The organism is Methylophilus sp. E2MeOHC9 (genome assembly GCF_058744375.1).
Genome location: NZ_CP196024.1, coordinates 1,953,675 through 2,011,345 on the forward strand (window position 1 = coordinate 1,953,675; position 57,671 = coordinate 2,011,345).

Consider the following 57,671-nt stretch of genomic DNA (forward strand, 5'->3'; position numbering starts at 1 on the left):
TCCATGGTTATCAGTCTCAAACCCCGGGAATTTCTCATTGAACTCACGCGCGAACTTCAGGTAATTGACAATGACCTTGTTAAAGCGCTCTCCTGGGATCAGCAATGGAATACCAGGCGGGTAGGGCGTCAATAAAACCGCTGTGACACGTTCTTCCAGATCATCAATGGCTACGCGTTCGATCTTGCGATGCGCCATTTTTGCGAAAGCATCGGTTGGTTTCATGGCCGGTACCATGTCTGACAAATACATTTCTGTGGTCAGGCGGGCAACATCATTGGCTTTGTAGACTTCATGGATTTGTGTAGACAAATCTTTCAGGCCAATACGCTCATAACGCGGATGTTTTTGCACGAATTCCGGCAATACTTTCCATAATGGCTGGTTCTTGTCGTAGTCATCTTTAAACTGCTGCAAGGCCGCTACCATGGTGTTCCAGCGGCCTTTTGTGATGCCGATGGTGAACATGATAAAGAAAGAATAGAGGCCGGTTTTTTCTACAATCACGCCGTGCTCAGCCAGGTATTTGGTGACGATGGCAGCGGGAATGCCGAATTCTTCAGAAAAGTCACCGTCCACATCCAGGCCGGGGGTGATGATGGTGGCTTTGATCGGGTCCAGCATGTTAAAGCCTTCGGCCAGGTTGCCAAAGCCGTGCCAGCGCTCGTTGGCTTTCAGCATCCAGGCATCGCGTTCCTCCAGGCCATCTTCTGACAAGTCAGTCGGTCCCCAGACCTTGAACCACCAGTCGGTACCCCATTCTTCGTCCACCTTGCGCATGGCACGGCGGAAATCCAGTGCTTCTTTTAAGGACTCTTCAACCAATGCTGTACCACCTGGCGCTTCCATCATGGCGGCTGCCACGTCACAGCTGGCAATGATTGAGTATTGTGGGCTGGTGGAGGTGTGCATCAGGTAGGCTTCGTTAAACAAGTCCCTATCCAGGTGATTGTTCTGGGCGTCTTGCACCAGAATCTGTGAGGCCTGGCTCAAACCCGCCAGCAATTTGTGGGTGGATTGTGTAGAGAACACCATGGATTCTTTACAGCGCGGACGGTCGGCGCCAATGGCGTGGTAGTCGCCGTAAAAGTCATGGAAGGTCGCATGTGGCAGCCAGGCTTCGTCAAAATGCAGGGTGTCGATCTTGCCATCCAGCATTTCCTTGATTTCTTCCACGTTATACAACACGCCATCATAAGTAGATTGCGTGATCGTCAGCACGCGTGGCTTGGCGTTCTTGTCGCTGGCAAACGGATTGCGGGCGATTTTTTTCTGGATATTTTCCCAGGCAAATTCGCTTTTCGGGATCGGGCCGATAATGCCGAAATGGTTACGTGTCGGCATCAGGAACACCGGGATCGCGCCGGTCATGATGATCGAGTGCAACACCGATTTATGGCAGTTACGGTCAACCACCACAATGTCACCCGGGGCAACGGTAGAGTTCCAGACGATCTTGTTGGAAGTCGAAGTGCCGTTAGTCACAAAATACAAGTGATCGCAGTTGTAGATACGTGCCGCGTTGCGCTCGGAGGCGGCTACCGGACCAGTGTGATCCAGCAACTGACCTAATTCATCGACCGCGTTACACACATCGGCACGCAGCATGTTCTCGCCAAAAAACTGGTGGAACATCTGACCAACTGGTGATTTCAGGAAAGCCACGCCACCGGAGTGACCAGGACAGTGCCAGGAATAAGAGCCATCCGCCGCGTAGTGCGTCAGTGCTTTAAAGAACGGAGGTGGCAGGCTATCCAGGTAGGCTTTTGCTTCGCGGATGATCAGGCGCGCCACAAACTCTGGCGTATCTTCATTCATGTGGATAAAGCCGTGCAGTTCGCGCAACACATCGTTAGGGATATGGCGGCTGGTGCGCGTTTCACCGTGCAGGAAGATTGGGATTTCCTCGTTGCGGTAACGGATTTCCTGCACAAAATTACGTAATTGCTCGATGGCTTCCGGTTTTTCCTCGACGATTTCCTCATCATCGATAGACAAAATAAACGCAGAAGCACGGCTTTGCTGTTGTGCGAACGAAGTCAGGTCGCCATAGCTGGTCACCCCCAGGACTTCAGTCCCTTCTTCTTCAATGGCTTTGGCCAATACACGGATACCGAGCCCGGAAGAGTTTTCGGAGCGGAAGTCTTCGTCAATGATGACGACAGGAAATCTAAATTTCATTCAATGAATCCTTAGCTTGTCACTGAAACTTGTTACGCAAAATGCAAAGGCACTGAGAAAGCCATGCTTTTACTCTGTGCCTCTGTGGTGAATGCTGGGTTGTTGGTCAATATTGATCTTATATTTTTGGCAAAGTCACACCGACCTGGCCCTGATATTTCCCACCACGGTCTTTGTAGCTGGTTTCGCAAACTTCATCAGACTCAAAGAATAGCACCTGGGCGCAGCCTTCACCGGCATAAATTTTTGCTGGCAATGGCGTGGTGTTGCTGAACTCAAGTGTGACATAGCCTTCCCACTCTGGTTCAAATGGCGTGACATTGACAATGATGCCGCAGCGGGCATAAGTGGATTTTCCCAGGCAAATGGTTAATACCGAGCGGGGAATACGGAAATATTCAACCGTGCGCGCCAATGCAAACGAGTTTGGCGGTATGACGCAATAGCCTTTGCCGGAGACTTCGACGAAGGATTGCGGGTCAAACTGTTTCGGATCGACAATAGTGCTGTTGATATTGGTGAACACGCGGAATTCGTCAGCACAGCGGATATCGTAACCATACGATGAAGTGCCGTAGGAGACGATTTTCCCGCCATTCTCTTCACGTATCAATGTCGGCGAAAACGGCTCAATCATGCCGTGTTGTTCAGCCATTCTGCGTATCCATTTATCCGACTTAATGCTCATTGCCTTATCCAGTCTTTGCGCGCCAGTTTGTTGTATACAGGCTGGCAATAAAGAGAAAAAAGCGGAGTTTAAACTCCGCTTTTAGTGAGTGCAAATAATAACAACAAATGTTGATAGATTTGCAAATTTTTTATGAATTTTTGACGATTATCGATACCAGCAGCCATAGCGGCCGCCAGTATTTATTTGTCGCCGCCTAATTCAATGCTGTAGCGCCAGAATTGATCTTCAGCTTCAAAGATCACTTTAGAAGCTTCAGGGTCACGGCTACCCGCAGGGTATTGATGTACCGGACGCTTATCTTCTGCCCAGGCTTTTACGACTGGATCAACCAGGCGCCATTGCGCTTCGGCTTCGGAAATATGCAAGTAGTTAGAATTATCACCCTGCATCAGGTTGAGCAGCAGTGCCTCGTAAGCATCCACACTGTCGTCGCTATCCTGACGATTTGCTGCATCCAGTTGAATGGTGCGCGTTTGAATATCCAGGCCTGGAATTTTGGACTGGACTTCCAGTTTGATGCATTCACGTGGCTGGATACCAATGATGAGCCAGTTCTGGTCCTGATCATTGATTTGCAGCGGTGCTTTCTTAAAGCGAATAGCAATGCGGGTATCGGCTTCGTGCAGGCGTTTAGCGGTGCGGATGTAGAACGGCACACCTTTCCAGCGTGGATTGTCGATAAACAGTTTCAATGCGGCATAAGTTTCAACCACGCTGTCTTTGTTACCAAGTTCATCCAGATAGCCAGGCACTTTTTCGCCATTGATCTCACCAGCGCTGTATTGCGCGCGGAACGCGTGTTTTTCGAGTTCAGCCACCGGGATAGGGCGGATCTGCTCTAACAATGCGATTTTCGCGTCGCGTACACCTTCTGGTGACAGGTCTTTTGGCAGTTCCATCGCGGTCAATGCCAGGGTCTGCAGAATGTGGCTTTGCAACATGTCACGCAAGGCACCGGTGCTGTCATAGAACTGGGTACGGTCGCCTACACCCAGCATTTCGGTGTTGGTGATTTGTACGTGGTCTACATACTGGTTGTTCCAGATCGGTTCGAGCACGGTATTGGTAAAGCGTTGCAGCAAAATGTTTTGCAGCGCGGATTTGCCCAGGTAGTGGTCGATACGGTAGATCTGGCTTTCTTTCAGGTGCTTGGTGATCGCAGCTTGCAATTCTTTGGCAGATGGCAGATCGGTACCAAATGGTTTTTCGATCACCACACGGCGCCAGTATTTGTCTTCTTGCGTCAGGCCAACGTTGGCCAATGATTCCACCACCGGGGCAAAGTCCACTGGGCGCACAGACAGGAAGTAAGCCAGATTCTGTGGGAAAACGCTTTCGTCGCTCAGGGTTGCTTTCAGCTTGCTGAATGCATCCGGATCGGTTGGCGGGTTGGCATGGTAAAAGTTACGCGCAATGAAGCGCTCAAACACGGCCTGGTCGTAACCTTTTTTAAATTTCGCATCCAGCATGCTTTTGATGTCTGCACGCCAGGCTTCCAGGTCAACGACCTGACGGCCAACGCCTACAATTTTCAGGTCTGCTGGCAAGCGGCCCAGTGAGTCCAGTCTGAACAAGCCAGGGTATAGTTTTACGCGGGCCAGGTTACCACTAGCGCCAAACAGCACCAGTGTGCATGGATCAATTTTATTCGTCATTTCTAACCTTAAGATAAAAATGTAAACGGGAAAGGGCAGGCCTTTCCCATATTTTTAAAAAACAGTAGCAATAAGCAAAAAGCCTCTCATCAAGAGAGGCTTGCTTTATTACTTGGTTTTTACTGCGTGACCGCCAAATGCATTACGCATCAGGGAAAGCAGTTTGTAGCTGTAGCCTTTTGAGTCCTGGCTGCGGAAACGTGCTTGCAATGCCACTGTCAGCACTGGTGCTGCCACGCCTTGCTCAACCGCTTCAACTACTGTCCAGCGGCCTTCGCCGGAGTCAGCCACGTATGGTGCAATCGCTTCCAGTTTCTGGTCATCTTTCAGCGCTTCGGCTGTCAGGTCCAGCAACCAGCTACGTACTACGGAGCCATGACGCCACAATTCAGTGATCTGAGCCAGGTCAAGATGGAAATCTTCTTTACCTTTGATCAGGTCCAGGCCTTCAGCAAACGCTTGCATCATGCCGTATTCGATACCGTTATGGATCATTTTGGTGAAGTGGCCGGAACCAACTGGACCAACGTGCGCCCAACCGCGGTCAGCGTGTGTCAATGCTTGCGCATAAGGAGCCAATACGTCTGCGAACTGTTTGTCGCCACCGTACATTAAACAGTAGCCGTTATCCAGGCCCCAGATACCGCCGGAAGTACCGCAGTCGATAAAGCCAATACCATGTTCAGCCAATAAAGCACCGCGACGCTGGCTGTGTTTATAGTTAGAGTTGCCGCCGTCGACGATGATATCGCCTTTGTTCAGCAGTGGGATCAGGTCTTTGATTTGGTTTTCGGTGATTTCACCTGCTGGTAACATCAGCCAGACGATTTTTTGACCTTCCAGTTTACTCACTGCATCAGCAACTGAGGTTGCTGCTTCAAGGCCTTCGTCTTTTACGAGTTTGTTAACGAATTCGGTGTTAAAGTCAAAACCAACCACGTTGATTTTGTGACGAAGCAAACGTGCAGCCATATTGCCGCCCATTTTGCCCAAGCCAATCATTGCTAATTTCATTCGGATTTTCCTATGGTGTAAGGACAGTTATTGAAACACCCATCTTTTGGATGGCATGAACCCGAGCGGGGTTAATTTGATAATTTTGCAGAATTATCATGTCGAGTCAGGTATAATTATATCAAATGCAGCCTGCGACTGAAAGGCTGCATTTTGTTATTTAACAAAAATGACTCAAAGTAGTTTTGTATCGTTTTCTACAGGTTTTCTATGTCTTTAAACACTCAAACACGCTGGCACACTTTTCAATCACAAGATGAGATCAATCAGGCCGCTTTGCAGCGCATTTTAAAAGCTGCGGACGAAGCCATTGCCAAACACGGCGATTTCCTGATTGTTTTGGCTGGAGGTAGCACCCCCAAGGCGGTGTACCAACTGCTGGCTAAAGCCGATGCCGACTGGTCCAAATGGCATGTTTATCATAACGATGACCGTTGCCTGCCTGTGGATCACGCCGAGCGTAACAGCAAAATGGCGCGCGATGCCTGGTTGAGTCATGTAGCGATACCTGAAAGCCAGATCCATGATATTCCTGCTGAATTAGGCAATATCGAAGGTGCAAAAGCGTATACAGAGACATTAAAAGGTGTGCGCACCTTTGATCTGGTCATTCTCGGCCTGGGTGAAGACGGTCATACTGCCAGCCTGTTCCCCGGCCAGGTCGTAAACAATACGGCAGATGCGGTACCTGTGTTTAATTCACCCAAGCCACCCGCTGATCGTATTACCATCAGCCAGGACCGCCTGAATAACACCAATGAAGTCATGTTTTTGGTGACTGGTGCCGGCAAGCAAGAGGCTGTTGATAATTGGCGCAACGGCGTTGCCATTCCGGCGACACTGATTCAGTCACCCAATGGTGTCGATGTCTACAATTTTGGCGTTGAGCTGAAATAAAAAAGCTTTAAACCATGAATCAATAAAAAAGCGCCATCAGGCGCTTTTTTTGTATCTTGAATCTTTCGCGGTTTGAATTTATTTGGCTTTATCCACCAGCAGTTTTTCCAGCAAAGTGATTTGCTGTTGCTGCAGTTGAATCAGCTCCTGCCATTGCTGGTTACGTAAACCATCCATTTTTTCATGTAGCAGCAATATCTCTAATTCTGCTTTCAGGTTCACTTCGTAGTCATGTTCGGCCTGGCCGCGGTCAATCTCGGCTTCCCGGTTTTGCGACATCAAAATGATAGGTGCCTGAATGGACGCCAGCATGGATAAAAACAGGTTGAGCAAGATATAAGGGTAGGGGTCAAACGCGCTGTCGTAACGCAGCAATATGACGGAATTCAATATCACCCAAGCGACCAGCACAAAAATAAACGCAAAAATAAAGGTCCATGACCCGCCAAAACGCGCCACGGCATCCGCTGCGCGTTGCCCGAAATCAGACGCTTCACTGGCTTTTTGTGACGGGTGGCGCGAAATATGGCGGCGCTCGGTCAGTTGCCTCACCACTCTTTTCGTGCCTTCATCCATGGCTTCGTACTGCGTGCCGATCAGGTCTTCTGCAATATGGTGCTCACGGCTTGTCATCGTGTAACTTTCTAGGTTTTCTGGATCACAATATTAGGGAATTTGGCGCTATGGTCCAAACTGGCGATCGCAATCTTACTGGCGGCTTTGCGCGCGATCTCCTTATAGATGCTTGAGATTTTGCTATCCGGACTGGCAATAACAGTCGGCTGGCCGCTATCCGCCTGCACGCGGATACTGATATCCAGCGGCAGGCTGCCCAATAAATCCACGTTGTAATCGCTGGCCATCACTGCGCCACCGCCCGCGCCAAAAATATGTTCTTCATGGCCGCAGTTGGAGCAGATATGCGTGCTCATATTTTCGACGATGCCGAGAATCGGGATGCCGACTTTCTCGAACATTTTCAGGCCTTTGCGCGCATCCAGCAAGGCAATATCTTGCGGTGTCGTCACGATGATCGCGCCAGTCACCGGGATTTTTTGTGCCAGTGTCAATTGAATGTCACCGGTACCAGGCGGTAAATCAATCACCAGGTAATCCAGATCCTGCCAGCGTGTATCGCGTAACAATTGTTCCAGCGCGCCAGTCACCATAGGCCCGCGCCACACCATAGGTGTATCGGTATCCACCAGAAAACCGATACTCATGGCCTGGATGCCATGTGCGCGCATGGGTTCAATGCTCTTGCCATCGGCACTGTCAGGGCGTCCGCTGATCCCCAGCATCTGTGGCTGGCTAGGGCCATAGATATCCGCATCCAGTAGGCCGACGGTCGCACCTTCAGCCGCTAGCGCCAGGGCCAGATTGACTGAGGTCGTAGATTTACCCACGCCACCTTTGCCAGAAGCCACCGCAATCACATTTTTCACGTTAGGCAACAGGTTTACGCCGCGCTGCGCACTGTGCGCCACGATACGGCTGCCAATATTGACAGTGATTTTGCCTATGCCATCAATACTTCTCAAAGAATCAACAACTTGCTGTCTAATCACATCAAACTGGGTTTGTGCCGGATAACCCAACACCACATCCAGGCTGACATCACTGCCGTTGATCTGGATATTCTTAATGGATTTGCCACTGATAAAATCCTTGCCAGTGTTTGGGTCTATGCAAAGTTTAAGGGTGCTTTGAATCAATAAATCGCTGATGGCCATGCTTGGGATTCCTGCAGAAATGCCTGACTGATTAGATCGGGTATTTTACTGCATCCCTCGCAATTAGGCATCCTACTAATTTAGGCACTACATATTCAGCTCGAATGCTAAATACAGCGTAGTCATTTTTTAAAATGCGACAATATTTAATAGCCATTTACTCTGATTAAAAATCAACTTATTCTACGGTTTAGGCATAAAAACAATTCAAATAATTAAAAGATAGGATCAATGATGAGGTTCTACAGGCTGGTTGCTATAAGCGCTTTGCTCATGCTGGTTTCGGGGTGTGCCACCAATGCCATGACAGGCAGGAAACAACTGGCTTTTGTTTCAGAAAAGTCGGTGATACAGCAAAGTGACAGCATGTATCTGTCACTGGTCGATGGGTATGAGAAAAAAGGCAAGCTCTCAAAAGACCCTGAAGTGAATGAGCGCGTGCGGACCATCACCAACCGGCTGGTACATAGGGCAATAGAATACCGGCCAGAAACCGTAGACTGGAACTGGCAGGTCAATGTGATCGAAGACGACACGCCCAATGCATTCTGCATGCCTGGTGGAAAAATGGGGGTGAATACTGGCCTGCTGGAGAAGATACAGCCTACCGATGACGAGTTGGCCCAGGTCATGGGGCATGAGATCTCACACGCCTTAGCCAATCACGGTGCAGAAAAGATGTCGAATCAGATCCTTGGCCAGATCATTGTCGGCACAGTCGCTGTTGTCGCCGCAGCCGCTGATAGCAATAATGGCCGCTACAACCCGCAAACGCAACGAGCCGTTCAAGATGTGGCTGTGGTTGGCGCTGCAGCATTTATCACCCTGCCCAATAGCAGAACCGCCGAAACTGAAGCCGATAAGATGGGGGTGGAAATCGCTGCCCAAGCCGGCTATGACCCAGCCGCAGCCATCAGTATTTGGGAGAAGATGATGAGCGCCACCGGCCAGAAATCACGCGGTGATTTTTGGAGCACCCACCCCTCATCACCTAACAGAATAGATGCATTCAAAGCCCTGCAAGAGCCTATGCAGCAAATCTATGCGCAGAGCAAATTAAGCTACACGGCCGAAAACCAGCCCAGTTACAACTTTGTGAAAATGGGCACCGACCCATTAGCTAATTCAAGCAATGTCAGGGTCGTGACCAGTGAGGGGGCAAGCAATAGCTTTGCCTCGTCAACCATGGTGCTAAAGCCACGCATATTTTATTCGGCCGAATTTGCTGCATTTAAACAAGGCACCCTGGAATTGACCTGTGTGAATTGCGGGCTGACCAACCTGATGAACAATTCAACCATCAATGAATATGTGCAAAAAGAGGATTGGCGCAGATTGATGCAAACGCTGATCAAAGTGAATCACAAGTCGGATTTAGCTTATTACCATCTAGGGCTGGCAGCGGAAGGCATGGGCCATAAAGAAGCCGCAAAAACCTATTTTGAAAAAGCCAGGGAGTTGTTCCACGGCCAGGAGTTCAGCTGTGCGACTGCTAAAATGAACAAATGCAAAGATATGAGTATTGCAGAACTGGTTGAGGTCAAACTGGCAAATCAAGAGCAGCTGCTAACTGAAAAGTAGTGCTCCTGCATCCAGGCCTATATATGGGCTTGGTAAGTTGCCTGTAAGCTAAAAAGGCGGCAAGGTAAGTTACGCGTAAGGCGGGATGGATAATGTAAGCACATGGGTGACAGGGTAGCAAAACCGACATCCGTGCTTAACAATTATCAGGAAAGCCATCATGAAAAAAATACTCGCACTCACACTTCTAGCCATCAGCTTTTCCAGCATGGCCTATGCAGATACTTTATTGCAAACCGCACAGCAGGACGGCAGCTTCAAAACCTTTTTAAAAGCAGTCAAAATCGCGGGTCTGGATAACACGTTGAATGGCGATGGTCCGATAACCTTATTTGCGCCAGATGACGCCGCTTTTGCCAAACTGCCCAAAGCCAAACTAAACGCACTGATGGCGAATAGCGATCAACTCAAAAAAGTGCTTTCTTACCATATCTACCCTGGCAAAATCACCCAGGCCGATGTGAGCGCCGGAAAAATAAAATCTTTAGAAGGTGCTGATCTACAGCTCTCAGTCACCGAGGGTGTAAAAGTGAATAACGTGAAAGTGACAGGCAATGAACTCAATGCTGATAATGGTGTGATTCACACAGTGAGTGCTGTGCTTATTCCGAAAAGCTAGTGATTGTTTTAATCAGCAAAAGCCATCAGGCTTTTGCTTAAACAACGATCATTAATCTGGGACAAAATGCCAGTTAAGACTAAACCAAATTCCTCTAGGCGCACCAGGCGCAACAAAGTTAGTGCTTAGCCAATCCCCTGAGTTATGGTTGTAACCATCCGGTCCGATGGCGCCATTGATACTTGGCGAAAATGGATTCACCCCCAAGCGTCCAGCACTGAAATACTCCTTATCAAACAAGTTATTCACCAACATTGTTGCGGTCCATTCCTTGTTGAACTTATAGCTCGTTTGGAAATTGAATACGGTATATCCGGGAATCTTCCCTGGGTTGGATGAGGGCTGGCGATAGACGGTGTCATACCTTTGAAATATACCTGAGGAGTTATAAACAGGTACTACCACTGGTCTAGGAACTCCTGGTCGATGTTCATTATTTTCGTTGCCACGGAGATATGACCATGAATGCAAAACTGCGCCCAAAGTAACAGTCCAATCAGGTGTGATGTCATAACTAAAATTAGCATTTAAATTATGTAATGAAACACCAGGCATACGATCCCCTGGCTTTACTGTAATTTCACCTGAAGTTATGTCTCCACTACCAGGAATGACTACGGGTGTGGTAGCACTGCTGTTAGCATCCCCGCCTGTGATAAAGCTATTTCTAAATCTGGCGTCAGTTAATGCATAGTTAAGTCCAAATCTTGCCTTACCCACTTCTCCACTCAGCCCCATTTCGATACCTTGACGACGGGTTTTTCCAACAGTATCAAAGAAATTCTGGTTACCAAAATAAGTAACCATGTAAATATCATTCTTTAATTCAGTTCGGTAATAGCCTAGATTCCATTGTAAGGAGTCACCCCATTGACCACGAGCTCCAATATCGAATGTTTCTGCCCTTACTTGTGGCAGATAAGGGTCACCTGAAAGACCATTTGGCAATTGACAAGAGCGCCCAAGCACAACACTTCTGGGCATGTAAATGTTATTACCATTTATGTCTTTACCATAAACTGCTGGCGTTTTATCCAAAGCGCAACCTAGCTCAACGACACTTGGTGTTCGCGTACCTTGTGCCCAGTTAGCATATAAATTCAAATTGTCATTGGCTTGCCAAGTGGTTCCTAATGAAGGGTTCAAAGAGTAATAGCTGAATTTTTCTTGCTCAGCAGGCAATATAAAAAATGCATCCTGAGCATCTAGATAACCCGTCCCTGGGCAAGTGCCATTTTGGCATAATGCGAAATTTGCTGGATCATTCAGATATCTGCTTAACGTGATTTCCGATTGACCAAAATCACGAGCTGTCACTCTACTGTTCACTTGTGTTTGGTTGTAACGAAGTGCACCGGTGATATGTACGGTTTCAATGGGTGCCCATGTTTCGCTGATATACACACTTTTGGTAATTGAATTACCATCAAAATCGTTGTTCCTAATTGGGTAGTCAGCAGCCGTAAATACATCTAAGGCTCGGTTGCCATCAACTGTACCGTTGCGTTTGCTATCAAAAAAACCTAACTGCTGCGAGTTGTTATATTGTGCGTAGGCATTATCAATAGAGGCGCCCACCATCAATTTATGCTTTTCCCAGTTCCAGTTGAATTGTAGTGAAGCACCATCAACTGTTTGATTAATACGATTATCATTAATAATTGCAGTAGGAATCCCTTCTACAACCCCTGGTCCACCGTTAGACAGACCATCTATCGTCTCAACACCCCTTGGGCCAATGAGCGGATTGTAATATTTTCCCGCAGCGCTGCCTGCCTGAGTGTCGTTACATGCTGTGCCATTACGGGGAGTTATAAATGCGACTAAATGTTTGCCACCATTTGTATCGTAATAAAATGATTGACCTATTCCACCCAGTACGCCATAACCCACTCCTAAACCATCGTCGCCAGCAAAACTTCCTCCGCCACCTAATGTTGAAGCATCAAGAATGTGTGAGCTCTCTCCGTTTGAATAAGGGGTTACAGCCCCTCCGTTCTCATCAAAGACAACGTTTGTGCGAATATAACGTATGGGGTTTTGCCAATATGTAACAACTTGTTGTGCATGGGCTAAATACGCTGCTGCTTCAGGAGTATCAGTAAGTGACTGATTGAAGGCGTCTGCATCTAAAAGTGAAAAATCTACATTCCCGTTGTTAAATAGTTCATTCAAAAACGGACTGCTCGAAAGGTCATTAGGATCGGGGATGTCGATCACAACGTAGTTTGGTAAACCATATTCTGCAGCGCGGCCCTCACTATCGTATAAGCATGTGTATTCTTGTCCACTAGTAAAGTTTTGACTAAGGCCTTGCCCTGCGTAACCGGAATAAACATCTGCATTTTTCTGATTTCGGCGACTGTTTCTACGATATACCTGCCCAGTAATGCTGAACCTATCATTAACAAAGTAGTTTCCTGATAATTGGAATTGAGACAATCTATTTTTTGTTTCATCAGGGCTGGTAAATACACTGCGACGATCTTGTTCATAAAAGTTAGTTGGAACAACACCATTTCCAGTCAGGTCGGTTCCCACTATCAATGTGCTTAGATTCAGATCCAGCTTATCACCACGATAGCTGGCCTTACCAAAAAACTGATTCACTTTACTCGGTGAGTTGTCGCGCCAGCCATCTTCTAAAAAAAAGTTACCTGCTCCAAATAAACCGATAGTGCCATTATTCCAACCAGCCTCACCTTGTAAATACTTGCGCCCATAAGACCCGGTAAGAACAGTGGCGTCTGTACCAGTATTATTAAAGCCATCTTTTGTTTTCACTGAAAAAGCCCCGCCTAAAGTACCTAGACCAAATATAGGATTTGAGCCTGGGAATACGTCCACACTAGCTAACGCATTCATGGGAATCATGTCCCAGTTCACTACATCCCCAAATGGTTCATTCACACGAATGCCATCGAAAAAGACGGATAACCCCTGCGGTGTGCCAATTTGCGGCCCGGCAGTAAATCCACGGTATTGCACATCCATCTGGAATGGATTGCCCTGGTAGTCATTCACCGTGACTGATTGTAATTTGCGGTTCATCAAGTCTGTAATACTTAACGAATGGGCCTCTTTGATTTCTTTAGCTGAGATGCTCTGAACATTGCCAGGAATTTGTTCTTTGGTTAAACCCAAGCCAGGCAGAGGGCCGATTTCGTAGAAGCGTTTTGCGCGAACTTCAACCTTCTCCAGCTCCAGGTTCTCCGCCTTTTTCTGCACCACTGGCCGCGCGGTGCGAATCACAATCGTGCCATCTTCTTGCACTGCTTCAAGGCCAGAATCTTCCAACACTCTTTTTAAGGCATCCATCTCGCCATAGTTGCCTTTTACTGGCGGGGCGGTTTTGCCATTGACTAGCGTTTTATCGAAGATGATGTTTTTGCCGGTTTGGGTGGCGAATTGTTTTAGAGCATTGCCCAGTGGTTGGGATTGAATATTGATATTGGCGGGGATATCCGTCTTTAAAGGCTCGGCTTCGGCCATGCCTATGTGATACATCGCGCAAAACAGTAATGCCGATTGTTTACTTATACGATTGATTTTTTTTGTTTTAAACATGTTGCAACCCACCTCAAAAAGTCCCCTCAACAGACTAATGACGAGGAGGGCGGCAACTCCCTGATGTGAGAAAGGTAAATTTTTGTGAGGCTCAGCGAGTATCGAGTGACTACGCTGAGCTATCGATCCAGCACGGCGGTTTCAGTGTCAGACTCTTGCAGTTTGACTGGCGCCACTGCTGGCAGGGTTTTAATAAACTTGTTGAGTGTTTTTACATCGACCACAGCTGAGATTTCTGCATTGGCGTGTGAGTGATTCACTAACGGTGGTTCGCGGTAGCGTGACAGGGTTTCGGTGACTTCATTCAACGGCGCACCATCAAAAATCAGTTTGCCTTGCAGGAAAGCAAAATAGTCTTTGGCGGATTTTTGCACTTTCACCGGGCTGGCTTGCGCTTTCACTTCTGCGACCTGACCATCAGTGAGCAGCACGCTGTTCGCCTGGTCAGTTTGCAGCGTTTCGACCAGTACTTTGCCGTGATCGACCGCGACCACTGTTTTATGGTTGATCATATTCACGACAAAACGCGTGCCTTTCACGGTGATTCTGGCGTGGTTGCTTTCGACAATAAATGGCCGATCAGCGTCTTTCACCACTTCAAACACTGCCTGGCCGTGCAGCAGTTGCACATAACGTTTATCGCGGTAATACAGCACTTTGGTGTCGCTGTGCGCATCGAGGGTGAGTTTGCTGCCATCTGACAAATAGCGGCTGACAATATGGCCGGGTGCGCTAGTTTGGGCGATGGTTTCCAGCGGTTGGGCGTGCCATTGTTGCAACTGGTTAAACGCAAACAAGCTGGAAAGGCCAATGAGCGCGATTGCGCCCAATTTAGCATAAGTGGTATTTTTTTGGCGCTTGCGGATATCCTCATCGAGTTTGCGCATACTCATCGCCTGCGAGATATGGCTGATCTGCGCCGACGAATCAAAATCGCCCCAGGTTTCTGCAATGCTTTGGTAAGCCTGTCTATGCGCTTCAGACTCCATCAGCCAGGCTTCAAACTTACTTCTATCGACGTGATCCGGCGCAGCGTCCTTCAGGCGCATAAACCATTTGGAAGCTTGCTCCAGGATCAGGTGTCGTTGACGGGTCATTTGTCGTTCAGCAGGTAATCTTTAGCCAGTGAAATATCCACCAGCGCCCGTATCATATGTCGCTCCACCATATTCAGGCTGATGTTAAGCTCAGTGGCAACGTCCGTTTGCAGCTTGCCTTCAATCCTGTGCATCCAGAACACCTGGCGGCACTTGGGTGGCAGGCAATCAATGATGTTTTGCAGCGCCAGCATGCGCTGCTTTAAATCGGCTATTTTCTCGGGAGAGTGCTGGTAGCTGTGCTCATGCTCGGCATCCAGTAAATCAGAGTTGGCGCCACCGATTTCCATATCTACATAATGAGCAGCATCACGGTAGTAATCCACAATGGTGTTTTTAACGATGCCGCGCATATAAGCCTGCGGCTCATCAATCTGCCTCAGGCTGTTTTTTACCGCAAACTTCACAATCGCGTCGTGCAATACATCGTTCGCCAGATGGAAATTCCTGGTTTGCCCGTAAATACTGCGAAACAAATCGGTGTAAACCCATTTCAAACTCAGGTTGCACCAGTAAGTATCATTGTCGGCTTTGCTTAAAAAACTCATTACATAAACCAGGGTGAGTGTATTGAGCAAATTTTGCTGCAATATTTATGCCGTGATTAAGGCACGATGCAAGCCTTTGTTTTGCATGCGTTTGTGAAAATCGCCTTCTAAAATAAATGGCTACATAATTTAAATATTGGCTGATATCAGCCAATATTGACGTTTATCGGAATAGCTATTAAAACTGTTTTCATTAAAGTCACATTTCTTAGTTAGTATCGGCTTATTTCGTAATGAGATATCCTAGTCAGAATTCGTGATTTATACTTTTTAGTCGGGTTTGAATTGATAGGTTAGTGTAATGAAAGCAGATCTTGGCGCCCCTATGCCAAGAAAACTAGTCCCTTGCCACTCACTGCTGTTGTAGTTAAATCCACTAGCACCAATTGCGCCATTAACAGAAGGTGAAAAGGCATTCAGACCAAGTCTCCCGGCTGTCGCATATTCTTTATTAAATAAATTGTAGACCTGAAGGCCCAATGCCCACTCTTTTGTTAGTTCGTAACGGGTTTGTAAATTAAACACAGTATATCCAGCTGTTTTACCATCGCGCCAATCCGGACGTGGAATATCGCAGACACCTCCAATCAAATTACCTGGATTCACAGGATCAGGAATTAGGCATTCTGTACGAATTGGTGTGGCTGGTCCTGCTCGATGTTGATTATTTTCGTTCCCTCTCACAAAAGCTTCCGAATGCATGACAGCATTAAGGCCTACGAACCATTTATCTGTGATTTCATAACCAAAATTGAAATTAAGATTATGTAGCGGCACTCCTGGCATTCGAGCACCCTTTTGCACTCGAGTTTTGCCAAAATTATTTATAGTCACCACTTGACCATCCACAATTCTGGTTCCCGACACTGTCTTGTCACTGAAGGATGTACTGTTGTAAGGGCTCAAAATATCAAAATCCGATTGGAATGTTGCATCGGTTAAAGCGTAATTGACTCCAAAACTCGCTTTACCTAATTTACCTTTAAACCCCATTTCCAATCCTTGACGCTTGGTATCACCGACATTTTGGAAAAAACTGCGATTTGAGGCGATACTCACAAAGTAAATATCGTCTGTAAGGTCAGTGCGATATAAGCTGGCATTCCATTCAATATTTTCACTCCACCTTCCACGTGCACCAATTTCCATGCTATTTGATCTAACTTGCTTCAAATGCGGGTCACCGGACATTGTTGTTGGTAAATTGCACGTGCGACGGTCAGCCAAAGATCGCTCTTGATACAAAACGGGGTTAGTACCTGGTAAAGGCACTAATGTATCGTCATAAGCACAGCCAAGTTCAATCACAGTTGGGGTTCTGGCGCCACGACTCCAATTACCATAAAGGTTTAGATCTTCGTTTGCCTGCCACGTCATACCAAAAGAGGGGTTGAAAGATCGGTAATTAAACTTTTCCGTGGGCGTAGTTTCAAGCACAGACATATCTGAATTAAGAGAAAGCGATGGGTCGTATTGAACTATGGCGCCATCCAAGCCAGTTGGGCAAAAGGTGCCATCAACAAGGCCATCGCCATCATTATCGACACCTCTACATAATGTAAGAGGGTTAATTTCATTTCGAAGACTAGTAAGTGAAGCCTCCAAGAATTTGGAAATAGCATTTACATCTAGACTATTTTTTACCCTGGTCCAGTTAAAACGTGCAGCCGTGGTGAAATTTAATGTTTCAGTGGGTTTCCAAGTTTCACTTGCATAAATACTTTTGGTAATTGAGTCACCACTAAAATCATTCAGCCGTAATGCACGTGCTGAATCTCGGGCATAAAACTCATAACCCAACTCATTTGGAGCTTCATAACCATTTCTTTTCCCATCTAACATACCTAAGAATTGTGCACTGGTATATGCTGCATCTGCCTTATCAATTGAGCCGCCGAACATAAACTTATGCTTATCCAGGTTCCAGTTGAATTGTAAAGATCCACCCTTGCCCAACTGGTCAACTGCGGTCTCGCTAATAATTGCTGTGGGGGTTCCATCGATTACACCAGTCCCAGTACCCAACCCACTTTGACCTACAGCACCCGAGTAAGCACCATCTCGGTTGATTTGGTACCCATTCGCATCATTCGCGCACACACCTAAAAATCCTCCAGCCTCACAACTCCCAACAATTAAATTAGGATCACGCAGGCCTGAATTAACTGGATCAAGAATAATAAAGCGGTTAAAAAAACCATTATCGTCCACATATCCGTTATCAATATTGAACCCTTGTGCTCCTGGCATCAGTTCAACGTAATAACTGGAGGGACGTGGATTACCAAATTCATCAGTGCCAGCAAAAGCGCCACCTCCTTGTGCAGCCTGGGCCACTTCAGCGTATCTGGCTTGATTCTGGAAATAATTTAATGCAAATTGATAAAATGCTGTTGGTAATGGATTATTAAACTCACCCAATCCTGGCGCAGCTGGTGTTGCAAAGTTATAAATCACATTGTTATCTATCAACCTAGGGTCAGCAGTCCATCTTGGTACATTTACACCTGACCCATCATTGGCGGGCAACGTACCTTGCTGTCCGGGAAGAACAGCGGTCATGAAATTGTTACCGACAGCCAAATTGTTTACGTTGAACAATGGGTTTGCAACAAAATCACCATTACCATTAAGCACTTGTGCGGAATTACCATTCGCATCTAACGCAAAACCAAAATTATCTGCTGCAACATTCACGGCATAAGTGTTGTAGTCAGGTAGGCCATCATTATTAATGTCAGAATAACCATACAGCACTTGCCTACCTTGAGTATTGGGTGTGTAGTATCCATTGAAGTTTTCATTCACATCCGTGGTCTTTGTTTTCCGTTTACTTTTACGGTTATAAATTTGGCCGGTGATGTTGAACGTATCAGTTACATCCCAGATTCCTGACAACTGGAATTGTAATAAGTCATTTTTGCTCTTATCTGGTGAGGTATAGACCTGCTTAGGATTTTGGTCCACCATCTGCTCCGGCAACAGACCATTTCCTGTTAATTTATTTCCGGCATAGAGCATAGACAAACCCACACGAGCACGTTCGCTTTGCCATTCAGTCTTGCCGAATATTTGGTTTACTTTGCTCGGCGAGTTATCACGCCACCCATCTTCTAAGAAGAAGTTTCCCGACAGAAAGCCAGCGATTACGCCATTATTATTCCCAGCTGAAATTTGCAACTGCTTGCGACCAAATGATCCTGTAAGAATTTCAGCATCAAGGGATTTACCATCAAAACCACTTTTGGTGCGCATTGCAATTGCACCACCTAAGGTACCTAACCCAAAAATAGGGTTAGACCCAGGGAATACATCAATACCGCTCAACGCATTAAGTGGAAGCATGTCCCAATTCACCACATCACCAAACGGCTCGTTAACTCGGATTCCGTCCAGAAACACCGAGATACCTTGTGCGGTACCTAATTGCGGAGATGCAGTGAAACCGCGGTATTGCAAATCCATTTGAAACGGATTGCTTTGATAGTCATTAACAGTTACAGATTGCAGCTTGCGATTCATTAAATCGGTCAAGCTTAATGAGTGAGACTCTCTAATCTCTTGTGCTGTAATACTTTGTACATTGCCGGGAATTTCTTCCTTAGTCAGTGCTAATCCAGGAAGCGGCCCAATTTCATAAAATTTTTTTGCCCTTACTTCAACTTTCTCAATCTCAACGCTTTTATCTTCTACACGGACAGGAATGCGCTGAATATAAAGCGTTTGGTCGTTGAGCTTAGCTTCAAGGCCTGTATTCACAAGTAATTTTTGCAGAGCTTCCTTACTGCGCATGCTTCCACTCAATGCTGGTGCCTGCTTATTCTGGATTAACTTATCGTTATAAGTAATATTCAAGCCTATTTTTGCACTAAGTGCTTTGAGCGATGCTGCAAGTGGCTGGGCGGGCAGGTTGACTGTAATTTTTTGCCCCAGAACAATCTCTTCATCTGTTTTTGGCAGCTTGGTATTCAACTCGGCCGCATGCAATGTGGCAAGCCAATACGGGTTACTGGCAAAACATGCAGCGATGGCTGCCCCCAGAATTATTTTTTTAGGTTTATGCATCAGGATTTCCTCGTTATTCCTTGGCTTGTTATTGCCTTAATGCACGAGGAATCGAAACCCTGATATAGCAATTGCAAAAGATTGTTAGTCGCTTGGTGTTTGGTAAGTGCTTTGACTATTTATTTGGGAGGCGATGTGGTTTCAAGCATTGTGCCTGATGGGGTTTGCTTGATGCGGATATTGGCAATCCGCGGCAGGGTGGAGATGAAGTTATTGGTATCTTTCACGGCCACTACGGCGCTGATATGGTCTTTTGACAAGCCATCGGCGAGCACAGGGGTTGGGTTGTAGCGCGTGAGTGTTTCTGCGATTTCAGCGACTTCGGCCTGGTTGAATACCAGTGTGCCGCTGGTGAATTTGAAGTAATCCTGGGCCGATACATTGGTGCGTGGTTGCAGCCTGGTTTGTTTGAATTCACCGACCTGGTTATTTTGCAGGATGATCTTCTCAGCCCCTGTTTTAGAAGCGACTTCCACTTTGCCGTGGTCTACGCTGACGCGCTCTAAACGGCTGAGTTTGTTGACGGAGAAACGCGTGCCCAGTACGGTGACTTTGATGCGGTCAGTCTCGACCACAAATGGCCTGTTGGTATCACGTTGCACTTCAAATATGGCTTCACCTTTGAGCAGATCGATATGCCGCTGGTTGCGGTAGTATTTGATTTCAATTTGCGTGTTGGCATTCAGCGTCACACGGCTGCCGTCATCCAGTGTCTGCGTGACAAGTTGCGCGCGCGTGGTTTCCGAGGCCAGTTGCAGGGTAGGGGTGGCTTGCCAGGTTTGATATTGCTGGTAACCGGCCCAGCCTATAAACATCAGCGCGACACAGCTGGAAATAGTGCCCACCAGTTTGCGCGCGGTTTTCTTGCGCTCGCTTTGTTTGAAGAACACATCCGCCTGCTTGGCTTGTGCGATGGTTCTCAATTCGTTCATCGAATCCAGGCCTTGCCAGGCATCGCTGATACTTAAATATTCTTTTTGGTGGGCCGGGTGCTGCATAAGCCAGGCTTCAAACTGGCTGCGTTCAGGCGCATCCGGCGCGGCTTCTTGCATGCGGATAAACCAGCGGGCGGCAGTTTCACTGATTTTCTTTTGCGTCTGCATATTCTATTGGAGGAACTGCTCACGTGCGGCGCGGATATCCAGCAATGCGCGGATCAAATGGCGTTCGACCATATTCAAGCTGATACTGAGTTGGCTGGCGATTTCCTTTTGCGCGTAGCCTTCAATGCGGTACATGACAAACACCTGTCGGCAGCGCGGCGGTAAATCCTGGATGATTTGCGTCACTAGTTCCAGACGTTGCTTGATATCGGCCAGGTGTTCGGTAGACACAGTGGCTGGCTCTTCCAGGTCGATCTGTTGCTGGTATTCGGTGAAATAGCTGTCTTTGCGGTATTGCTCAAGGATCAGGTTTTGCACGATGGTGCGCAGGTAGGCGTGCGGTTCCTGCTCCCGGTTTGGGCTTGTGGTTAACGCAAAACGCAGGAAACCATCATGCAAGATATCTTTCGCCTGGTGCTGGCAGTGCGTTTTGCGCCTGATGCCGGGGAGCAGTGTGGTGTATGCCCAATGTAGATTAATACCATGCCAGAACATCTTAACTCAGTGAAAGAATAGGTGGTTTGATTTTAGGCAAGGATTATACCGACGCGAAAAAGGCTGCTGACTTAGTGTAACTGGTTGTTTTCAAATCGAGTTTTAACTGCGTCTAAAATGGCTGGCGAAATTAAATTGGTTGTATATAACCATGTTGGTGCAATTTAGCCATTCTGTGGTTGCGGGCGATTATCCGCATAAATGTCGCTGAAACGCCTGCTGGTTTGCTAAAATAGCTGCTTTTACTTCGGTCTTGCTTTCATGACACGCAAACTTCTGGTGACTTCCGCCTTGCCTTATGCCAATGGCAGTATCCATTTGGGGCATCTGGTTGAATATATTCAAACTGATATCTGGGTGCGTTTTCAGAAAATGCAGGGCCATACTGTGCATTACGTTTGTGCGGATGACACGCATGGCACGCCGATCATGCTGCGGGCTGAAAAAGAAGGCATCACGCCTGAGGCGCTGATAGCAAAAGTGCATGTAGAGCACAGCCAGGATTTCGCCGATTTTTTGGTGGAGTTTGATAACTATTATTCGACCAATTCGGAAGAGAACCGTCAGTTATCGGGCAATATCTACCGTGCGCTCAAAGCCAATGGCAAGATCGCCAATAAAACCATCGAACAGTATTTTGACCCGGTGAAAAGCATGTTCCTGCCGGACCGCTTTATCAAAGGCGAGTGCCCCAAATGTCACTCCAAGGATCAATACGGGGATAACTGTGAAGTCTGCGGCACCACTTACAGCCCGACAGAACTAATCAATCCGTATTCCGCAGTGTCCGGAGCGACGCCGGTACGCAAAGAGACTGAGCACTACTTCTTTAAATTGAGTGAGTGCGTAGACTTTCTGCGTGACTGGACGCGTTCTGGCACCCTGCAGGCCGAAGCCGCCAACAAGATGAACGAGTGGCTGGGCGAAGCCGGTGAGAACAAGTTGTCTGACTGGGATATTTCGCGCGATGCGCCGTATTTCGGGTTTGAGATCCCGGATGCGCCGGGTAAGTATTTCTATGTCTGGCTGGATGCACCGATCGGCTATATGGCCAGTTTCAAGAATCTGTGTACAAAGAGTCAGCAGGCAGCTGACGGTAATCAAAACGCCGGCCTGAATTTTGACGAATACTGGAAAAAGGATTCGACTACCGAGCTATACCATTTTATCGGTAAAGATATCCTGTATTTTCACGCCTTGTTCTGGCCAGCGACGCTGGAATATTCCGGACATCGTACGCCGACACAGGTATTTGCGCATGGTTTCCTGACTGTGAATGGCGAGAAGATGTCCAAGTCACGCGGTACGTTTATCACCGCACGCAGTTATCTGGATCACGTCAAGAACCCTGAATACCTGCGTTATTACTATGCCGCCAAGCTAAACGGCAGTATGGAAGATATCGACCTGAACCTGGAAGATTTCGTGGCGCGTGTGAACAGTGACCTGGTGGGTAAATACATCAACATCGCCAGTCGCACTGCCGGGTTCATCGCCAAAAAATTCGAGAATAAGATCATTCCTGCCCAGCATGCGGTCATTGACGATATGCGTGCTGCGGCACCGGCGATCGCGGAAGCGTTTACGGCGCGTGATTTTGCGCGTGCCTTGCGTGAGATCATGAAACTCACAGATGCTGCCAATGCGTATGTGGCGGAGGCTGCGCCATGGGTAGTCGCCAAAGATGATAGTAAGGCGCCGGAATTGCATGCCATTTGCAGTAACGCGCTGGAGATGTTCCGTCTGCTGACGATCTACCTGAAACCGGTACTGCCAAATATTGCAGCGGCGGTAGAGGCTTTCTTTGATGTGGCGCCGTTACAGTGGGCTGATGCGGCTTATGGCCTGGGTTCACAAACCATACAGCCTTATGCGCACATGGTGACGCGTCTGGAAGGCAAGCAGATTGAAGCGATGGTCGAAGCCAATAAAGAAAACCTGCAGGCGACTGCGCCAGCACCGGTTAAATCTGAAGCAAAAGCAGATAAAAAGCCGGAAGCAACTGAGGCAGCTGAAGAGGGCGCTTATATCTCGATTGATGACTTTGCCAAAGTGGATCTACGCATCGCCAAGATTGTGAGTGCCGAGCATGTAGAAGGCGCGGAAAAGTTGTTGAAATTAATGCTGGATATCGGCGAAGAAACGCCGCGCCAGATATTTGCAGGTATCAAGTCGGCTTATGATCCTGCAACTCTGGTGGGTAGGTTAACTGTCATGGTCGCTAACCTCGCGCCACGCAAGATGAAGTTCGGCTTGAGTGAAGGTATGGTGCTGGCCGCCAGTGATGAGCGTGGCGGGCCTTATATTCTGTCGCCTGACAGTGGGGCGCAGCCTGGCATGCGTGTGAAATAACGCGTTTGCACAGTGGCAATAGCCGGAGCGCGCGGTTCCGGATATTGCCATTCTAGCGCTACTTTTTGTAGCAAATGCTTGCGCTAAATCAAAGAAAAGACAGTCGTTTTCGGTCTTAATAAACACTTCAAATATCAGCTAAGACATTGATTTATATTATATTCAATCATATAATATAAAGTTGTATAATGTTTCACGAATGGTCCATATTGCAATGGCAAAGTCGCAGGCAGTGAACAGCGCAAACCCCTGGCAAGGGCTGGATATCCAGTCCGAATGGGAGCGGTTTAGCCAGCGTGATGCTAACGCTGCGCATGTGTGGACCTCACATGTCTGGATCGATGCTATGCACTGTGCCGCGTGTAGCGGACGCATAGAGCAGACCATCAAGCAAATCCCCGGTGTGCTGGCAGTGCATGCCAGTGCTGCTTCCAAGCGCGTCCGTGTGGTCTGGGATGCGCAAAAAATCTCCCCTTCGCAATGGTTTGCCAATCTGGATGAGATTGGTTATTCCGCCTTGCCTGTCAACGAGTACAGCGCTATCACCGATAGAACTGTCCAGCAGCGCAAGATGCTATGGCGGCTGGTGGTCGCGGTTTTCTGCATGATGCAGGTGATGATGTACGCTTACCCCACCTATACCGCAGATAGCAATGATATGGCGCCGGATATGGTGCAACTGATGAAGTGGGCTTCCTGGGTGCTGACATTGCCGGTGATGCTGTTTTCGGCAACGCCATTTCTCTCCCAGGCCTGGGCCAGCCTCAAGCAACGCCAGTTAGGCATGGATGTGCCGGTGTCGTTAGGCATCATCGCGGCGTTTGTCATGAGCACGCTGGCGACGTTTGCACCTGGTGGCTGGTGGGGCGATGTGGTTTATTACGATTCACTGACCATGTTTGTCAGCTTCCTGCTGATCGGGCGCTGGCTGGACGTCAAACTACGTAACCGCACCGCCGGTGCGCTGGAAAACATGATGCGCCGCCTGCCCAATGCGGTGCTGAAGAAAAACGAAGCTGGCGAATGGGTACAGATTGCCGCCAGCAATATCAATGTCGGCGATATTTTATTTGTACGGCCCGGTGAAATATTTGCGGCCGACGGCAAAATCATCGTCGGCAATACCAGCGCCGACGAATCCATGCTCACCGGCGAATCTGACCCGGTGATGAAAGCCACCGGTGCGCAAGTGATCGCCGGTTCCGGCAACCTGACTTCAGTGATTGAAATGCAGGTCGAGCAAGTGGGTGAGGGTACGCAGTACCATGCTTTAGTCAATTTAATGGCATCCGCCTCGACCGAGAAACCCGGCATTGCCTTACTGGCCGATAAAGTCGCGCAGCCTTTCCTGTGGGGCGTATTGCTGGCAGCGCTGGTGGCTGTGGTGTACTGGTGGTCTATTGACCCGGCCAAAGCGGTGATGTCAGCGGTGGCGGTGCTGGTGGTGACGTGCCCTTGTGCGTTGTCACTGGCGACACCGGCAGCCATGCTGGCGAGTGCGGGCACCTTTGCCAAAGGCGGCGTGCTGATCCGGCGCTTACAGGCGATCCAGGCCATTAGTGAAATCGATACCATTGTGTTTGATAAAACCGGCACGCTGACCGAGAACCTGCAACAGGTGCAGTTGGCTGAAACACATGCGGATTGGGGTAACACCTTAATTCTGGATATGCTGGCATCGATCACGCGCGACTCGCTGCATCCCGTGGCAAAAGCGTTGCATACCTATGCTGTAGAACAAGATGCCCTCACTGACCTGATCATGCACGACTGGCAGGAAGTGGTCGGCGGCGGTATCTCTGCCACGCTGGATACGCAGGCTGAGGCCGCTGTAGCAGTCAAACTTGGCAATGCGCAGTTCAGTGGCGTGGTGGAATCAGAGGCCGGTGCAGAGCGCCAGGTATACCTGATGGCGGGAGAGGTGATGGTCGCGAGATTCACCCTGGCTGAGCAAGTGAAGCCGCATGCCAAGGCGGCAATTTCACAATTAATTTCACAAGGGCTTGATATTCAACTGTTATCTGGTGATAGAATAGCGCCGGTAAAAAATCTGGCTTTACAACTCGGTATTCAGAGTGCGTCAGGTCTGCAAAAAGCAGAAGATAAGCTGCAACACGTGATGTTGCTGCAACAACAGGGGCGGAAAGTTTTAATGGTAGGTGATGGTTTGAATGACGGCCCTGTCATTGCAGCAGCGCATACTTCTATTGCAATGGGTACCGGCGTCCCTTTGACGCAGGCACAAGCCGATATGGTGATTTTGGGCAATGATATCGGAGTGCTGGTTTCGCTCATTTCGCACTGCAAGAAAACCATCCTCATCGTCAAACAAAATTTGTTATGGGCGGCGCTTTATAACGCTGCCGGTGTGCCTTTAGCGATCATGGGCCTGCTGCCTGCCTGGTTGGCCGGGTTAGGCATGGCGGCCAGTTCGCTGCTGGTGTTGCTGAATGCATTGCGCTTGACCGATTGGGACAAGTCGCGTTGGCAGAAAGGGCAGGCATAGTTCTATGGAAATAGCATTTATGTTGATACCACTGGCCGTGCTGCTGGTGTTTGTGATTCTGGGTGGCTTTTGGTGGGCCATCCATACAGGACAATTTGAGGATCTGGAAGAAGAAGGATCCCGAATATTAGAGCAGGATTGATATGTGTCAAATCGCCGCTATTTAATGTGTGCGATATTCGGTGTGTATCTAAAAAAGTAGTTTTTTCATGTTGGGTGTTTGTTTTAATGATTGGGAGAAATCCATGCAAGATGCAACCGTGAAGGCTGCGACCTACAATGATAAAGTAGTTCGCCAATTCGCAATCATGGCAGTGGTTTGGGGTGTTTTTGGCACATTGATGGGCGTGATCATTGCGTCCCAGCTGGTGTGGCCGGATTTAAACCTGGGCTTGTCATATACCTCTTTCGGCCGCTTGAGACCACTGCATACCAATGCGGTGATTTTTGCGTTTGGCGGCTGTGCTTTGTTTGCGACTTCATATTATGTCGTACAACGTACCTGCCAGACACGCTTGTTTAGCGATAAATTGGCGAGCTTTACTTTCTGGGGCTGGCAAGCAGTGATCGTCGCTGCGGCTATCTCCCTGCCTTTGGGTTACACCCAGGGTAAAGAGTACGGCGAGCTGGAGTGGCCTATCGATATCCTGATCGCTGTGGTGTGGATCTCTTATGCCATCGTGTTCTTCGGTACCATCGGTATCCGCAAGGTCAAGCACATCTATGTGGCTAACTGGTTCTACGGTGCGTTTATCCTGGCGGTGGCTTTATTGCACATCGTTGAGAGTGCGGCGATCCCGGCCGGCTGGTTCAAGTCTTACTCTGCTTATGCAGGCGTACAAGATGCGATGGTGCAGTGGTGGTATGGTCACAACGCGGTGGGTTTCTTCCTGACAGCGGGTTTCCTGGGCATGATGTATTACTTTGTGCCTAAACAAGCCGAGCGTCCTGTGTATTCTTATAGCTTGTCTATCGTCCACTTCTGGGCATTGATCTTTACATACATGTGGGCGGGTCCTCACCATCTGCATTACACCGCATTGCCTGACTGGACTCAGTCTTTAGGTATGGTGTTATCTCTTATCCTGTTTGCACCAAGCTGGGGCGGTATGATCAACGGTATCATGACCTTGTCCGGCGCATGGCACAAACTGCGCACAGACCCTATCTTGCGCTTCCTGATCGTTTCATTGTCTTTCTACGGTATGAGTACCTTTGAAGGCCCGATGATGGCGATCAAAACTGTGAACGCTTTATCTCACTACACTGACTGGACCGTAGGCCACGTGCACTCTGGTGCTTTGGGCTGGGTTGGTTTCATTTCCATCGGTTCCCTGTACTTCCTGATCCCGCGCCTGTTCGGCCAGAAACAGATGTACAGCGTGAAAGCGATTGAAGTGCATTTCTGGATGGCAACGATTGGTGTGGTGTTATACATCGCAGCATTGTGGATTTCCGGTGTGATGGAAGGTTTGATGTGGCGTGCAATGAACGCTGACGGTACTTTGGCTTATACCTTTGTTGAAAGCGTAAAAGCGAAATTCCCGTACTACCTCACACGTGCGATTGGTGGTTTCCTGTACATGAGCGGTTTAGTGATCATGTTGTGGAACACCTATAAAACAGCAACTAGCGGCAAACCAGCGACGGTAGAGATACCAGCTGTGGTTGCTCACGCTTAAGGAAATACATCATGGCATCTCATGAACAAAATAGTGGCAATCTGCACGAGAAGATCGAAACCAATAACTTTCTACTGATCGTGCTGACTTTGATCACCATCTCTTTTGGTGGTCTGGCAGAAATCGTGCCTTTGTTTTTCCAAAAGACACTGACAGAGCCTATCCGTGGTTTGCAACCATATACTGCCTTGCAACTGGCTGGCCGTGACATCTATCAACGTGAAGGGTGCTACAACTGCCACTCACAGATGATCCGTCCGTTCCACGCTGAAACATTGCGTTATGGCCATTACTCTGTGGCGGGTGAATATGTGTATGACCACCCGTTCCAGTGGGGTAGCAAGCGTACAGGCCCTGACCTGCATCGTGTAGGCGGTAAATACAGTGATGACTGGCACCGTGTGCACTTGAACCAGCCTCGTGACGTGGTTCCGGAATCCATCATGCCAGCTTACCCATGGTTGAACGAAAACCTGGTTGATGATGCCACGATCGGTGACCACATGGCTGCGCTGCGTAAAGTAGGCGTGCCATACACCGATGAGCAGATCAAAGAGGGTGGGGCGGCCATTAAGGGTAAAACCGAAATGGATGCACTGGTGGCTTACCTGCAAGTGTTGGGTATACACCTCAAATAAGGAGACGCGCCATGGATATCATCAGCATATTACGCATACTGTTTACATTATTGACCTTTGCCCTGTTTGTGGTGATCGCAGTGTGGGCATGGCGCAATCGTAACTCCGCACAGTTCAAGGACGCGCAGAACCTGCCGTTCGATCAAGACTAATGCTCTGTGTGTGAAAAGGTTAAGGGAAAAACATCATGAGTGATTTTGTAAGTGGATTTTGGCCGATCTGGATTTCGACCATTACCCTGGGTGGGATTGCATTCTGCGTTGGCTTGCTGATTTTTGCTAGCCGCGTGAAAGTGACTTTGGATAGTGATAATACCAATGGTCACGAGTGGGATGGCATTAAGGAAATGAATAACCCTCTGCCAATGTGGTGGGTAGGCTTGTTTATCATCACGGTTATTTTTGGTTTGGCTTATCTGTACCTGTTTCCGGGCCTGGGTGAGTATCAAGGTAAATTCGGCTGGACTGCTGTTAATCAGTACGAAGCTGAAAAAACCAAAAACAACGAGAAAATTGCACCGCTGTATGCAAAATATGCCGCGATGTCAGTAGAAGATGTGGCCAAGATCCCTGAAGCACGTGATATCGGTAAACGTATTTTCCTGAACAATTGTGCTGCATGCCATGGTTCAGATGCCAAAGGTAGCCGCGGTTTTCCTAACCTGTCAGACAATGACTGGTTATACGGCGGCAGCCCGGAAAGAATCAAGGAAACCATTACCGAAGGCCGTATCGGCATGATGCCGCCTATGGCAGCGGCCGTGGGTAGTGAAGAAGACGTTAAAAACGTGGCTAACTACGTATTAAGCCTGTCTGGCAGTATTCATGACTCCGGTCGTGCCAATGCCGGTAAGGATAAATTCGTGGTATGTGCAGCTTGCCATGGCCCGGATGGTAAAGGTAACCAGATGATTGGTGCACCTAACCTGACAGACAACACCTGGTTGCATGGCCAGGGTGAAGCGGCGATCATCAAGCGTATTCACGAAGGTAAAACCAACCAGATGCCAGCCTGGGAAGAGAAATTCAGCCCAGAGCAAATCCATTTGCTGACGGCTTATGTTTGGGGTCTTTCCAACAAGTAAGGCATGCAAAAATCCATGGGTGACATTGGAAAAAATGCTGTGAAAATAACCACCATTCCTGAGCAGGAGGTGGTTTTTTCGCTTTATAAATCTGAAGATAAGGTTTACGCACGCAGCGTTTCCGGTTTGTACAACAACTGGCGCTGGGTGATGGTGTGGGTCACGCAGCTGTTTTTCTACGGCGTACCCTGGTTGCAGTGGGATGGCCGCCAGGCCATGCTGTTTGATCTGGAAGGCATGCGCTTCTATGTGTTTGGCCTGATCTTTCACCCACAAGATCTGATTTACCTGGCATTCCTGCTGATTGTCTCTGCGCTTTCCCTGTTCCTGTTCACCGCCATTGCCGGGCGGTTATGGTGTGGCTATACCTGCCCACAAACGGTGTATACCGAGATCTATATGTGGATGGAGCAGAAAATCGAAGGTGACCGCATTGCGCGTATGCGCCTCGATGACAGCAAATGGAATACCAATAAAGTGGTCCGTAAATCCCTGAAACAGTTTGCCTGGATCGCATTTGGTTTATGGACTGGCGTCACTTTTGTTGGTTATTTCACGCCCATGCGTGAACTGGTGCCAAGTTTGCTGCAATTCCAGGCAGGTGGCTGGGAAACCTTCTGGGTGTGTTTCTATGGCTTTGCCACCTATGGCAACGCTGGCTATATGCGTGAGCAGGTCTGCAAATACATGTGCCCTTATGCGCGTTTCCAGAGCGCCATGTTTGATGGCGATACCATGAACGTGACCTATGACGAAGCGCGCGGTGAACCACGCGGCTCACGTTCTAAAAAAGCCGGTGAAAACGCCAATGGCCTGGGTAGTTGTATCGATTGCAATATTTGTGTGCAGGTATGCCCGACCGGCATTGATATCCGCAATGGTTTGCAATATGAGTGTATCGGTTGCGGTGCCTGTATTGATGCCTGTGATGATGTCATGGACAAAATGGGCTATGCCAAAGGCCTGATCAAATATACAACGCAAAACGGCATGGATAATCGCTGGAGCCGCCAGCAGATGCTGGCGCGTTTGTTAAGGCCGCGCGTGCTGATCTACTCGACTATCCTGATGACCATGGTTGTGGGTATGGCGGTCAGCATCTATTACAAGCCTGATTTCAGGCTGGATGTGCTGCGTGACCGCGCGGTGATGGCGCGTTATACCAATGATGGCAAGATTGAGAACGTGTATAACCTCAAACTGGAAAATGAGACAGAAGTGGTGCGCGATTATGATTTGAAAGTCACAGGCTTGCCTGATCTGGTCATTCATTTTTCTGATAATAATGTTCAGCAGATCAAAGCGCTTAAACCTTTTGAAAAGCGGAATGTCATTGTTGAGATACAGTTGCCGGACGGAGAAACACGCGCCGGTTCGCACAAGATATTATTTGAGATGACAGATCTTCAAGCCAAAGAAACCATCAAGGAAAAATCTGTCTTTATCGTACCCAGTAATTAATGGGTCACTCAGTAAACAGGCATGAACAAACGGAGTAGAACAGGGTGGCACAAAGCATAATGCACAAAGGAACACAGATGGTGGATCCACAAAAATGGTACCAAAACCCCTATGTCTGGCTTATTATTGGTGGTCCGGCATTGGTGATAGTAGCTTCCTTTATCACGCTATACCTGGCGATTACCCATCCTGACCCACCGATTGACGATTACTACCGCAAAGGCATAGAGATCAATAAAACGCTGGATGCCGAGAGAGATGGCATGGCGCCCGCCGTTGCAGCACGCAACCATGCGCAAACCGGCATGAAACCGGCTGACGACTAAATCCTGCCTTCACTTTAAATCCGATCTTCAGCCCGGATTTTCATTTCAGTATATTGCTAGTTGAATGCGCGCACGTCGAAGCCTTGTGCGCGCAGTTCCTTCGCATAATTTTCTATCACATCATCAGCGGTAGGCACCAAGCAGGCCGCAGCCACCTGCTGGCTAGGCCAGGCAATGCCATAGAGCAAAATACCTGCAATCTTGTCTTGGTATGCCTGCAGCGCTCTGAGATAGCCAGACAGCGCCGGTGTCGTGATCATTTGCTGATCCACCACCCTGCTGACAATGGCTGTTTGTACCCAGGTCGTGCACAGGGCACAGCAGGTTTGCAACCTTTGCAAATGTAACGCCAGCGGCACATGGCTGTCATTGATTGCCAACATCTCCGCATCACTACCTGCATCCAACTTGAACCACACCTCGCCGCCTATCGCTTGCAGGCATGCAACCGCATGTTGTACATGCGCGTGCTGTAATTGGCTGCCATTGGTGATCAGCCTCACTAATACCGGTAGCTGAAGGCGTGTGAGGATATGACTGACTAGCTTTAATGCTTCGGGAAACTGAGGCGAGGTGGTCGGTTCGCCATCACCTGCAAAGGCGATGTCTTTTATCAGGGTTGATAGGGAGTCAAGCCTGTGTGCCGTCGCCTGCTCGCTGATCCAGTGCAAACATTCTTCCAGCTCGGCATGTAGTATCGGCATTGCGATCATGGGTGACGGACCACGTTGCAGGCCTGGCACCTGACAGTAAATGCAATGCCAGTTGCAGCAATGGTTGGGGTGCAGATTGATGCCTATCGAAATACCCTGCGCCCGGCGTGACCAGACCGGGTAGATATATTGCCAAGCTCGTGTCACGGCATAAGCGGCGAGCTCACTGAATAACGCTTGTGCCTGCATGTTCAGCAGCTTGCATTAGCAGGTGCTGGCGTTAAAAATGGCTTTCAGCTTTTCGTGATCGAGGATACGGATATTCTTCTGTTTGACTTCGATAATGCCTTCTTCGCTGAACTTGGAAAAGGTGCGGCTGACGGTTTCCAGTTTCATGCCCAGATAGCTGCCGATTTCTTCACGCGTCATACGCAGAATCAACTCGCTTTTTGAATAACCTCTGGCGTGCAGGCGTTGCAGCAGATTCAGTAAAAAAGCCGCCAGGCGTTCTTCAGCGCGCATATTGGCCAGCAGCATCATGACACCGTTTTCACGCACGATTTCGCGGCTCATGATCTTGTGTACATGACGTTGCAGCATGGGGATCTCACGCGACAGGTCTTCCACATGGTTAAACGGCATCACACAGACTTCCGCGTCTTCCAGCGCAATCGCATTGCAATTGTGTTTGTCACTGACAATGCCATCCAGCCCGATGATCTCACCGGCCATCTGAAAACCGGTCACTTGTTCACGGCCATCTTCAGACACCACACTGGTTTTAAAGAACCCGGTGCGAATCGCGTAGAGCATGGTAAAGGCATCGCCGCTGCTATATAAGTGCGCACCCTGTTTGATTTTTTTACGGGTGGCGACCATGCCATCCAGCTGCTGCATTTCATCTGAGCTCAAGCCTATCGGCAGGCAAAGCTCGCGCAGATTGCAGTTGGAACAAGCGACTTTAAAGCTGGGCTCGCCTTGCTTGAGGTCGGTTTTAGGTTCAATGGGCCTGGGCTCGGCATGCATAGCGGCAATCCTGGACTGGCGTTGAGTATCCGGCAAATTATACGCGTCCTGATGAGATATTTCATGACCCGGTATTGCATGAGTGGCGATTTCATTAAGCATGATGCGAGGTCTCTTCCCTTTATTATGTACTGCCATTATGCAAGCACATGACTGCCATGCATTTGATATGCATCAAGTGGCCGCTGATTACTTTGTGGCAAAGTAGCCTGCAAGTTGGGATGGACCTGGTGACAACGATATATCGCCTGCCATCCATATTGAACAGGAAAAAGTGTGCTGGATACCATGAAATTGATAATCACGCAGGAACATATCGAGCGCTACGATGTTTCGGGGCCGCGCTATACCTCGTACCCAACTGCTGACCGGTTTGTGGAAGCATTTGATGCTGCTGCCTATTGCAAAGCGATTGAGCAGCGCAATATCAGCGGCTGGAAACAGCCATTATCGGTATATGTACACATTCCGTTCTGCGCCTCACTGTGTTTTTACTGCGCCTGCAACAAGATCGTCACCAAGCGCTATGAGCAGGGCGCCATCTATCTAGAGTATCTGCAGCGTGAGCTTAATCTACATACGCAACAGCTTGGGCAGCAGCAGGCGGTGAATCAATTGCATCTGGGCGGCGGTACACCCACCTTCTTCAGTGATGAAGAATTAGCCCGCCTGATGCGAATCCTCAAGCAAGCATTTGTGTTTGACGTCGATGGTGAATATTCAGCGGAAATCGATCCGCGCACGGTAGACCAGGCACGCCTGCAACATCTGCGTGACCTGGGCTTTAACCGGCTTAGTTTCGGGGTGCAGGATTTTGATGCAGACGTGCAGGAAGCCGTACATCGCATACAGACTTACAAACAAGTCGCGTTGCTGATGCGGCAAGCGCGTGAGATGGGGTTCCAGTCACTGAATGCCGACTTAATTTATGGTTTACCCAAGCAGACGCCCGTCACGTTCAGGCAAACCATCTCGCAGATCATTACCCTGCGACCAGATCGCATCGCATTGTATGGCTATGCGCATTTACCTTCGCGTTTTAAACCGCAGCGACGCATTTTGCAGGAAGACCTGCCGAGCGCCGTGGATAAGATCCAGATGCTATCGGAAGCGATTCAGCAATTAATCCAGGCTGGCTATGTTTACATCGGCATGGACCACTTCGCCTTGCCGGAAGACACCCTGGCGATCGCCAAACAGCAGGGCAGGTTACACCGCAATTTTCAGGGCTACAGTACCATGGCCGATCAGGATATCCTGGCATTAGGGGTTTCAGCCATCGGCAAAATGGGCGCGAGCTACAGCCAGAATGCCAAAACGCTGGAAGAGTATTACGACTTTCTGGACCAGGGGCAATTGCCTATCGTGCGCGGATTAGCACTCAGCCGCGATGACCTGATCCGCCGTGCCGTGATTATGGCCATCATGTGCCATGGCGAATTAAGCTATGAATCCATCGAATTGTCCTATATGACAAACTTCACAGAGTACTTTAAGTCTGAGCTGCAACAGCTTGCTGAAAAAGAAAAACAGGGGCTGGTGGTATTAGAAGAAGATGGTATTAAAGTCACCGAGATGGGCTGGTTCTTTATACGCGCCATCGCCATGGTGTTTGACCGTTATTTACAGCACGATGCCAACCGTGCAAGGTTTTCCAAAATCCTTTAAACTGCCGGCATGTTAGCCAGTTTACTCCTGACCGCCTTTGTCATGGGGCTGGCAGGCGGGCCTCACTGCATTGCCATGTGTGGTGCAGCTTGCGGCGCCATGCAAACACCCTCCAACGCCAGATCCATCCCGATTCGCATCGTCAAAACCACGCCCTGGAGCTTTTACCTTGGGCGTATGCTGGGTTATGGCCTGCTAGGCGCATTAGCCGCGCAAAGCCTGCGCGGCCTGGCCTGGTTATCCAATCAAAGCCAGGTATTCCAGCCCTTATGGACGTTTTCGCACACCCTGATTTTTGCCTGGGGCTTTTTGTTGCTGGTCACCGGTAGACAGCCGCAGTGGGCAGTGCAGGGCGCACTGCAAGTGTGGGCCTGGATCAAGCAGCATACCCGGCACGCCAGAGTTAACTTCCTGTTCACTGGCATGGTGTGGGCATTATTGCCATGCGGCCTGCTTTATTCAGCGGTCATGCTGGCTTCCCTGCAATCGCAATGGCTACAAGGCGCCTTGGTGATGATGGCTTTCGCGATTGGCTCTGCGACCATCATGGCGCTAGCCCCTGTCTTGTGGCGCTCAGGCCAGCAAGCTTTGCCTGCATGGATGCAAGAGACCACCGGTATGCGTATCAGCGGCCTGATGCTCATCGTATTAAGCCTGATCGCATTATGGATGGACCTCATGCATCACGATAAGTTATGGTGCCAAGTGATATGATTTATAAGGGAAAATAATTTTATTTATGGCATCGTAAAAGCGATGCCATTGCCAAAATTCCTTGATTGATATAGCTTACTCTTGTTAATTTTAATTAATTATTCAGGAGTGACTTCATGCGCTTTGCAAGCTATTACGTGCTATTGCTGTTCAGTCTATGGGCTACACCAGTCATAGCCAAAGCGCCGGACATTTTGCTGGCGCATCTCTATCAGCAAGGCTTAGATGTCCGCCAGTACCTTGTCAGCGAAAAACTCGATGGCATCCGCGCCATTTGGAATGGCGAGCAACTGATCAGCCGCCAGGGCAACCCGATACATGCACCTGCATGGTTTATCAAAGATTTCCCCAAGCAGCCGCTGGATGGCGAGTTATGGATAGGCCGCGGCCAATTCGAATTACTCTCTGCAACCGTCCGCAAATCAGTGCCGGAAGACACTGCCTGGCGACAAGTGGCATATTACGTGTTTGAATTGCCACAAGCGGATGGCTCGTTTGCAGCGCGTGCCCAGCGCATCGAACAACTTATCCGCAATGCGCGTAGCCCCTACCTCAAAGCCATCAAACAATTCCATGTGCCCAACGAGCAAACACTCAAACGTACGCTGGATAGCGTCGTTGCCAAACGTGGAGAAGGGCTAATGTTGCATCGTGCCGATGCGCCCTATGTCACCGGCCGCAATCACGCACTCCTTAAACTCAAACCCCAATTAGATGCCGAAGCAAAGGTCATTGGTCACCTGCCCGGCAAAGGTAAATATCAAGGCAAAATGGGCGCATTACTAGTGCAAGCGCCCGATGGCACGCAGTTTAAACTGGGCACCGGATTTAGCGATGCCGAACGTGCAAATCCACCGCCGATTGGCAGCGTGGTGACTTATACTTATCGCGATCTGACCAAAAAGGGCAAACCTAAATTCGCCAGTTTTTTGCGAGTCAGGCCACCGGAATAATCAATTTTTTAAGGAAATCTAGATGAAGTGGTTTGCAACGATCTTAATATGTTTAATGACAACAAACGCTTACGCCATCGATTTAAGCGGCATCTACGACTGTCGCGGCGAGGATGCCCATGAGGGTGAATACACTGGCATAGTGACGATGAAATTACGCAAGGAGCATAGCAAGGGCGCAGATACTAGCTATGATTTCCAGCTGGAAGTGCCTGACTACGGTATTTACAAAGGTCACGCCGCTGCCCATGGCATGCATGCCGCGGTGCACTTTGCCTTGCCTATGGAAAAGGGCGAGTATGGTGGAAAGACCAGTGATTTTGGTACCGGGATTGCAGAGTTTAAGAAGGATGCAAACGGACGGTTAATGTTCAGGAAGTTTTATTTTGAACCGGCGTTTAAGGGTGGCAATACTGGGGTGGAGGAGTGCGTAAGAAGGTGATTGTTTAAATAGGTATTTCTTTGGGGGGCTTAAGTATTCACTTTCTCGCCGAGTGACTTTTCTTTGCTTGCCAAAAGAGTAAGTAACTCGTCTGCAGGCGAAAAGAAACATCACATTTATCCTGAAAATTCCCTGCTAATCTCAATGCCAACTATGAATGGCTTTAATCCCCGCCATGTTAAAATCCCACCCCTATGACCGCTGTCTCCTCCGCACAACTCATCAGCCAACTTGAAAAACAACTCCCGCAGTGCATGCTGGCTGACCGTTTCCCACTGAAGCGTCGTTTAAACCAGTTACGCGATGCATTGAAGCAAAACAAACCTGTCGATAAACCGCTGGTAGATATCGCACATAAGGTGCAGGCTTCGCAGCAACGATTACAGGCGCGGTTAGCTGCGTTACCCAAGCCGGAATATCCGCAGGAATTACCGGTCAGTGGCAAGAAAAATGAAATCGCGGCGGCTATCCAGAAACACCAGGTGGTCATTGTTTGCGGTGAAACCGGTTCCGGTAAAACCACACAATTACCTAAGATCTGCCTGGAGCTTGGGCGTGGCGTCAGCGGGCTGATAGGGCATACCCAACCTCGCCGGATCGCGGCACGTTCCGTCGCCACCCGTATCGCGCAGGAGTTGAAAAGCTCGCTGGGCGAGGCGGTTGGTTACAAGGTGCGTTTTAACGACAAGCTTTCTGCGAACAGTTACGTCAAGCTGATGACGGACGGTATTTTGCTGGCGGAAACGCAAAGCGATAAATTCCTCAATGGCTATGACACCATCATTATTGATGAGGCGCACGAACGCAGCCTGAACATCGATTTCTTGCTGGGTTACCTCAAGCAGTTGTTGCCAAAGCGGCCTGACCTGAAAATCATTGTGACTTCGGCGACGATTGATGCGGATCGCTTTTCCAACCATTTCAATGGTGCGCCGGTGATTGAAGTGTCTGGCCGCACCTATCCGGTAGAAATCCGTTACCGTCCGCTGGGTAACAAAACCACCATGGTGGCGGTGGAAGTGCCGATTGATGACGGGCTGGATGATATAGACCGTTTTGCGCAGGACCTGATGGGCATCAAGCGCAAACCGCCACGCACGGAAACGCGCTGGCTGGAAGAGGATGACGAAGAAGAAGTGATGGAAGACGCCATCCTTGACACGGCTGAAGACCTGTTGCGACAGGGCGATGGCGATATCCTGGTGTTTTTGCCAGGTGAACGTGAGATTCGCGATACCGCTGACCATTTACGCAAAAACCAGGGCAGGTCACTCAAGCTGAAGTCAGCCGAGATATTGCCTTTATTTGCGCGGCTGAGCATTGAGGACCAGCAGAAGATTTTTCGCCCCAGCGGGCAACGCCGGATCGTGCTGTCGACCAACGTGGCGGAAACCTCGCTGACGGTGCCTGGTATTAAATATGTGATTGATGCCGGGTTGGCCCGTGTTAACCGCTACAGCCCGCGCGCCAAGGTCGAACAATTACAGATTGAGAAGATTTCGCAGGCAGCAGCCAAGCAGCGAGCAGGGCGTTGCGGCCGGGTTTCCAGCGGTATCTGCGTCCGTTTGTATTCGGAAGAAGATTTCAATCAGCGACTGGTGTTTACTGAGCCTGAGATTTTGCGCAGTTCGCTTGCCAGCGTGATTTTGCGCATGGCCGATTTACGCCTGGGCGATGTGGGTGAATTCCCGTTTATTGAAGCGCCATCATCACGCCTGGTCAGTGATGGTTACCAGTTGTTGCAGGAGTTGGGCGCGGTTACCGAGCGGCGTGAGATCACAGAAATCGGTCGGCAAATGGCGCGCCTGCCATTAGACCCACGAGTGGCGCGCATGATACTGGCGGCTAAAAAAGAAAGCTGCTTGCGCGAGATATTGATCATTGCCAGCGTGCTCAGCATACAGGACCCGCGCGAACGGCCTATGGATAAGCGCGAAGCGGCTGATCAGGCGCACTCTAAATTCAAGGCGGATGACTCTGATTTCATGAGTTATCTGAAATTGTGGGACTGGTACGACCAGGCGCTCAAGACCAAGAAATCCAACAAAGACTTGTTGAACCAGTGCCACCAGTCTTTCCTGTCGTTTCTACGCCTGAAAGAGTGGCGTGAGCTGCATGCGCAACTGCGGGAGATGGTAGAAGAAATGGACTTCAAGCTGGGCGATAAAGAAGCCAGCTATGAACAGGTGCACAGGGCATTGTTGTCCGGTTTGCTGGGCAATATCGGCTTTAAGGATGGCGATGGCGAAACCTATGCCGGTGCACGTGGCATTCGTTTCACAATAGCGCCTGGTTCGGCATTGAAAAAGAGCCGCCCGAAATGGGTGATCGCCGCCGAGCTGGTGGATACGACCAAATTGTATGCACGCATCGTCGCCAAGATAGACCCGGACTGGATAGAACCCGTAGCCCATGAAGGCGGAGCGCGTGATTTGACGCAAAGCCATTACAGTGACCCGCGCTGGGACCGCAAAACTGCGCAGGTGGTGGCGTGGGAGCGCGTCAGTTTGTATGGCCTGACCATTGTGCCGAAACGGCGTGTGCATTATGGGCCGGTGGATGCTGAGCAATCGCGGGAGATTTTCATTCGCGAAGCACTGGCCAATATGGAATTTGATACACGTGCGCCTTTCCAGGAAGCTAACCGCAGGCTGATCTCGGAAGTAGAAGCCCTGGAACACAAGGCGCGTCGCCAGGATGTGCTGATTGATGAGCACCAGCTGTTTGCGTTCTATGACAAAGTAGTGCCGGAAATCAGCGAGCAATATCGTGTTTTCAATGGTATTTCGTTTGAAAAATGGCGGCAGGACGCAGAAAAACTCAATCCAAAAGTGTTGCACCTGACGCGTGAATCGTTGATGCGCCACGGTGCCAATGCCATTACCGAAGTGCAGTTTCCTGAACAGATGACGGTGGATGGCGAAACAGTGCCGCTGAAATACCGCTTCGAGCCTGGGCATGTGCTGGATGGAGTGACGGCAACCATCCCGCTGGCCTTGTTGAACCAGCTGGATGCGAGCGTGACTGAGTGGCTGGTGCCGGGCATGATACGTGACAAGCTGACTGCCCTGATCAAAGCGCTGCCTAAAACATTGCGCCGCGTGTGCGTGCCTGTGCCTGATTTCGTCACTGGTTTTTTGCAGGCACACCAGGCTGAGGCGGCTTTATTGCCGGTATTGTCGCAATATATCCAGCAAAAAACTGCGCTCAAACTCAAGCCGGAAGAGTTTGATTTGGCAGGGCTGGATGCACATCACCTGATGAATTTCCGCGTGGTGGATGAAAAAGGCCGCGAGCTAGGCACGGGCCGCGACTGGAATGCGCTGAAAAAACAATTAGGTTCTGCCGCACAATTGACGTTCAGGAGTGGCTCACCCGATATTGAAAAAACGGATCTCAAACAATGGGATTTTGGCGACCTGCCGGAAACCCTGACCTTTAGCAAAGATGGCCGCCAACTGACCGGTTATCCGGCCATTGAGGATAACCTGGACAGTGTCGCGGTAAAACTGTTTGATACCGCTGACATGGCTGCACTGGCCCATCGCAAAGGCGTGTGCCGGCTGATGCGCTTTGAGCTTAAAGAGCAAATGAAACAGCTGGAAAAAAGCCTGCCCGGCTTTAACCAGTATGCGCTGCTGTTACGCGCTGTCATGAACCCTGAGCAGTTGCGTGAAGACATGTTGCAAGCGATTGCCGACCGCGCATTTATCGCTGAAGATGCATTGCCGCGCACCAATGCCGAGTTTATGCAGCTCAAGCAGCGCGCACGTACGCGCCTGCCCGCTGTCGCTGAAGCGTTGACCAGGCAAGTACAACTGATCGCCAGCGAATATCAGTTACTCACAGCACAGCTGCAAAAAATGACGCCGGTGACGCAGAAAATCAAACGTGAATGTGAACAACAATTGCAGGAGCTGGTCTATCACGGATGCTTCAGCCGCACGCCGTGGGAGTATTTGCCGCATGTGCCACGCTATTTAAAAGCCATCCGCATGCGTATCGATAAATACCCGACCAGCATAGAGCGTGATGGCAAGCATGCGCAGGCGATTGTGCAGCTTGATCAGCGCAGGCAGCAGAAAATTGAACAATTACGCAAGGCAAATGCCTCTGTAACAGCCAAGTTACAAGACTTTGCGTGGCAGTTGCAGGAGTTACGTGTATCATTATTTGCACAGGAATTAAGAACGCCTTATCCTGTCTCAATCAAAAGACTCGAAAAACTTTGGCAAGAAATACAATAGTCATGCGTGACATCAGCAACCTCTGTGATTAATCCTGTTCATGCAAAAGCCTTCCCCATTTGAACCCTTTAGCACGCCCAACTGGCTGAAACCAAAACAGCGGGACCGTGTGCTGCGCATCCCTGCCAGGTTGATGTGGGGCTTTTTGCTGTCGCTGCTTTTTCATGCGATTTTGTTCTGGGGTTTTCTGCTGGACTTGCTCAAGCCGATGGAAGAGCCAGCATCGCAGTCGCCGTTAAGCATCGTGCTCAATCTAGGCAAGCCTGCCGCCAGCCCGCCCAAAGTGATTGAACCGCCAGTGGAGCTGCCCGAGCCGCCCAAGCCACAGCCCAAACCCAAGCCGCAGCCTAAAGAAGCGCCCAAGCTGCCGAAAAAGATTATTCAATCGCAGAACCCGAACAGCACCTTCAAGCTGCCTGAGCCCAAGCCACAGCCACGCCCGCAGCCTACGCCCCAGCAGGCACCGCCGCCAGTGGAAGATTTTTCCAGCATGATCAAACGCAGACAATCTGACCGTAATTCGGAAGAAATAGCTGCCAAGCAGATTAACGATGCCGCTGCGGCTGCCGAGCGCGGGCCTTCGGAAGATGAACGCCGTACCAAAAACATCATGAACAACCTCAAGGTGGGCACCAATGGCTTGTTTTCTATCAAGCGTATGGACCCTTACAACGCGAGCTTCAGCTTTAAAGGCTGGGTCAATGACTACACGTCGGCCAATACCCAGTTTTACCAGGTAGAGGCGGGCAACGGTGAAGATATCCGCCTGATCATGATACGTCGCATGATTGCGATTATCCGTGAACATTACAATGGCGATTTTGACTGGATTTCTAACCGCCTTGGCCGCACGGTCACTTTGTCAGCCAGGCCTGCTGACAGTGCCGGACTGGAGGATTTCCTGATGAAAGAATTTTTCGGGCCTAACTACAAGACCCAGGATTTATACGGGCATTAAACGTTTTTCAAAGCGACCATGCCAGACTCCCATGTTGACACGCCATTGAGGCAAGTAAATAAGTGGCAGGCAGGCACAGCGCTGGCGCTATCCCTCCTGGGCATTACCTGGCTAGGTCTGGCCTATTTTACCGTGCTGGGGGTGACGGTGATCACCATGCTGTATATGCTGAGTGTCCTCTGGGCTGCCTATTTCTTGCGGTTTGCCTATGCGCTAAGTACTGCGGTGATTGCATTCCTGCTGATCGACTACTGTTTTATAGAGCCCAGATATAGTTTGGGCATAGGCACGACGCAATCTTGGGTGATACTACTGGGATTCGCCATCCTGGCCCTGACCGTTAGCAGTGTCATGCAGCAATTAAAGCAGCAAATGCTGCAATCCCGCCTGGCTGCGCAGCAATCCGGTTTTTTCCAATCGCTGGCCGAGTTGCTGGCTGCTCAATCAAGCACCGATGCATTACTGCAAGCGGCTTGCCAGCATGTACAAGATACTTTTGCGCTGCATGCGCGTGTCGTGCGGCTGTCTGATGAGGGTGCACTGATTTGGCTGGCAGCTGAGAAAAATCAAGCGCACAGTGTTGAAGCTTCGAGTGTGCAGTGGGCGTTGGATTATAACAGGCCGATTGGGGCAGGCACCAGTGACTGGCCAGACTTGGGTTATTGCCTGCTGCCATTTGGTTTTGCACAGCGCGAAATGCTGGTGATCACTGCCGCAGAGTCATTACCTGCTTTACCTTTCCTGCAATTGCTCACATATCAATGCGCCCAGGCTTATATAAAACTCAGCCAGCAAATTGCGCTGGCACAGGCGGAGCGCAGTGCTGGTGAGGCACATTTTAAAAAGACACTGCTTACCGCCTTGTCGCACGATATGCGCACGCCGCTGACGGCCATCCTCGGTGCAGCGGATGTATTGACTGACAAGCATATTCCATTAACCCGCGATCAGTCAGATCAACTGTTGCAAAGCATACAGGCCGAAACGACTTACCTGACCCAGGCCACGGAAAATATCCTGACCCTGGTCATACTGGAAACAGGTGAAAACCATGTGCACCTGGATTGGCAATCGCCACAAGAGGTGGTTGCACATGTCATCAGCAGGTATCAGCGCCGTTCGCCACCAGTGGATTTACACATCAATGTCACGGATGAGGAAGTACTGGTCAGGATGGATGCGGTACTGGTCGCACATGCGCTGGCCAACCTGATAGACAACGCGATTTTCTGGCGTAGCGAGCACATGGCCATTGAGATTGCGCTTACCCTGGATACCTCCTGCTTAAGCCTTGCCGTGATCAATCAGGGTCCCGGGTTTCCTGAAGATTTTGTTATCTCGGCATTTACGCCGCACACACCACGCCCGGCAGGCTCACGAGGCTTTGGCCTAGGCCTTTCAATTGTGGCGACCATCATGCAACTGCACGAAGGCACGCTGGAGATCACCTCATCGCATGATCCGATTGCTGCATCGTCCGATCAGCGCACTTGCGTACGATTACGCTTCCCGTTTACGCGTGCTGCTGAGCTTATTCAAGGTCACACAATATGAGCGCTCATGCCCAGCCGACTTTATTGCTGGTGGAGGATGACGCCGGTGTTTACCAGTTTTTGGTGCCGGCATTGTCCGCACATGGCTACCGGGTGATACATGCGCGGGATTTAGCACAAGCCCGGCAAGCCAGCGACTTTGCCATGGTGATTCTCGATCTGGGTTTGCCGGATGGCGAAGGCGAGCAGTTGATTCCTACCTTGCGTGCTTATTCTGATGTGCCTATTCTGGTGTTATCTGCCCGCCAGGATGAGCAGGATAAAGTGCAATGCCTGACCATGGGCGCAGATGACTACCTGATGAAACCGTTTGGCCTGCCGGAATTGCTGGCGCGGATACAGGTCGCCTTGCGCCGCACGGCCATGATGCAGATGCGTGACCATGTGTATCAATATGAAGGGCTGGTCATCAACCGTGCCAGCGGCATCGTCAGCCATCATGGAACACAACTGCATTTAAGCCCCATCGAACATGCCTTGATCATGTTGCTGGCGAGCAAACCGGGCACTATTTTTACCCATAGCCAGTTGCTCACACAGGTATGGGGGGCGGAGTACGTGCATGATACCCACTACCTGCGTATCCACATTGGCCGCTTGCGGGCCAAGCTGGAGAGCACACCTGCTTCCCCGCGTTATGTGCTGACTGAACTCGGTATTGGTTACCGACTCGCCTGATCGACGATTTTCTTCGTCCGTCCATTTTCCCGTCTAGCTGTATTTATTTTCTCGTTTATGCGATTGATATACTTGCACGCGCATAGTGCAGCCATCAGTCACTAATCAGAGGATGCGATGGACAATTTATCAATCAGGAAAAGCGGCCTGGCTGCCCTGGCGCTCGGCGCTATCGGCGTGGTGTATGGGGATATCGGTACCAGCCCGCTGTATACCATGCAGGTCATCTTCAGTGAAAGCACCGGCGTGCCGCTGAATCAAACCAATATTCTGGGCGCAGTATCGGCCATTTTCTGGCTGCTGACCTTTGTCGTCACCTTTAAATATGTGCTGCTGGTATTACGTGCGCATAACAAGGGCGAGGGTGGGGTCATGGCCTTGTTGTCGCTGGCACTCTCGACCCTGAAGCCGCAAGACAAGCGCGCTGGAGGCCTGCTGTTGCTGGGTGTACTAGGCGCAGCCTTGTTTTACGGCGATAGTGTGCTGACGCCAGCTATTTCAGTGCTATCGGCAGTCGAAGGCCTGCAAGTGGTATCACCAGCACTGGCAGCGCAGGTACTCCCTATTTCCATTGGTATTCTAATTGGCTTGTTCTGGTTCCAGCGGCATGGCACACATGCGGTAGGGCGTTTTTTTGGCCCGATAGTGATTGTCTGGTTCCTGGCGCTGGCGAGTATAGGCCTGTGGCAGATTGCGCAAGTGCCTGAGGTGTTACAGGCGGTAAACCCGCAATATGCCTGGCAATTCCTGCAATCACGCGGCGGTGCCATGTTTATCGCTATAGGCGCGATACTACTGGCAGTGACAGGCGCCGAAGCCTTGTATGCCGATATGGGTCATTTTGGCCGGCCAGCCATACAGATGGCATGGCTGGGGCTGGTGTTCCCCTGCCTGGTGTTGAATTACCTGGGGCAGGGCGCGTTGCTGTTGCAGCACCCGGAAGCTGTCAGCAACCCTTTCTATCTGTCTTTCCCGCAACCTTTACTGATCCCGGCAGTGATTCTGGCGACACTGGCCACCATTATTGCCTCGCAGGCGGTGATTTCCGGGGCATTCTCCATGACCCGCCAGGCCATTCAATTAGGGTTTTTACCGCGTATGCGTATTATCCATACCTCAGCCAGTGAATCTGGGCAAATCTATATGCCAGCCGTCAACTGGGCCTTGTTGCTGGCGGTGATCATTGTCTGTCTGGCCTTCCAGAGTTCATCGGCACTGGCCTCCGCTTATGGCATTGCGGTTACGGGTACTATGCTGATGACGACTATCCTGCTGTTTTTCGTCATGCGCTACCGCTGGCAGTTCCCTGGCTGGCTGAGCTGGTCTTTGCTAGGCCTACTGGCCATGGTCGATGCTGTCCTGTTTGGCTCGGCTTCCATGAAATTTATGCAAGGCGGCTGGTTCCCGATCGCGCTCAGCGTGTTGCTGATCGTCTTTATGACCACCTGGAAAAAAGGGCGCCACTTGCTGCTGACCGGCATGGTGCGCTCAGACCCAAAGCTCATGGCATTCATCAGCAATATGAGTGAAAGCAAACTGCCACGCGTACAAAGAACGGCAGTCTATATGGTCTCAAACCTGGAGACTGTGCCGCAGGCGCTGTTGCATAACCTTAAACATAACCAGGTATTGCACCAACGCAATTTGTTTGTGAATGTGGTGTTTGATGATGTGCCATTACTCAATACCCATGAACGCATACGGCTACAAAAATTGGCTGATGGTTTCTGGCAGCTAGAGCTACGTTACGGGTTTATGCAACATGCCGATGTGCCGCAAGCATTACTGGGGCTGGTGCTGGATGGCGAAACACTGGACCCATTCAGTAACTCTTACTTTTTAAGCCGCGATATCATTGTGCCGGATGTGGGTGGCGGCATGCCGCGCTGGCGTGACCAATTGTTTTCAGTGATGTCGCGCAATGCCAGCAGTGCGGTGGAGTATTTTAATATTCCGGCCAATAGTGTCATTGAACTGGGGAGCAGGGTGCAAATATAAAAGACGCCTGTTTGTTGGCTCGCTGGACATAAGAAAGATAAACACGTGAAATAAAAAAGGTACCTTGCAGGAGCCATGCAAGGTACCGAATAGAAATCTCTGTTATTGGCTATTGAATATAGCCAATAGCTTTAAATTATCACATGGTGCAATCATGCCCCTGGCTTAGGCAGCAGCTGCGATCTTGTAACTTTCTTTGCTTGCTGGTTTACTCTGTTGGGCAGGGCGCGTTTCCGGTAGTTTGTACTGGTCCACGGTCTCAGTCAGTTTGTTGGCTTGTTCAACCAGCGACATGGCTGTGGCAGCGGCTTCTTCAACCAGTGCCGCATTTTGCTGGGTCACTTCATCAATCTGGTTCATGGCCGCGTTGATCTGGTCTATGCCTGTCGTTTGCTCGGCAGATGCAGCGGTGATCTCTGAAATGATCGCTGACACATTCTTGATGGAATTCAACATTTCTTCCATGGTACCGCTGGCCTGGTCTACATATTGCGAACCACTGGCGACGATACTGGCCGAATCTGCAATCAACTGTTTGATCTCCTTGGCGGCAGTGGCTGAGCGTTGCGCCAGGTTACGTACTTCATTAGCAACCACGGCAAACCCGCGCCCTTGTTCACCGGCACGCGCAGCCTCAACCGCTGCGTTCAATGCCAGGATGTTGGTCTGGAAAGCGATGCTGTCAATCACAGTCAGGATTTCTTCAATGTGTGAAGAGCTTTCAGTGATCTCAGCCATGGTTTGCACGACTTTGGCAAACACTTCACCGCCTTTGTTAGCGACATCGCTGGCTTTATGGGTCAGGATGTTTGCCTGCTTGGCATTCTCGGCGTTGTGCCTGACGGTCGCGGCGATCTCTTCCAGGCTGGCAGCTGTTTCTTCCAGCGAGCTGGCTTGCTCCTCGGTGCGCTGCGACAAATCATTATTACCCATGGAAATCTCAGACGCAGACAAATAGATGGTTGCGCCAGATGTTTTAACGGTGGCCAGAATGCCAGTCATGGCATCGATGATAATGTTGATGCCTTCACACAGCTGCTTGATTTCGCCGGATTTATCCGAAGTAGGGATCCTGTGGGTCAAATCGCCGGTTTGAGTGTAGCTCACCACATCGTCCACTGCCTGTTTCATGGCATGGGTTTCTTTGACTTTGGCGCTGATATCCGTTGCGTACTTCACCACTTTGAACGGTTTGCCATCCATATCAAAAATCGGGTTGTAAGTCGCTTGCAGCCAGATTTCCTTACCGCCTTTGCCTACGCGCTGGTATTGACCGTTATCGGGTTGGCCACGGCCCAGGTTCTCCCAAAACTGTTTGTATTCCGGGCTCCTTTTGTAAACATCCCCCACAAACATACTATGGTGGTTACCGATGATTTGCTGCGCGCTGTAACCAGTCACTGCGGCAAAGTTATCATTCACGGCCAGGATATTGCCTTTAAGGTCAAACTCGATCACGCCCATCACTTTACTGATCGCCGCTATCTGGCCTGAAAAATCCGCATACTGCAATTTGTCGCGGGTAATATCGGTGGCGTATTTCACGACCTTGAACGGTTTGCCGTCCATGTCAAAAATCGGGTTGTAACTGGCTTGCAGCCATAGTTCGCGGCCGCCTTTACCTATGCGTTTATACTGGCCATCGTTAGCGACACCCTGGGCGAGTTGCAGCCAGAATTGTTTGTATTCAGCGCTGCTTTTATATTCAGGCGTGGCAAACATACTATGATGGTTGCCGACGATTTCCTGGGCGCTATAGCCGGTGACTGCGGCAAAGTTATCATTCACAGACAGGATATTGCCTTTGAGGTCAAATTCAATCACACCCATGACCTTGCCGATCGCAGCTATCTGGCCTGAAAAATCGGCATGTTTGAGTTTTTCCTGGGTGATGTCGGTGGCGTATTTCACCACTTTAAATGGCTTGCCATCGGTATCGAAGATCGGGTTGTAACTGGCTTGCAGCCAGATTTCCCGATTGCCTTTACCAAAGCGCTTGTATTGCCCGTTATTGGCGACACCCAAGGCCAGGTTTTCCCAAAACTGTCGGTACTCTGTGCTGGTCTTATAATCGGCTGCCACAAACATGCTGTGATGATTGCCGACAATCTCCTTTGCGCTGTAGCCTGTCACTGCTGCAAAGTTGTCATTCGCTGACAGGATATTGCCTTTGAGGTCAAATTCGATCACGCCCATCACTTTGCCAATGGCCGCGATCTGGCCTGAAAAGTCGGCATTCTTGAGTTTTTCCTGGGTGATATCGGTGGCGTATTTCACCACTTTGAATGGCTTGCCATCGACATCAAAAATCGGGTTATAACTGGCTTGCAACCAAAGATCTTGGCCATTTTTTGCTACGCGCTTAAACTGGCCATCACTCGCCTGACCCTTGGCCAGTTTTTCCCAAAACTGTTTGTATTCAGTGCTGGCTTTGTACTCAGCGGTGACAAACATGCTGTGGTGCTTCCCGGTGATTTCCTGGGCGCTGTAGCCGGTTACTGCCGCAAAGCTGTCATTCACTGCAAGGATATTGCCCTGCAGATCAAATTCGATCACGCCCATCACTTTGTGAATGGCATTGATTTGACCTGCGAGATCAATCTGCTTCAGTAGCTGTTCTTTGCTGGAATTCTTAATACCATTAAAAATACTGAGCATGTCAATTTCTCCAGGTCATAAATAAGATAAACTAAATTTAATTTATATTAATATACTTGCCTGATTTTTAACGGGTGAAATAGAGAGGCATTTATACTTCAATTGATTGTCGTAAATGTATTATTCAAATATGGCTGCTATCAGCCGATATCGTGACGATTGTTTTAGAATCTAGTCCTGGCAAAGATCAGGGCATCATTGCTGCATGCAAAATATATTGAGATCGTAAGAGGGCAGACATCAATAAAAAAACCCGTCAATAGACGGGTTTTTTAATCATGTCACTACTGCAGGGTTAAAAAGCATCCCAGCCAGCTTTATCTGAGCCAGTTCTGGCTTTTTGTGCATAGCTTGGGCTTTTGGGTGGCAGTTGTGGCTTGAACGCTTTGCCGGAAGAGGTGCCGGAACCTGCGTTGAGGAATTGATAATGGCTGACGGTTTCTTGCAGTTTTTCGGCCTGATCCACCAAGGACATTGCAGCTGCTGCGGCTTCTTCAACCAGCGCAGCATTTTGCTGGGTGACTTCATCCATCTGCGACACGGAAACATTGATCTGGTCAATGCCACTGCTTTGTTCAACCGAAGCGGTAGTGATTTCGCTGATCAGTTGTGAGAAACGGTCAATCACCGATACCAGGTCTTCCATCGTGCCACTGGCTTTTTCTACATATAAAGAGCCGTTGGCGACTTTGGTGGCCGAATCATTGATCAATAATTTGATTTCTTTAGCGGCGCTGGCCGAGCGTTGGGCCAGGTTGCGCACCTCGCTGGCGACGACCGCAAAGCCACGACCTTGTTCACCGGCACGTGCTGCTTCAACCGCGGCGTTCAACGCCAGGATATTGGTCTGGAAAGCGATACTGTCAATCACCGAAATGATCTCTTCAATGCGTGAAGAGCTTTCTGTGATTTCTGTCATGGTAGAAACCACCTTGCCAAATACTTCACCGCCTTTGGCTGCAATATTACTGGCCTGGTCGGTCATATTATTGGCTTGCTGCGCGTTCTCAGCATTATTTTTGACGTTAGAAGCGATTTCTTCCATGCTGGAAGCCGTTTTTTGCAACGAGCTGGCTTGTTCCTCAGTGCGTTGCGACAAATCATTATTGCCTTGTGAAATCTGCGAGGCAGCCGAGCTGATCGCTTCGCCAGCGACTTTGATCGCAGATAAAATCTCAGTCATTTCGTCAACGATGGTGTTCACGCCCTCACACAGGGTTTTGATTTCGCCTTGCTTGTTTTCGGTGACTATCCGTTGTGTCAGGTCGCCACTTTTAGTCGCCGCGACTACTCCCGCGGTTTCATGTACGGCCAGTTTCATGGCATTGGCTTCGGCCACTTGACTGGTGATGTCAGTCGCATATTTAACCACCTTGAATGGTTTGCCGTCAGAATTCAAAATGGGGTTGTAGCTGGCTTGCAACCAGATCTCCTTGCCATTTTTACCTATACGTTTATATTGGCCCTCGTCGGCTTTGCCATTGCGCAGGTTGTCCCAGAACTGTTTGTATTCCTGGCTGCTTTTGTACACAGCTTCCACAAACATGCCATGGTGCTGTCCAACAATTTCCTGTTTGCTATAGCCGGTCACTGCGGCAAAGTTGTCATTCACATCCGTGATTTTACCTGTGAGGTCAAACGTAATCACGCCCATCACTTTACCGATCGCGTTGATCTGGCCAGAGAAGTCTGCGTTCTTGAGTTTATCTTCAGTGATGTCGGTGGCATATTTTACGACCTTGAAAGGCTTGCCTGCCGCATCAAAAATCGGGTTATAACTGGCTTGCAGCCAGATTTCCCTGCCGCCTTTACCAATGCGTTGATATTGGCCTTCACTGGCTTTGCCATTAGCCAGGTTTTCCCAGAACTGTATGTATTCCGCACTGCTTCTGTAAGTCGCTTCAACAAACAGGCTGTGGTGCTTGCCAATCATTTCTTCGCGGGCATAGCCTGTGACGGCTGCAAAGTTATCATTCACCTCAGTGATATTGCCTTTCAGGTCAAAAGTGATCGTGCCCATCACTTTGCCTATGGCACTGATCTGGCCCGAATAATCTGAATTCCTGAGTTGGCTGGCGGTGATATCGGTGGCGTATTTCACGATTTTGAATGGTTTGCCGGCCGCATTAAAGATGGGGTTGTAGCTGGCTTGCAACCAGATTTCCCTGCCACCTTTGCCTACGCGCTTGAATTGGCCTTCATTGGCTTTGCCGTTACCCAGGTCTTCCCAGAACTGCTTGTATTCCGCGCTATTTTTGTAAGCGGATTCGACGAACAGGCTGTGGTGCTGGCCTATGATCTCTTCAGTGCTATAACCGGTGACGGCAGCAAAATTTGCATTGACTGCCAGGATATTGCCTTTAAGGTCAAACTCAATCACGCCCATGATTTTGTGGATGGCGGCGATTTGCCCTTGTGACTCGGCGTCACGCTGTTTCTCAGCCGTGATGTCGAATGCATATTTAATGACTTTGTATGATTTGCCGGTTTCATCGCTCACCGGCACATAACTGGCTTCCAGCCAGATTTCTTTACCGCCTTTACCTATTCTTCTGAACTGTCCGTTATCTGCTTTACCGCGGCCAAGATTTTCCCAGAACTGTTTATATTCAACACTTTTCTTATATTCTGCGTCTACAAACAGGCTGTGGTGCTGACCAACGATTTCTTGCTTGCTGTAACCAGTCACCGCCGCAAAGTTGTCATTGACCGCCAGGATATTGCCTTGCAGGTCAAATTCGATCACACCCATCACCTGATGTATGGCTTGTATCTGCCCGCTATCATCACGCTGCTTGTCCGCGTCGGCTTTGGTCGGTTTCCCTGTCAGTTTGTTCAGAAAATCGATACTCATATGTATTGGCCTCAATGCTTATTGAATTTTTTACTATTGTTGGTTTTTCTACATCGCCATTAAATACCAAACCTACAAAATAGGATTTGCCGAAAAAGCGCGGATTTATGCTCCATTTCTATTACAAAAGATGGTTTTTGCCCTTTGTTTTCCGATTTGCGTAAATCAATTTACAAGTTTAACTAAAGTTGATGAGTGTGACATTTTCATGTCTCACGCATGCTTTCTGGCGATTGCGGCACACATGATTCTTGCATTGTCTTTGCTAGGCCAGCTTTAAATCCTGCCGAGTAGAGGTGCCTGGGCATGGCGCTTTTATGACGGCATTAGTACTGTCTAATCTTAGCCATTGTGATTTGACCGCTTGTTTTATTTCTATATTTATGGAAATATAGAATCTATGGATATTCAATCAGCAGTGACCCAGCTCTCATCAATTGCTCAGGCAGCGCGTTTAGAGATATTCCGCTTACTCGTGCAAGCTGGAGCAGAAGGGTTGCCAGCAGGAAATATTGGAGAAAAGCTCAATATTCCACCTAGCACGCTCTCGTTCCACCTCAAAGAGTTAAGCCGAGCCGGCATGATTCACTCGCGTCAGGTCAACAGGTTTATTTACTACACCGCTAACTATGCTGCCATGAATGACTTGCTTGCATACCTGACTGAGAATTGCTGTGCCGGTGTGAGTGTCGATGCGTGCTGCCCAGATGTTATCCACTGCAAACCCGGGAAAGGCAACGAACAATGAAGCGTATGCATCTGCCAGGCATTACCGGGGAAACTGATCGCGTATCAGACCGCGCACCTACCTCCAGCGGTCTGGAGATACCACAACCAAGCGCCAGATGCAGCATGCCTGCAGTGCAAAAGGTGGCATTTGCCACCAGTCAGCAGTGTTGCGCATGAATGTCATCACTGAACCCAGCCCGATCAACCGCTTTGAACGTAACCTGACATGGTGGGTGCTAGGCTGCATCCTGGCGGGGATTACGCTGGGCCAGGTGTTCCCTTTGTTCTTCCAGGCGGTAGGCGGCCTCAAGATTGCAGAAGTCAACCTGCCAGTGGCTGTCCTGATATGGCTGATGATTATCCCTATGCTGCTGAAAATCGACTTCAAGACCATGGCGGATGTGCTGACGCATGGCAGGGGCATAGGCGTGACCTTATTCATCAACTGGATGGTGAAGCCTTTTTCGATGGCGCTGCTGGCATGGATATTCATCCGCCACCTGTTTGGCGACTTGCTGCCAGCGGACCAGATCGACAGTTACATCGCAGGCCTGATTCTGTTAGCGGCAGCACCATGCACTGCCATGGTATTTGTCTGGAGTGGTTTGTGCGGCGGTGAGCCCAAGTTCACACTATCGCAGGTCGCACTGAATGATGTCATCATGCTGTTTGCTTTTGCGCCGCTGGTGGCTTTGCTGCTGGGGATGTCGCACATTGCCGTGCCATGGGAGACACTGTTTTTATCTGTGTTGTTATTCATTATCGTACCTGTCGTGATCAGCCAGTTTGTGCGCGAGGTCATGCTTTGCAGTCGCCAGGCCTGCATTGAGGCTTTGCTCAAGCGCATTCAGCCTGTTTCCCTGACTGCATTGCTGGCAACGCTGTTGCTACTGTTCGGTTTTCAAGGGCAGCAGATCATCGCCCAGCCGTTTATCATCGCCTTGATTGCCGTGCCTATCTTTATCCAGGTGTATTTCAATGCCATGCTGGCCTACTGGCTGAATAAAAAGCTCAAAGTGGCGCATTGTGTGGCGGCACCTTCTGCCCTGATCGGTGCTTCAAACTTCTTTGAGCTGGCTGTCGCAACTGCCATTGCCCTGTTTGGGTTTCACTCAGGCGCGGCGCTGGCGACTGTCGTCGGTGTGCTGATTGAAGTGCCGGTCATGTTGTCTGTTGTTTCCATCGTGAATCGCAGCCGGCACTGGTACGAAAACGGCTGAGCATTCACCTTTCCATCGCAAACTATCCATGAATATTCTTTTTCTTTGTACAGGTAATTCCTGTCGCTCAATCATTGCTGAAGCGATCTTTAATCATTTGGCCCCTGCCAATATGCGCGCCATGAGTGCAGGTAGCCAGCCGGCGGGTGAAGTGCATCCGCGTTCATTGGCTTTGCTGGCAGCAAAAGGCATTGCAACGGCAGGCTACTACAGCAAGTCCTGGGATGATTTACCTGCCACGCCGAATATTGTGATTACCGTTTGTGCGAATGCCGCGGGTGAGACTTGCCCGGCCTACCTTGGCAATGTATTAAGAGCACATTGGGGTGTGCATGACCCTGCCAAAGCAACAGGCACCGATGCAGAAATCAATGCCAGTTTCGAGGCCGCTTACCGTATTTTAAACGCGCGTATCCTGGCATTCCTGCAACTGGATCAGGAAATATTGCGCGATGCTAAAAAACTGAAAGCCCGATTGGACCAGATCGCCAATCTTGCCTGAGGCTCATAAAAAAAGGCCGGTACCTGAAGTACCAGCCTGTTTGAAACTTGGGATGCCTGATTAAAACAGGTGTGTGAACAGCCAGTATAAACTGCCTGACAATATCATCGCCATCGGCAATGTCAGTACCCAGGCCATCAGCAGGTTACGGATAGTGGACATTTGCAGGCCGGATTTATTGGCTGCCATGGTCCCGGCGACACCTGATGACAACACATGCGTGGTCGATACCGGTAAACCATACATATCCGCCGCACCAATCATGGTCATCGCCACCAGTTCGGCAGAAGCGCCTTGCCCGTAGGTTAAATGCGTTTTACCGATTTTCTCACCCACGGTCACCACAATACGCTTCCAGCCCACCATGGTGCCTAAGCCTAACGCAATGGCAACCGCCACTTTTACCCATAGTGGAATAAATTTAGTGGCTTTATCGATTTCTTTTTTGAAAGCCGTCACGTTAGCTTTTGTGTCGCCGTCAAATTTCACTGTCTCATCTTTATCCAGAAAGCGAATGGCTTCTGAAACCAGGTACATGTCGTTACGCACGTTACCGACTTGTTCGGCAGGGACTGCAGCAAAGGTACCGTGTGATTTGACCTGGTCGCCGATGCTGCCGGTCATGGCCGCCAGGGCAGGGATCAGTTCCGATGTCACTGCTTTGGTGCGTACATATTCAGTCAGCGTATGACGGGCCGCATCATTGCTGGCAGGCGGGGTAGCAGAACTGTGCAGTTCCAGTGATTGCTGGGTGACGTGTGCCACCGCCACAAATTGCGTCATCTGGTCTACCGGCATGGCGCGGTTCAAGGCATAAGCCATAGGTACTGTGCCCACCAGGATCAGCATGATCAGGCCCATGCCTTTCTGGCCGTCGTTGGAGCCATGCGCGAATGAAACGCCGGTACAGGTCAAAATCAGCAAACCACGAATCCACAGTGGTGGCGGTTTGTTGCCTTTAGGTTCCTGGTAGAGTTCTTTGCTTTTGACAAACGCTTTCAGCGCCAGCAACAAGAAGGCTGCAAAGAAAAAACCAATAATAGGGGAGAGTAATAATGAGTAGCCAATTTTGGTGGCTTGCGCCCAATCCACACCGCTGGTGCCATTACGGCCATGCATTAAGGCATTCGCCACGCCAACGCCAATGATCGAGCCGATCAAAGTGTGTGATGAAGAAGCCGGCAAGCCCAATAACCAGGTGCCCAAATTCCACAAGATAGCGGCGATCAGTAAAGCAAACACCATGGCAAAGCCAGCGCCGGAACCGACTTGCAGGATCAACTCGACCGGCAACAGCGAAATAATACCGAACGCCACTGCGCCACTGGAGACCAGCACGCCGAGGAAGTTGAAAGTGCCAGACCAGATCACTGCAAAATTGGCAGGCAATGAATGTGTATAAATCACCGTCGCCACCGCATTTGCCGTGTCATGGAAACCGTTCACAAACTCAAACGCCAGTGCGATCACCAGCGCGACACCCAGCAAAATAAACGGTACCCAGGTCGTTGTGCTGGCGCCGGTATCGTTGACATCGTGCATCAGGCTAAAGCCGGTATAAACCAGGCCCAATACCAATAAGCCGATGAAGATCGCTTTGGTGAGCAGGCCCGGTTTGTTATCGAGATTGGGTTTTGAAGTGCTATGTAGCGAAGAAGCACTGGCAGATGAAGTATTCATAATATTCGCCTGAATTTTTATCGAGAGCCCTGAGTATTGATTTTCAATGTGACAAATTGATGACAGTTAAGGACTAGTCATTCGTGGGCAAATGCAAAATAGTCATCAAACTGTCATACTGGAAATTTAGGATTTTCAGTTTCAACTTCACCCTTCCTCACGGACGCGACCATGACCATTGATAATTCAGATGAACTCTCCACTAATGATGATCGATTTAGTGAGGCGCAATTGCATAATGAAATGCTGGATAGCTTTGATGAGGAGCTGGAGATGGAACTGGATGACCAGCGTATGGATCAACTGCTGGCCGAGTATGCGTCAGCGACCGGCTTGAATGACGTGCACACTGAATCCCTGTCTGACCGCCAGATCTACTTTAAAGAACTGTTCCGGTTACAAGGCGAACTGGTCAAGCTGCAAGACTGGGTGGTGCACAACAAATTGAAAGTCGTGGTGCTGTTTGAAGGCCGTGACGCCGCAGGTAAGGGTGGGGTGATTAAACGCATCACGCAGCGCCTGAACCCGCGCGTCTGTCGCGTGGCTGCTTTACCTGCGCCTAGCGAGCGTGAACGCACGCAATGGTATTTCCAGCGCTATATCTCGCACCTGCCGGCCGGGGGCGAAATCGTGCTGTTTGACCGCAGCTGGTATAACCGCGCCGGTGTAGAAAAGGTGATGGGTTTCTGTAACGAAGACGAATACGAAGAGTTTTTCCGCTCGGTGCCGGAATTTGAAAAGATGCTGGTGCGCTCTGGCATCATCCTGATCAAATACTGGTTCTCCATCACCGATGACGAGCAGCATTTACGCTTTATGACGCGTATACAGGATCCACTCAAACAATGGAAGCTGAGCCCTATGGATCTGGAATCGCGCCGCCTGTGGGAGCAATACACCAAAGCCAAAGAGATCATGCTCGAACGCACGCATATCCCCGAAGCGCCGTGGTGGGTGATAGAAGCGGTGGATAAAAAGAAAGCACGGCTGAACTGCATCAACCATTTATTAAGCCAGATTGAATATAACAAAGTAGAGCATCCGTCAGTCGTATTGCCTAAACGCGTCCACAATCCGGATTACATACGCGGCCCAGTACCTAAAGAAATGTTTGTACCGACCAAGTATTAACTAACCCCGGCTCACAATCGCCTGATTCAGCGCTTGCAGCACATGTTCGATTGTCGCTGACCAAGGCGTGGTGCTCGCCTGCGGACGTGTGCAAAACTACCGAGTATCTGGGTTTTGCCAGATACCAGGCGATCAAGCTAATCACAATGGCGACAGCACCGGCGACCAGCAATACGCCTTTATCAAACAGTTCCAGCAATTCGGCGATCAGCAGTAGCACGCCTATCAGAAGGAAAGCCAGCGCCACGCCCCGCGATGGTTGCACAATGCCGGGTTTCACAGAAGTGACGTTTTGCATGGCATACGTCTGGGTGTGCACGATAAAGCGGCTATTGCTGACAATGATCCCGTTAAAATTAAAAAAGACGGTTTCTTCCATGTTCCCTCCCTCTGTTTCAAGTCGTATTAATCATACCGACCTGTAACGTTCATTTAAATTCACCAAGATTTCTGTTTGGGAATATCTATTTATGTCGATATGGGTGCAATATGGTTGCAATATGGGTGAACTAATCTCGCATGCCAAAACCTAAAATAATGCATGTCCCAGGCAATCGTGGCCTGGGGTTACAATGCACATCGAGTCGCTTTAAATGAGATGATTTTTAAATAACAATAAGAGAACCTGATGAGCCTATTTCTTCGACTTCACAAGGTCTGCAATGCGTGCGGATTCATATGGTATCCAAAAGATGAGGCGGTATCGTCCAAC

General features: G+C 49.5%; 44 protein-coding genes (2 of these 44 cut by a window edge). 26 read left to right on the top strand and 18 right to left on the bottom strand.

The annotated features are described in order from the left end of the window. From ACSSVF_RS09500 to gnd, 4 genes are all read right to left on the bottom strand, one after another. Positions 1–2,181 carry the 5' portion of an Orn/Lys/Arg family decarboxylase gene (locus ACSSVF_RS09500; protein WP_492403100.1) on the bottom strand. The gene continues 66 nt to the left of window position 1, outside the view, so the window shows 2,181 of its 2,247 coding nt (coding positions 1–2,181); it begins with the start codon at positions 2,179–2,181; its stop codon lies off the left edge, out of view. A gap of 118 nt (positions 2,182–2,299) precedes the next feature. Next, positions 2,300–2,869: a dCTP deaminase gene (gene dcd / locus ACSSVF_RS09505; protein ID WP_055825679.1), complete on the bottom strand. Its 570-nt coding sequence runs from the start codon at positions 2,867–2,869 to the stop codon at positions 2,300–2,302. A gap of 182 nt (positions 2,870–3,051) precedes the next feature. Next, positions 3,052–4,527 carry a glucose-6-phosphate dehydrogenase gene (gene zwf / locus ACSSVF_RS09510; RefSeq protein WP_492403101.1) on the bottom strand — a complete coding sequence of 492 codons (1,476 nt, stop codon included), beginning with the start codon at positions 4,525–4,527 and terminating at the stop codon, positions 3,052–3,054. A gap of 108 nt (positions 4,528–4,635) precedes the next feature. After that, complete coding sequence (gnd, locus tag ACSSVF_RS09515) at positions 4,636–5,541, bottom strand: phosphogluconate dehydrogenase (NAD(+)-dependent, decarboxylating) (protein ID WP_379029035.1); 906 nt, start codon at positions 5,539–5,541, stop codon at positions 4,636–4,638. Between the two features lie 210 nt (positions 5,542–5,751). Here gnd and pgl point away from each other — a divergent pair, with 210 nt between their 5' ends. Next, on the top strand, positions 5,752–6,438 hold the full coding sequence (gene pgl / locus ACSSVF_RS09520; protein ID WP_492403103.1) for a 6-phosphogluconolactonase: 687 nt from the start codon (positions 5,752–5,754) through the stop codon (positions 6,436–6,438). 78 nt (positions 6,439–6,516) lie between these two features. Here the strand turns inward: pgl and ACSSVF_RS09525 are convergent, their stop codons facing one another. After that, positions 6,517–7,071, bottom strand: coding sequence for a DUF1003 domain-containing protein (locus ACSSVF_RS09525; protein ID WP_492403105.1), 555 nt, complete (start codon positions 7,069–7,071; stop codon positions 6,517–6,519). A gap of 11 nt (positions 7,072–7,082) precedes the next feature. Beyond that, positions 7,083–8,171, bottom strand: a complete 1,089-nt coding sequence (apbC, locus tag ACSSVF_RS09530) for an iron-sulfur cluster carrier protein ApbC (protein WP_492403107.1) — start codon at positions 8,169–8,171, stop codon at positions 7,083–7,085. 231 nt (positions 8,172–8,402) lie between these two features. Here apbC and ACSSVF_RS09535 point away from each other — a divergent pair, with 231 nt between their 5' ends. Then, the gene (locus ACSSVF_RS09535) at positions 8,403–9,752 is read left to right on the top strand and encodes a M48 family metalloprotease (protein ID WP_492403108.1); all 1,350 of its coding nucleotides are present in this window, start codon (positions 8,403–8,405) and stop codon (positions 9,750–9,752) included. Positions 9,753–9,912: 160 nt separating this feature from the next. Then, positions 9,913–10,371, top strand: coding sequence for a fasciclin domain-containing protein (locus tag ACSSVF_RS09540; protein ID WP_492403109.1), 459 nt, complete (start codon positions 9,913–9,915; stop codon positions 10,369–10,371). Between the two features lie 51 nt (positions 10,372–10,422). Here the strand turns inward: ACSSVF_RS09540 and ACSSVF_RS09545 are convergent, their stop codons facing one another. From ACSSVF_RS09545 to ACSSVF_RS09570, 6 genes are all read right to left on the bottom strand, one after another. Then, complete coding sequence (locus ACSSVF_RS09545; RefSeq protein WP_492403110.1) at positions 10,423–13,938, bottom strand: TonB-dependent receptor; 3,516 nt, start codon at positions 13,936–13,938, stop codon at positions 10,423–10,425. Between the two features lie 119 nt (positions 13,939–14,057). Continuing rightward, positions 14,058–15,035 carry a FecR family protein gene (locus tag ACSSVF_RS09550; protein ID WP_492403112.1) on the bottom strand — a complete coding sequence of 326 codons (978 nt, stop codon included), beginning with the start codon at positions 15,033–15,035 and terminating at the stop codon, positions 14,058–14,060. Next, complete coding sequence (locus ACSSVF_RS09555; RefSeq protein WP_492403114.1) at positions 15,032–15,583, bottom strand: RNA polymerase sigma factor; 552 nt, start codon at positions 15,581–15,583, stop codon at positions 15,032–15,034. The genes ACSSVF_RS09550 and ACSSVF_RS09555 overlap by 4 nt, the downstream gene beginning before the upstream one ends. A gap of 270 nt (positions 15,584–15,853) precedes the next feature. Then, positions 15,854–19,648: a TonB-dependent receptor domain-containing protein gene (locus tag ACSSVF_RS09560; protein ID WP_492403116.1), complete on the bottom strand. Its 3,795-nt coding sequence runs from the start codon at positions 19,646–19,648 to the stop codon at positions 15,854–15,856. Positions 19,649–19,767: 119 nt separating this feature from the next. Continuing rightward, complete coding sequence (locus ACSSVF_RS09565; RefSeq protein WP_492403118.1) at positions 19,768–20,751, bottom strand: FecR family protein; 984 nt, start codon at positions 20,749–20,751, stop codon at positions 19,768–19,770. A 3-nt stretch (positions 20,752–20,754) separates the two neighbouring features. Further along, positions 20,755–21,246 carry an RNA polymerase sigma factor gene (locus ACSSVF_RS09570; RefSeq protein ID WP_492403119.1) on the bottom strand — a complete coding sequence of 164 codons (492 nt, stop codon included), beginning with the start codon at positions 21,244–21,246 and terminating at the stop codon, positions 20,755–20,757. A gap of 261 nt (positions 21,247–21,507) precedes the next feature. Between ACSSVF_RS09570 and metG the strand changes: the two genes are divergently transcribed. From metG to ACSSVF_RS09615, 9 genes are all read left to right on the top strand, one after another. Further along, on the top strand, positions 21,508–23,598 hold the full coding sequence (gene metG / locus ACSSVF_RS09575; protein ID WP_492403121.1) for a methionine--tRNA ligase: 2,091 nt from the start codon (positions 21,508–21,510) through the stop codon (positions 23,596–23,598). A 214-nt stretch (positions 23,599–23,812) separates the two neighbouring features. Next, the gene (locus ACSSVF_RS09580; RefSeq protein ID WP_492403122.1) at positions 23,813–26,104 is read left to right on the top strand and encodes a heavy metal translocating P-type ATPase; all 2,292 of its coding nucleotides are present in this window, start codon (positions 23,813–23,815) and stop codon (positions 26,102–26,104) included. Between the two features lie 19 nt (positions 26,105–26,123). Further along, positions 26,124–26,246 carry a cbb3-type cytochrome oxidase assembly protein CcoS gene (gene ccoS / locus ACSSVF_RS09585; RefSeq protein ID WP_492403124.1) on the top strand — a complete coding sequence of 41 codons (123 nt, stop codon included), beginning with the start codon at positions 26,124–26,126 and terminating at the stop codon, positions 26,244–26,246. Between the two features lie 103 nt (positions 26,247–26,349). Beyond that, positions 26,350–27,786: a cytochrome-c oxidase, cbb3-type subunit I gene (gene ccoN, locus ACSSVF_RS09590; protein WP_379056156.1), complete on the top strand. Its 1,437-nt coding sequence runs from the start codon at positions 26,350–26,352 to the stop codon at positions 27,784–27,786. Between the two features lie 11 nt (positions 27,787–27,797). Continuing rightward, positions 27,798–28,424 (top strand): cytochrome-c oxidase, cbb3-type subunit II, encoded by a 627-nt coding sequence (ccoO, locus tag ACSSVF_RS09595; RefSeq protein WP_492403126.1) that lies wholly within the window; start codon positions 27,798–27,800, stop codon positions 28,422–28,424. Between the two features lie 11 nt (positions 28,425–28,435). Next, positions 28,436–28,576, top strand: coding sequence for a cbb3-type cytochrome oxidase subunit 3 (locus ACSSVF_RS09600; protein ID WP_444702811.1), 141 nt, complete (start codon positions 28,436–28,438; stop codon positions 28,574–28,576). 35 nt (positions 28,577–28,611) lie between these two features. Then, complete coding sequence (ccoP, locus tag ACSSVF_RS09605; RefSeq protein ID WP_492403128.1) at positions 28,612–29,508, top strand: cytochrome-c oxidase, cbb3-type subunit III; 897 nt, start codon at positions 28,612–28,614, stop codon at positions 29,506–29,508. 15 nt (positions 29,509–29,523) lie between these two features. Continuing rightward, positions 29,524–30,969, top strand: coding sequence for a cytochrome c oxidase accessory protein CcoG (ccoG, locus tag ACSSVF_RS09610; RefSeq protein WP_492406338.1), 1,446 nt, complete (start codon positions 29,524–29,526; stop codon positions 30,967–30,969). Positions 30,970–31,046: 77 nt separating this feature from the next. Continuing rightward, positions 31,047–31,295: a FixH family protein gene (locus ACSSVF_RS09615; RefSeq protein WP_442586722.1), complete on the top strand. Its 249-nt coding sequence runs from the start codon at positions 31,047–31,049 to the stop codon at positions 31,293–31,295. A gap of 56 nt (positions 31,296–31,351) precedes the next feature. On the opposite strand, the gene ACSSVF_RS09620 is transcribed toward ACSSVF_RS09615, so the two are convergent. Both ACSSVF_RS09620 and fnr read right to left on the bottom strand, forming a co-directional pair. Beyond that, on the bottom strand, positions 31,352–32,197 hold the full coding sequence (locus ACSSVF_RS09620; RefSeq protein WP_492403130.1) for a radical SAM protein: 846 nt from the start codon (positions 32,195–32,197) through the stop codon (positions 31,352–31,354). A 15-nt stretch (positions 32,198–32,212) separates the two neighbouring features. Next, positions 32,213–33,076: a fumarate/nitrate reduction transcriptional regulator Fnr gene (gene fnr, locus ACSSVF_RS09625; RefSeq protein ID WP_492403132.1), complete on the bottom strand. Its 864-nt coding sequence runs from the start codon at positions 33,074–33,076 to the stop codon at positions 32,213–32,215. A gap of 186 nt (positions 33,077–33,262) precedes the next feature. On the opposite strand from fnr, the gene hemN reads away from it, so the two are divergent. From hemN to ACSSVF_RS09670, 9 genes are all read left to right on the top strand, one after another. Next, on the top strand, positions 33,263–34,642 hold the full coding sequence (hemN, locus tag ACSSVF_RS09630) for an oxygen-independent coproporphyrinogen III oxidase (RefSeq protein ID WP_492403134.1): 1,380 nt from the start codon (positions 33,263–33,265) through the stop codon (positions 34,640–34,642). A gap of 9 nt (positions 34,643–34,651) precedes the next feature. Next, positions 34,652–35,356 (top strand): sulfite exporter TauE/SafE family protein, encoded by a 705-nt coding sequence (locus ACSSVF_RS09635; protein WP_492403135.1) that lies wholly within the window; start codon positions 34,652–34,654, stop codon positions 35,354–35,356. A 116-nt stretch (positions 35,357–35,472) separates the two neighbouring features. After that, entirely contained in the window at positions 35,473–36,309 is an 837-nt protein-coding gene (locus tag ACSSVF_RS09640) for a DNA ligase (RefSeq protein WP_492403137.1), read from the top strand. A 22-nt stretch (positions 36,310–36,331) separates the two neighbouring features. Continuing rightward, positions 36,332–36,751 carry a hypothetical protein gene (locus tag ACSSVF_RS09645; protein WP_492403139.1) on the top strand — a complete coding sequence of 140 codons (420 nt, stop codon included), beginning with the start codon at positions 36,332–36,334 and terminating at the stop codon, positions 36,749–36,751. A 254-nt stretch (positions 36,752–37,005) separates the two neighbouring features. Continuing rightward, positions 37,006–40,998: an ATP-dependent RNA helicase HrpA gene (gene hrpA / locus ACSSVF_RS09650; RefSeq protein ID WP_492406339.1), complete on the top strand. Its 3,993-nt coding sequence runs from the start codon at positions 37,006–37,008 to the stop codon at positions 40,996–40,998. A gap of 40 nt (positions 40,999–41,038) precedes the next feature. Next, the gene (locus ACSSVF_RS09655; protein ID WP_492403141.1) at positions 41,039–41,956 is read left to right on the top strand and encodes a hypothetical protein; all 918 of its coding nucleotides are present in this window, start codon (positions 41,039–41,041) and stop codon (positions 41,954–41,956) included. An 18-nt stretch (positions 41,957–41,974) separates the two neighbouring features. Then, the gene (locus ACSSVF_RS09660; RefSeq protein ID WP_492403143.1) at positions 41,975–43,510 is read left to right on the top strand and encodes a DUF4118 domain-containing protein; all 1,536 of its coding nucleotides are present in this window, start codon (positions 41,975–41,977) and stop codon (positions 43,508–43,510) included. Further along, the gene (locus tag ACSSVF_RS09665; RefSeq protein WP_492403145.1) at positions 43,507–44,187 is read left to right on the top strand and encodes a winged helix-turn-helix domain-containing protein; all 681 of its coding nucleotides are present in this window, start codon (positions 43,507–43,509) and stop codon (positions 44,185–44,187) included. Before ACSSVF_RS09660 ends, ACSSVF_RS09665 begins: the two co-directional genes overlap by 4 nt. A 117-nt stretch (positions 44,188–44,304) precedes the next feature. Further along, positions 44,305–46,185, top strand: coding sequence for a potassium transporter Kup (locus ACSSVF_RS09670; protein ID WP_492403147.1), 1,881 nt, complete (start codon positions 44,305–44,307; stop codon positions 46,183–46,185). A gap of 165 nt (positions 46,186–46,350) precedes the next feature. Here the strand turns inward: ACSSVF_RS09670 and ACSSVF_RS09675 are convergent, their stop codons facing one another. After that, the gene (locus ACSSVF_RS09675) at positions 46,351–48,843 is read right to left on the bottom strand and encodes a methyl-accepting chemotaxis protein (protein ID WP_492403149.1); all 2,493 of its coding nucleotides are present in this window, start codon (positions 48,841–48,843) and stop codon (positions 46,351–46,353) included. Positions 48,844–49,138: 295 nt separating this feature from the next. Further along, a complete protein-coding gene (locus ACSSVF_RS09680; protein WP_492403151.1) occupies positions 49,139–51,697 on the bottom strand; it encodes a methyl-accepting chemotaxis protein in 2,559 nt (852 codons plus the stop codon). Between the two features lie 400 nt (positions 51,698–52,097). Here ACSSVF_RS09680 and ACSSVF_RS09685 point away from each other — a divergent pair, with 400 nt between their 5' ends. The 3 genes from ACSSVF_RS09685 (at position 52,098) to ACSSVF_RS09695 (ending at position 54,148) form a co-directional block, all read left to right on the top strand. Beyond that, on the top strand, positions 52,098–52,445 hold the full coding sequence (locus ACSSVF_RS09685; RefSeq protein ID WP_492403153.1) for an ArsR/SmtB family transcription factor: 348 nt from the start codon (positions 52,098–52,100) through the stop codon (positions 52,443–52,445). A 154-nt stretch (positions 52,446–52,599) separates the two neighbouring features. Beyond that, on the top strand, positions 52,600–53,646 hold the full coding sequence (arsB, locus tag ACSSVF_RS09690; protein WP_492403155.1) for an ACR3 family arsenite efflux transporter: 1,047 nt from the start codon (positions 52,600–52,602) through the stop codon (positions 53,644–53,646). 28 nt (positions 53,647–53,674) lie between these two features. Next, positions 53,675–54,148 carry an arsenate reductase ArsC gene (locus ACSSVF_RS09695; protein WP_492403157.1) on the top strand — a complete coding sequence of 158 codons (474 nt, stop codon included), beginning with the start codon at positions 53,675–53,677 and terminating at the stop codon, positions 54,146–54,148. A gap of 60 nt (positions 54,149–54,208) precedes the next feature. Here the strand turns inward: ACSSVF_RS09695 and ACSSVF_RS09700 are convergent, their stop codons facing one another. Continuing rightward, on the bottom strand, positions 54,209–55,828 hold the full coding sequence (locus tag ACSSVF_RS09700) for an inorganic phosphate transporter (protein ID WP_492403159.1): 1,620 nt from the start codon (positions 55,826–55,828) through the stop codon (positions 54,209–54,211). 171 nt (positions 55,829–55,999) lie between these two features. On the opposite strand from ACSSVF_RS09700, the gene ppk2 reads away from it, so the two are divergent. Beyond that, a complete protein-coding gene (ppk2, locus tag ACSSVF_RS09705; RefSeq protein ID WP_492403161.1) occupies positions 56,000–56,959 on the top strand; it encodes a polyphosphate kinase 2 in 960 nt (319 codons plus the stop codon). Here ppk2 and ACSSVF_RS09710 read toward each other — a convergent pair. Continuing rightward, positions 56,928–57,338, bottom strand: coding sequence for a DUF6232 family protein (locus tag ACSSVF_RS09710; protein ID WP_492403163.1), 411 nt, complete (start codon positions 57,336–57,338; stop codon positions 56,928–56,930). The two genes, ppk2 and ACSSVF_RS09710, sit on opposite strands and share 32 nt — an antisense overlap. A gap of 249 nt (positions 57,339–57,587) precedes the next feature. On the opposite strand from ACSSVF_RS09710, the gene ACSSVF_RS09715 reads away from it, so the two are divergent. After that, positions 57,588–57,671, top strand: the beginning of a protein-coding gene (locus tag ACSSVF_RS09715; protein ID WP_492403165.1) for a hypothetical protein. The gene runs 693 nt beyond the window's last position; 84 of the gene's 777 nt are visible here — the first part of the coding sequence; the start codon lies at positions 57,588–57,590; its stop codon lies beyond the right edge, outside the window.

Bases quoted from the DNA above. Each gene is read 5' to 3' on its own strand.
- hemN (WP_492403134.1), top strand. From the start codon at position 33,263: ATGAAATTGATAATCACGCAGGAACATATCGAGCGCTACGATGTTTCG.
- ACSSVF_RS09710 (WP_492403163.1), bottom strand. From the start codon at position 57,338: ATGGAAGAAACCGTCTTTTTTAATTTTAACGGGATCATTGTCAGCAAT.
- ACSSVF_RS09535 (WP_492403108.1), top strand. From the start codon at position 8,403: ATGATGAGGTTCTACAGGCTGGTTGCTATAAGCGCTTTGCTCATGCTG.
- ACSSVF_RS09640 (WP_492403137.1), top strand. From the start codon at position 35,473: ATGCGCTTTGCAAGCTATTACGTGCTATTGCTGTTCAGTCTATGGGCT.
- metG (WP_492403121.1), top strand. From the start codon at position 21,508: ATGACACGCAAACTTCTGGTGACTTCCGCCTTGCCTTATGCCAATGGC.
- ACSSVF_RS09665 (WP_492403145.1), top strand. From the start codon at position 43,507: ATGAGCGCTCATGCCCAGCCGACTTTATTGCTGGTGGAGGATGACGCC.
- ccoP (WP_492403128.1), top strand. From the start codon at position 28,612: ATGAGTGATTTTGTAAGTGGATTTTGGCCGATCTGGATTTCGACCATT.
- ccoN (WP_379056156.1), top strand. From the start codon at position 26,350: ATGCAAGATGCAACCGTGAAGGCTGCGACCTACAATGATAAAGTAGTT.
- ACSSVF_RS09680 (WP_492403151.1), bottom strand. From the start codon at position 51,697: ATGAGTATCGATTTTCTGAACAAACTGACAGGGAAACCGACCAAAGCC.
- ACSSVF_RS09560 (WP_492403116.1), bottom strand. From the start codon at position 19,648: ATGCATAAACCTAAAAAAATAATTCTGGGGGCAGCCATCGCTGCATGT.
- ACSSVF_RS09635 (WP_492403135.1), top strand. From the start codon at position 34,652: ATGTTAGCCAGTTTACTCCTGACCGCCTTTGTCATGGGGCTGGCAGGC.
- ACSSVF_RS09550 (WP_492403112.1), bottom strand. From the start codon at position 15,035: ATGACCCGTCAACGACACCTGATCCTGGAGCAAGCTTCCAAATGGTTT.
- ppk2 (WP_492403161.1), top strand. From the start codon at position 56,000: ATGACCATTGATAATTCAGATGAACTCTCCACTAATGATGATCGATTT.
- gnd (WP_379029035.1), bottom strand. From the start codon at position 5,541: ATGAAATTAGCAATGATTGGCTTGGGCAAAATGGGCGGCAATATGGCT.
- ccoO (WP_492403126.1), top strand. From the start codon at position 27,798: ATGGCATCTCATGAACAAAATAGTGGCAATCTGCACGAGAAGATCGAA.
- ACSSVF_RS09615 (WP_442586722.1), top strand. From the start codon at position 31,047: ATGGTGGATCCACAAAAATGGTACCAAAACCCCTATGTCTGGCTTATT.
- ACSSVF_RS09565 (WP_492403118.1), bottom strand. From the start codon at position 20,751: ATGCAGACGCAAAAGAAAATCAGTGAAACTGCCGCCCGCTGGTTTATC.
- ACSSVF_RS09525 (WP_492403105.1), bottom strand. From the start codon at position 7,071: ATGACAAGCCGTGAGCACCATATTGCAGAAGACCTGATCGGCACGCAG.
- ccoS (WP_492403124.1), top strand. From the start codon at position 26,124: ATGTTGATACCACTGGCCGTGCTGCTGGTGTTTGTGATTCTGGGTGGC.
- ACSSVF_RS09655 (WP_492403141.1), top strand. From the start codon at position 41,039: ATGCAAAAGCCTTCCCCATTTGAACCCTTTAGCACGCCCAACTGGCTG.
- apbC (WP_492403107.1), bottom strand. From the start codon at position 8,171: ATGGCCATCAGCGATTTATTGATTCAAAGCACCCTTAAACTTTGCATA.
- ACSSVF_RS09540 (WP_492403109.1), top strand. From the start codon at position 9,913: ATGAAAAAAATACTCGCACTCACACTTCTAGCCATCAGCTTTTCCAGC.
- fnr (WP_492403132.1), bottom strand. From the start codon at position 33,076: ATGCTTAATGAAATCGCCACTCATGCAATACCGGGTCATGAAATATCT.
- ACSSVF_RS09600 (WP_444702811.1), top strand. From the start codon at position 28,436: ATGGATATCATCAGCATATTACGCATACTGTTTACATTATTGACCTTT.
- ACSSVF_RS09580 (WP_492403122.1), top strand. From the start codon at position 23,813: ATGGCAAAGTCGCAGGCAGTGAACAGCGCAAACCCCTGGCAAGGGCTG.
- zwf (WP_492403101.1), bottom strand. From the start codon at position 4,527: ATGACGAATAAAATTGATCCATGCACACTGGTGCTGTTTGGCGCTAGT.
- hrpA (WP_492406339.1), top strand. From the start codon at position 37,006: ATGCTGGCTGACCGTTTCCCACTGAAGCGTCGTTTAAACCAGTTACGC.
- ACSSVF_RS09685 (WP_492403153.1), top strand. From the start codon at position 52,098: ATGGATATTCAATCAGCAGTGACCCAGCTCTCATCAATTGCTCAGGCA.
- ACSSVF_RS09700 (WP_492403159.1), bottom strand. From the start codon at position 55,828: ATGAATACTTCATCTGCCAGTGCTTCTTCGCTACATAGCACTTCAAAA.
- ACSSVF_RS09645 (WP_492403139.1), top strand. From the start codon at position 36,332: ATGAAGTGGTTTGCAACGATCTTAATATGTTTAATGACAACAAACGCT.
- ACSSVF_RS09675 (WP_492403149.1), bottom strand. From the start codon at position 48,843: ATGCTCAGTATTTTTAATGGTATTAAGAATTCCAGCAAAGAACAGCTA.
- ACSSVF_RS09670 (WP_492403147.1), top strand. From the start codon at position 44,305: ATGGACAATTTATCAATCAGGAAAAGCGGCCTGGCTGCCCTGGCGCTC.
- ACSSVF_RS09695 (WP_492403157.1), top strand. From the start codon at position 53,675: ATGAATATTCTTTTTCTTTGTACAGGTAATTCCTGTCGCTCAATCATT.
- ACSSVF_RS09660 (WP_492403143.1), top strand. From the start codon at position 41,975: ATGCCAGACTCCCATGTTGACACGCCATTGAGGCAAGTAAATAAGTGG.
- ACSSVF_RS09555 (WP_492403114.1), bottom strand. From the start codon at position 15,583: ATGAGTTTTTTAAGCAAAGCCGACAATGATACTTACTGGTGCAACCTG.
- arsB (WP_492403155.1), top strand. From the start codon at position 52,600: ATGAATGTCATCACTGAACCCAGCCCGATCAACCGCTTTGAACGTAAC.
- ACSSVF_RS09620 (WP_492403130.1), bottom strand. From the start codon at position 32,197: ATGCAGGCACAAGCGTTATTCAGTGAGCTCGCCGCTTATGCCGTGACA.
- pgl (WP_492403103.1), top strand. From the start codon at position 5,752: ATGTCTTTAAACACTCAAACACGCTGGCACACTTTTCAATCACAAGAT.
- ccoG (WP_492406338.1), top strand. From the start codon at position 29,524: ATGGGTGACATTGGAAAAAATGCTGTGAAAATAACCACCATTCCTGAG.
- ACSSVF_RS09545 (WP_492403110.1), bottom strand. From the start codon at position 13,938: ATGTTTAAAACAAAAAAAATCAATCGTATAAGTAAACAATCGGCATTA.
- dcd (WP_055825679.1), bottom strand. From the start codon at position 2,869: ATGAGCATTAAGTCGGATAAATGGATACGCAGAATGGCTGAACAACAC.
- ACSSVF_RS09570 (WP_492403119.1), bottom strand. From the start codon at position 21,246: ATGTTCTGGCATGGTATTAATCTACATTGGGCATACACCACACTGCTC.